This is a genomic window from Mailhella sp. (assembly GCF_057866825.1).
The window spans coordinates 1-56708 of sequence record NZ_DBMAHT010000005.1 but is presented as its reverse complement, the minus strand read 5'-3'; the positions used below and the strand labels follow the sequence as shown (position 1 = coordinate 56708).

General features: G+C 62.2%; 48 protein-coding genes and 1 tRNA gene. 18 read left to right on the top strand and 31 right to left on the bottom strand.

The genetic code is table 11. The features are described 5' to 3' along the window. Positions 1–545: 545 nt before the first annotated feature. From rpsL to ACZM96_RS01675, 5 genes are all read left to right on the top strand, one after another. Entirely contained in the window at positions 546–920 is a 375-nt protein-coding gene (gene rpsL, locus ACZM96_RS01695; RefSeq protein ID WP_077073592.1) for a 30S ribosomal protein S12, read from the top strand. Between the two features lie 78 nt (positions 921–998). Then, positions 999–1469 carry a 30S ribosomal protein S7 gene (rpsG, locus tag ACZM96_RS01690; RefSeq protein ID WP_294445329.1) on the top strand — a complete coding sequence of 157 codons (471 nt, stop codon included), beginning with the start codon at positions 999–1001 and terminating at the stop codon, positions 1467–1469. A 6-nt stretch (positions 1470–1475) separates the two neighbouring features. After that, entirely contained in the window at positions 1476–3551 is a 2076-nt protein-coding gene (gene fusA, locus ACZM96_RS01685; protein WP_489486919.1) for an elongation factor G, read from the top strand. Between the two features lie 76 nt (positions 3552–3627). Next, positions 3628–4212, top strand: a complete 585-nt coding sequence (locus ACZM96_RS01680) for a sugar O-acetyltransferase (protein WP_489486918.1) — start codon at positions 3628–3630, stop codon at positions 4210–4212. An 85-nt stretch (positions 4213–4297) separates the two neighbouring features. Then, complete coding sequence (locus tag ACZM96_RS01675; protein WP_489486917.1) at positions 4298–4708, top strand: OsmC family protein; 411 nt, start codon at positions 4298–4300, stop codon at positions 4706–4708. Between the two features lie 1172 nt (positions 4709–5880). Here the strand turns inward: ACZM96_RS01675 and ACZM96_RS01670 are convergent. The 20 genes from ACZM96_RS01670 to ACZM96_RS01575 all read right to left on the bottom strand — a co-directional run bounded on the left by ACZM96_RS01670 (position 5881) and on the right by ACZM96_RS01575 (position 24121). Next, the gene (locus ACZM96_RS01670; RefSeq protein ID WP_489486916.1) at positions 5881–6348 is read right to left on the bottom strand and encodes a universal stress protein; all 468 of its coding nucleotides are present in this window, start codon (positions 6346–6348) and stop codon (positions 5881–5883) included. A 114-nt stretch (positions 6349–6462) separates the two neighbouring features. Then, entirely contained in the window at positions 6463–6768 is a 306-nt protein-coding gene (locus ACZM96_RS01665) for a hypothetical protein (protein ID WP_489486914.1), read from the bottom strand. Between the two features lie 182 nt (positions 6769–6950). Next, positions 6951–7025, bottom strand: a tRNA-Pro gene (locus ACZM96_RS01660). A gap of 57 nt (positions 7026–7082) precedes the next feature. Next, a complete protein-coding gene (gene pal, locus ACZM96_RS01655) occupies positions 7083–7571 on the bottom strand; it encodes a peptidoglycan-associated lipoprotein Pal (protein WP_346665067.1) in 489 nt (162 codons plus the stop codon). A gap of 172 nt (positions 7572–7743) precedes the next feature. After that, entirely contained in the window at positions 7744–9063 is a 1320-nt protein-coding gene (locus tag ACZM96_RS01650; protein ID WP_489486912.1) for a translocation protein TolB, read from the bottom strand. A gap of 177 nt (positions 9064–9240) precedes the next feature. Further along, positions 9241–9516 carry a GIY-YIG nuclease family protein gene (locus ACZM96_RS01645; protein ID WP_489486911.1) on the bottom strand — a complete coding sequence of 92 codons (276 nt, stop codon included), beginning with the start codon at positions 9514–9516 and terminating at the stop codon, positions 9241–9243. Continuing rightward, positions 9513–9914: a CrcB family protein gene (locus tag ACZM96_RS01640; protein WP_489486910.1), complete on the bottom strand. Its 402-nt coding sequence runs from the start codon at positions 9912–9914 to the stop codon at positions 9513–9515. Before ACZM96_RS01640 ends, ACZM96_RS01645 begins: the two co-directional genes overlap by 4 nt. A gap of 97 nt (positions 9915–10011) precedes the next feature. After that, positions 10012–10371, bottom strand: coding sequence for a fluoride efflux transporter CrcB (gene crcB, locus ACZM96_RS01635; protein WP_346665070.1), 360 nt, complete (start codon positions 10369–10371; stop codon positions 10012–10014). A gap of 155 nt (positions 10372–10526) precedes the next feature. Further along, positions 10527–11741, bottom strand: a complete 1215-nt coding sequence (locus ACZM96_RS01630; protein ID WP_489486908.1) for an ammonium transporter — start codon at positions 11739–11741, stop codon at positions 10527–10529. Positions 11742–11753: 12 nt separating this feature from the next. Beyond that, positions 11754–12749 (bottom strand): urea transporter, encoded by a 996-nt coding sequence (yut, locus tag ACZM96_RS01625; protein WP_489486906.1) that lies wholly within the window; start codon positions 12747–12749, stop codon positions 11754–11756. A gap of 38 nt (positions 12750–12787) precedes the next feature. Next, complete coding sequence (locus ACZM96_RS01620; RefSeq protein ID WP_489486904.1) at positions 12788–13783, bottom strand: urease accessory protein UreD; 996 nt, start codon at positions 13781–13783, stop codon at positions 12788–12790. Beyond that, the gene (gene ureG, locus ACZM96_RS01615) at positions 13776–14447 is read right to left on the bottom strand and encodes an urease accessory protein UreG (RefSeq protein WP_489486902.1); all 672 of its coding nucleotides are present in this window, start codon (positions 14445–14447) and stop codon (positions 13776–13778) included. The genes ACZM96_RS01620 and ureG overlap by 8 nt, the downstream gene beginning before the upstream one ends. A 15-nt stretch (positions 14448–14462) precedes the next feature. Further along, a complete protein-coding gene (locus ACZM96_RS01610; protein WP_489486901.1) occupies positions 14463–15236 on the bottom strand; it encodes an urease accessory protein UreF in 774 nt (257 codons plus the stop codon). Positions 15237–15245: 9 nt separating this feature from the next. Further along, a complete protein-coding gene (locus ACZM96_RS01605) occupies positions 15246–15833 on the bottom strand; it encodes an urease accessory protein UreE (RefSeq protein WP_489486899.1) in 588 nt (195 codons plus the stop codon). A gap of 189 nt (positions 15834–16022) precedes the next feature. Then, on the bottom strand, positions 16023–17741 hold the full coding sequence (locus tag ACZM96_RS01600) for an urease subunit alpha (protein WP_489486897.1): 1719 nt from the start codon (positions 17739–17741) through the stop codon (positions 16023–16025). Between the two features lie 142 nt (positions 17742–17883). Continuing rightward, on the bottom strand, positions 17884–18276 hold the full coding sequence (locus ACZM96_RS01595; RefSeq protein WP_489486896.1) for an urease subunit beta: 393 nt from the start codon (positions 18274–18276) through the stop codon (positions 17884–17886). A gap of 77 nt (positions 18277–18353) precedes the next feature. Continuing rightward, positions 18354–18656 carry an urease subunit gamma gene (locus ACZM96_RS01590; RefSeq protein WP_294485327.1) on the bottom strand — a complete coding sequence of 101 codons (303 nt, stop codon included), beginning with the start codon at positions 18654–18656 and terminating at the stop codon, positions 18354–18356. A 670-nt stretch (positions 18657–19326) separates the two neighbouring features. Continuing rightward, positions 19327–20421, bottom strand: coding sequence for a M23 family metallopeptidase (locus tag ACZM96_RS01585; protein WP_489486894.1), 1095 nt, complete (start codon positions 20419–20421; stop codon positions 19327–19329). 77 nt (positions 20422–20498) lie between these two features. Then, positions 20499–22595 (bottom strand): ribonuclease catalytic domain-containing protein, encoded by a 2097-nt coding sequence (locus ACZM96_RS01580; RefSeq protein WP_489486892.1) that lies wholly within the window; start codon positions 22593–22595, stop codon positions 20499–20501. 251 nt (positions 22596–22846) lie between these two features. Continuing rightward, on the bottom strand, positions 22847–24121 hold the full coding sequence (locus ACZM96_RS01575) for an IMP cyclohydrolase (protein ID WP_489486891.1): 1275 nt from the start codon (positions 24119–24121) through the stop codon (positions 22847–22849). A 238-nt stretch (positions 24122–24359) separates the two neighbouring features. Here ACZM96_RS01575 and ACZM96_RS01570 point away from each other — a divergent pair, with 238 nt between their 5' ends. Further along, on the top strand, positions 24360–24698 hold the full coding sequence (locus ACZM96_RS01570; RefSeq protein WP_294485337.1) for a hypothetical protein: 339 nt from the start codon (positions 24360–24362) through the stop codon (positions 24696–24698). 172 nt (positions 24699–24870) lie between these two features. Here the strand turns inward: ACZM96_RS01570 and mutM are convergent, their stop codons facing one another. The 3 genes from mutM to recA all read right to left on the bottom strand — a co-directional run bounded on the left by mutM (position 24871) and on the right by recA (position 30009). Next, positions 24871–25824 carry a bifunctional DNA-formamidopyrimidine glycosylase/DNA-(apurinic or apyrimidinic site) lyase gene (gene mutM, locus ACZM96_RS01565; RefSeq protein WP_489486889.1) on the bottom strand — a complete coding sequence of 318 codons (954 nt, stop codon included), beginning with the start codon at positions 25822–25824 and terminating at the stop codon, positions 24871–24873. Between the two features lie 198 nt (positions 25825–26022). Then, positions 26023–28677: an alanine--tRNA ligase gene (gene alaS, locus ACZM96_RS01560; protein WP_489486887.1), complete on the bottom strand. Its 2655-nt coding sequence runs from the start codon at positions 28675–28677 to the stop codon at positions 26023–26025. 237 nt (positions 28678–28914) lie between these two features. Beyond that, positions 28915–30009, bottom strand: coding sequence for a recombinase RecA (gene recA / locus ACZM96_RS01555; RefSeq protein WP_294485343.1), 1095 nt, complete (start codon positions 30007–30009; stop codon positions 28915–28917). A gap of 194 nt (positions 30010–30203) precedes the next feature. Here recA and ACZM96_RS01550 point away from each other — a divergent pair, with 194 nt between their 5' ends. From ACZM96_RS01550 to ACZM96_RS01520, 7 genes are all read left to right on the top strand, one after another. After that, the gene (locus tag ACZM96_RS01550) at positions 30204–31277 is read left to right on the top strand and encodes a tRNA(5-methylaminomethyl-2-thiouridylate) methyltransferase (RefSeq protein WP_489486886.1); all 1074 of its coding nucleotides are present in this window, start codon (positions 30204–30206) and stop codon (positions 31275–31277) included. A 37-nt stretch (positions 31278–31314) separates the two neighbouring features. Beyond that, positions 31315–32856, top strand: coding sequence for a threonine ammonia-lyase, biosynthetic (gene ilvA, locus ACZM96_RS01545; RefSeq protein ID WP_489486884.1), 1542 nt, complete (start codon positions 31315–31317; stop codon positions 32854–32856). Positions 32857–33324: 468 nt separating this feature from the next. Continuing rightward, positions 33325–34539, top strand: coding sequence for a DUF3798 domain-containing protein (locus ACZM96_RS01540; RefSeq protein WP_489486883.1), 1215 nt, complete (start codon positions 33325–33327; stop codon positions 34537–34539). 302 nt (positions 34540–34841) lie between these two features. Further along, complete coding sequence (locus ACZM96_RS01535; RefSeq protein WP_489486881.1) at positions 34842–36461, top strand: sugar ABC transporter ATP-binding protein; 1620 nt, start codon at positions 34842–34844, stop codon at positions 36459–36461. Beyond that, a complete protein-coding gene (locus ACZM96_RS01530; protein ID WP_294485351.1) occupies positions 36458–37501 on the top strand; it encodes an ABC transporter permease subunit in 1044 nt (347 codons plus the stop codon). Before ACZM96_RS01535 ends, ACZM96_RS01530 begins: the two co-directional genes overlap by 4 nt. Further along, positions 37498–38610 carry an ABC transporter permease gene (locus ACZM96_RS01525; protein ID WP_489486879.1) on the top strand — a complete coding sequence of 371 codons (1113 nt, stop codon included), beginning with the start codon at positions 37498–37500 and terminating at the stop codon, positions 38608–38610. The genes ACZM96_RS01530 and ACZM96_RS01525 overlap by 4 nt, the downstream gene beginning before the upstream one ends. Then, on the top strand, positions 38607–39002 hold the full coding sequence (locus ACZM96_RS01520) for a DUF6672 family protein (RefSeq protein WP_489486877.1): 396 nt from the start codon (positions 38607–38609) through the stop codon (positions 39000–39002). The genes ACZM96_RS01525 and ACZM96_RS01520 overlap by 4 nt, the downstream gene beginning before the upstream one ends. Before the next feature lie 753 nt (positions 39003–39755). Here ACZM96_RS01520 and ftsY read toward each other — a convergent pair. Continuing rightward, positions 39756–41405 (bottom strand): signal recognition particle-docking protein FtsY, encoded by a 1650-nt coding sequence (gene ftsY, locus ACZM96_RS01515; RefSeq protein WP_489486875.1) that lies wholly within the window; start codon positions 41403–41405, stop codon positions 39756–39758. Positions 41406–41420: 15 nt separating this feature from the next. After that, positions 41421–43355 carry a LysM peptidoglycan-binding domain-containing protein gene (locus ACZM96_RS01510; RefSeq protein WP_489486874.1) on the bottom strand — a complete coding sequence of 645 codons (1935 nt, stop codon included), beginning with the start codon at positions 43353–43355 and terminating at the stop codon, positions 41421–41423. A 307-nt stretch (positions 43356–43662) separates the two neighbouring features. Between ACZM96_RS01510 and ACZM96_RS01505 the strand changes: the two genes are divergently transcribed. Further along, the gene (locus ACZM96_RS01505) at positions 43663–44400 is read left to right on the top strand and encodes a TrmH family RNA methyltransferase (RefSeq protein ID WP_363315661.1); all 738 of its coding nucleotides are present in this window, start codon (positions 43663–43665) and stop codon (positions 44398–44400) included. A 367-nt stretch (positions 44401–44767) separates the two neighbouring features. Here ACZM96_RS01505 and ACZM96_RS01500 read toward each other — a convergent pair whose 3' ends face one another. From ACZM96_RS01500 to ACZM96_RS01480, 5 genes are all read right to left on the bottom strand, one after another. Further along, on the bottom strand, positions 44768–45481 hold the full coding sequence (locus ACZM96_RS01500) for a YggS family pyridoxal phosphate-dependent enzyme (RefSeq protein WP_489486872.1): 714 nt from the start codon (positions 45479–45481) through the stop codon (positions 44768–44770). Between the two features lie 69 nt (positions 45482–45550). Next, positions 45551–46492: a GTPase Era gene (gene era, locus ACZM96_RS01495; protein ID WP_489486870.1), complete on the bottom strand. Its 942-nt coding sequence runs from the start codon at positions 46490–46492 to the stop codon at positions 45551–45553. Between the two features lie 111 nt (positions 46493–46603). After that, positions 46604–47089, bottom strand: coding sequence for an rRNA maturation RNase YbeY (ybeY, locus tag ACZM96_RS01490; protein WP_489486869.1), 486 nt, complete (start codon positions 47087–47089; stop codon positions 46604–46606). Beyond that, positions 47086–49662: an HD family phosphohydrolase gene (locus tag ACZM96_RS01485; RefSeq protein WP_489486867.1), complete on the bottom strand. Its 2577-nt coding sequence runs from the start codon at positions 49660–49662 to the stop codon at positions 47086–47088. Before ACZM96_RS01485 ends, ybeY begins: the two co-directional genes overlap by 4 nt. Then, positions 49649–50659 carry a PhoH family protein gene (locus tag ACZM96_RS01480; RefSeq protein WP_489486865.1) on the bottom strand — a complete coding sequence of 337 codons (1011 nt, stop codon included), beginning with the start codon at positions 50657–50659 and terminating at the stop codon, positions 49649–49651. Before ACZM96_RS01480 ends, ACZM96_RS01485 begins: the two co-directional genes overlap by 14 nt. 512 nt (positions 50660–51171) lie before the next feature. Between ACZM96_RS01480 and ACZM96_RS01475 the strand changes: the two genes are divergently transcribed. The 4 genes from ACZM96_RS01475 to ACZM96_RS01460 all read left to right on the top strand — a co-directional run bounded on the left by ACZM96_RS01475 (position 51172) and on the right by ACZM96_RS01460 (position 55509). Continuing rightward, positions 51172–52290: an NAD(P)H-dependent flavin oxidoreductase gene (locus ACZM96_RS01475; RefSeq protein ID WP_489486864.1), complete on the top strand. Its 1119-nt coding sequence runs from the start codon at positions 51172–51174 to the stop codon at positions 52288–52290. 246 nt (positions 52291–52536) lie between these two features. After that, entirely contained in the window at positions 52537–53217 is a 681-nt protein-coding gene (locus ACZM96_RS01470; RefSeq protein ID WP_489486862.1) for a flavodoxin family protein, read from the top strand. Then, positions 53214–54341 (top strand): MBL fold metallo-hydrolase, encoded by a 1128-nt coding sequence (locus tag ACZM96_RS01465; protein ID WP_489486860.1) that lies wholly within the window; start codon positions 53214–53216, stop codon positions 54339–54341. The genes ACZM96_RS01470 and ACZM96_RS01465 overlap by 4 nt, the downstream gene beginning before the upstream one ends. Positions 54342–54645: 304 nt before the next feature. Further along, on the top strand, positions 54646–55509 hold the full coding sequence (locus tag ACZM96_RS01460; protein ID WP_489486858.1) for an AraC family transcriptional regulator: 864 nt from the start codon (positions 54646–54648) through the stop codon (positions 55507–55509). 398 nt (positions 55510–55907) lie between these two features. On the opposite strand, the gene ACZM96_RS01455 is transcribed toward ACZM96_RS01460, so the two are convergent. Next, positions 55908–56555, bottom strand: a complete 648-nt coding sequence (locus tag ACZM96_RS01455) for a flavodoxin (RefSeq protein ID WP_489486856.1) — start codon at positions 56553–56555, stop codon at positions 55908–55910. Positions 56556–56708: the final 153 nt, after the last annotated feature.

Sequence of the window (56708 nt, the reverse complement as noted above, 5' to 3'; positions counted from 1 at the left end):
CCGAAAAGCCCGCGCGCAGCGGGCAGATCGTTCCGCCCTCCTCCCAGAGCGCCGCCTGCATGCCGCACACTTCGCCGACGCTGCCGCCCCGCGCGATGCAGCCACCAAGGACGTCGCCGAACGGCACGACGCGGGAGATGGCCGCCCTTCCACGTCGGCAACGACAAAGTCCGAAGTTCTGCCTCCGCCCCGTTGTTCTTCCGGGCCGAAAAAACGAAGGACACACTGCCCCCCTCCGCCCCGAGGAAACGGCAACCGAAGCCGCCCTCCGCCTTCGGTCGCGCAAGGCACGCGAAAGCCCGTATCCTTTCCCGAGCCCGCAAAAATCATGAAGGCGCCTCCTTCTTCCCAGGCAAAGGCGATTCGTCGCTTTTTCGGACTCCGTCGGCGGGAGAGACGAGATCGCCCGCCCCGTGAAAGCGATCCGTCCGCCGAAAACGCGCGGCGCAGAAAAGCCCGGAGAAAATTTCTTGACAAATTAATCATTCAAAGATATTTGATATCGTTCTTTGGCCTAACTTTGTGTTTTTATTTTGGAGGAACACATGCCTACTATTCAGCAGCTTATCCGTATCGAACGGAAGAAGGTGGTGAAGAGAAAGAAGACCCCGGCCCTGCAGGAATGCCCCCAGCGCCGCGGCGTGTGCACCCGCGTGTACACCACCACCCCCAAGAAGCCTAACTCCGCTCTTCGTAAGGTCGCCCGTGTGCGCCTGACCAACGGCATCGAAGTTTCGGCTTACATCCCCGGCGAAGGCCACAACCTTCAGGAACACTCCGTCGTGATGATCCGCGGCGGCCGTGTGAAGGACCTCCCCGGTGTCCGTTACCACATCGTTCGTGGTACCCTGGACACCTCCGGCGTGCAGGATCGCCGTCAGCGTCGTTCCAAGTACGGCGCCAAGCGTCCCAAGAACTGATCCTAGAGCGAACGCTCCATTTTTATGGTCTCTCAGTGGTTCTGAAGGCCATTCCAACTTGTTTACGGAGGAATCACCATGCCCCGCAAAGGTCCCATTGCAAAAAGGGAAATCTTGCCCGATCCTATTTACAACAGCCGCCTCGTGGCCCGCTTCGTGAACCGTCTCATGTACGACGGCAAGAAGGGCCCCGCGGAAACCATCTTCTACCGTTCGCTTGAAATCCTCGGCGAAAAGACCGGTGAAGACGCTCTGCACGCTTTCGAGAAGGCTGTGGAAAACGTGAAGCCCCACGTTGAAGTCAAGTCCCGTCGCGTCGGCGGCGCCAACTATCAGGTGCCCGTCGAAGTGCGTCCCGAACGCCAGATCTCCCTGGCTCTGCGCTGGCTCATCACCTATTCCCGCGCCCGCGGCGAAAAGGGCATGATTGCCAAGCTCTCCGCCGAACTCATCGACGCCTTCAACAACCGTGGTGGTTCCGTGAAGAAGAAGGAAGACACCCACCGCATGGCCGAAGCCAACAAGGCTTTCGCTCATTTCCGCTGGTAGGCCGCCATGTCGAACCGTACCTTTGAAATCAAGGATCTGCGCAATATCGGCATCATGGCCCATATTGACGCCGGCAAGACGACGACCACCGAACGCATCCTTTTCTACACCGGCGTGAACCACAAGATTGGTGAAACGCACGAAGGTGAGTCCACCATGGACTGGATGGAACAGGAAAAGGAACGCGGCATCACCATCACTTCCGCCGCCACCCACTGCCAGTGGAAGGGCCGCACCATCAACATCATCGACACCCCCGGCCACGTGGACTTCACCATTGAAGTGGAACGTTCCCTGCGCGTGCTCGACGGTGCCGTGGCCGTGTTCGACGGCGTGAACGGCGTGGAACCCCAGTCTGAAACGGTGTGGCGTCAGGCCAACCGCTACAACGTGCCCCGCATCTGCTTCATCAACAAGATGGACAGAATCGGCGCCGACTTCTTCCATTCCGTGCAGACCATCCATGATCGTCTGAAGGCCAACCCCGTCATGCTGCAGCTGCCCATCGGCCACGAAGACGAATTCCGCGGCGTGGTGGACCTCGTCAAGGGCAAGGCCATCATGTTCGACAAGGACAGCAAGGGTTCCAAGTTCTGGGAAGAAGAAATCCCCGACGACCTCAAGGATCTCTACGAGGAAAAGCGCCTGGAAATGATGGAAGCCGTGGCTGAAGAAGACGAAGCCATGATGGAAAAGTACCTCGAGGAAGGCACCCTTTCCGAGGAAGATCTCCATTACTGCATCCGCAAGGCCACCATCGCCCAGACCATCGTGCCCGTGCTGTGCGGCACCGCCTTCCGCAACGTGGGCGTGCAGCCCCTGCTCGACGCCATCGTCGAGTACCTGCCTTCTCCGCTCGACATCGAGCAGATGAAGGGCACGAATCCCAACAACGGCGAAGAAGTGCTCTGCCCCGCCGACGACAAGGCTCCTCTGGCCGGCCTCGTGTTCAAGCTGGCCGCCGACCCCTACATCGGCCACCTCTCCTTCTTCCGCGTGTACTCCGGCTATGTGGAACCCGGCATGTCCGTGCTGAACTCCACTTCCGGCAAGACCGAACGCATCGGCCGTATCGTGCGCATGCACGCCAACAAGCGTGAAGAAATCAAGTGGGCCGGCGCCGGCGACATCGTCGCCCTCGTGGGCCTCAAGAACGTCTCCACCGGCGACACCCTCTGCCACGACGACGCTCCCGTGGTTCTGGAATCCCTGGACATCCCGGATCCCGTCATCCAGGTTGCCATCGAACCCAAGACCAAGGCCGACCGCGACGCTCTGTCCGCCGCCCTCAACAAGCTCTCCAAGGAAGATCCTTCCTTCCGCGTGACGGGCGACGAGGAAACCGGTCAGACCCTCATCGCCGGCATGGGCGAGCTGCACCTCGACATCATCGTCGACCGCCTCACCCGTGAATTCAACGTGAACGCCAACGTGGGCAAGCCCCAGGTTGCGTATCGCGAAACCATCACCAAACCCTCCAAGTCCGACACCAAGTACGCCAAGCAGTCCGGCGGTCGCGGTCAGTACGGTCACGCCGTCATCGAGATCGAGCCGAATCCTGGCAAGGGCTACGAGTTCATCAACTCCATCACCGGCGGCGTCATTCCCAAGGAATACATCCCCGCCATCGACAAGGGTATTCAGGACGCCCTGAAGAGCGGCGTGCTTGCCGGCTATCCCGCCGTCGACGTGAAGGTCAACCTCGTGTTCGGTTCCTACCACGAAGTGGACTCCTCCGAACAGGCCTTCTACGTGACCGGCTCCATGGCCATCAAGGACGCCATGCGCAAGGCCAGCCCCGTGCTGCTGGAACCCATCATGAGCGTGGAAGTGGTGACTCCCGAAGACTACCTCGGCGACGTCATGGGCGACCTCAACGGTCGTCGCGGCAAGGTGCAGGCCATGGAAGCCCGCGCCGGCGCCCAGGTCATCAGCTGCTTCGTGCCGCTGTCCGAAATGTTCGGCTACGCTACCGACCTGCGCTCCCGCACTCAGGGCCGCGCCACCTTCAGCATGCAGTTCGACCACTACGAAAAAGTGCCGGCCAGCATTTCTGAAGAACTGGTAGCCAAGAAGAAATAAGCAGGGATTTCCCTGACAGGTCAAAGAACTCGAAGGCCGGGGCGAAGCTCCGGCCTTCTCTTTTGCGGAGAACGACATGACGGAACGGGAAAAAATGATCGCCGGTCAAATCTACAGCACGCAGGACGAAGAACTCATCCATCTGCACCGCGCCTGCGTGGACGCCTGCGTGCTCTGCGACCGATATCTTCCCTCGCAGCTCGACGAGCGGCGCGAGCATCTGTGCCGCATTCTGGGCCGCACGGGAGAAAACTTCCTCATCGAGCCGGGATTTCGCTGCGACTACGGCTTCAACATCGAAATCGGCGAGAACTTCTTTGCCAACTACAATCTCGTGATTCTCGACTGCGCACCCGTGCGCTTCGGCCGCAACTGCTTCATCGGACCGCAATGCGGCATCTACACCGCCGTGCATCCGCTGGACGCCAAAGAGCGCGCCACGGGCATGGAGTACGCAAAGCCCGTCACCGTGGGCGACGACGTATGGTTCGGCGGACACGTCACCGTTCTGCCGGGCGTCAGCATCGGCGACGGAGCCGTCATCGGCGCAGGCAGCGTGGTCACGCACAGCATTCCCGCGCGCGTGGTGGCGGCGGGCAATCCCTGCCGCGTGCTGCGCCCCATTGAAAAGAGTCCCGTTTCAGGCCGCAGCGTTGACTAAACGCGCGTATGCCGCTATTGCTTGCTCCAAATCAACCGCAGCGGTCGGACGCCGAAGCGCCCGCACCGAGCAAAGGAGTTCACTCATGGCCAACATGAAAGCCAAATATCTCGGCGACCTGCGTGTCGAATGCACGCATCTTGCCAGCGGAACCACCATCGTCACCGACGCCCCGGTGGACAATCAGGGCAAGGGCGAGGCCTTTTCCCCCACCGATCTGTGCGCCACGGCTCTGGCCTCCTGCGCCATGACCATCATCGGCATTTACGCCAAGCAGCACGACGTGGATGTGACCGGCACGGAAATTTCCATCACCAAGGTCATGAGCGCGAGTCCCCGCCGCATCGGCAAAATAGAAGTCGTGCTCGACATGCCCGACCGCGAATACACCGATCGTCAGAAAGCCGCCATCGAGCACTGCGCGCACAGCTGCCCCGTGCATCTGAGCCTTCATCCTGACGTGGAACAGGAATTTGTTTTCCGCTGGAAACACTGATGGTGCGCCGCCTCTGCGGCGATACTGCGGCCTGCGTCAACATGCGCAGGCCTTTTTTTATTCTTCGCTCGACACGGAGTTTTCGCACCGCACGCCCCGCTTCATCATGCGGATCTGCCCGTCGTGCGCGCCGTTTCCGCCTTTTTCCCGGCAGGCATTCGCCGTTCTCACCGAGTCTCGTTGTCCTCGCCCCCTTTCCCTCATCCCGGCGTCTGCGAGCTGCCCTTGCCTGGATGCTTCCCCTCTTGCCGTCGCCCTTCCCGCACTGTGTCTCGAATGATGCTCCGCGAACACCGTCCGTTTGATGATCAAGCCCCGGCGCCTGCGGCGCGTCCGGACGCAACTGCTCCGCCGCAATGCAGAACATCCGCGCGGCCCGACTCTGAACAACTTCAGCCCGCTGTGCAGTTCCGGGGCTCTGCGCGCATCCTCAGACAAAAATGCACTTGTCGGATCCACTGGTCGCCAAAATGTTTTTTCGCGCCTCCATCGCCCTGTCAGGGGCATTCCATCGTCTGAAAAGACAAGAACTCTCCGAGGTTACGCAGCTTTTTCCCCGCCGAAAGAGCCTTCTCCCGTGTGGGCTGCGGCCCGCACATGGATGTGCCCCCACGCTCTGACAAGACCGCTTCTTGTCCGCTCAACGTTCCTCCTCCGCGCTCCCGCCGCTTTTCCCCTTTCTCTCACGATCTCGATTCGTCCCCGCAGCAACGGACACGCCCCCCCCCTCTTCCGCATCCCAACTTTCGAGGCCGCGGCTCTCCTGCCCCCCTTCTCTTCCGCGCTCGTTTTCTCCTGCCTCTCTCCTGCCGTCGTGCGTCCTTCCCGGAGTTCTCTCCAGACGCGACGACACGAAGATCGCTCCCCGGTGTCATCCTTCTCCCGGCACGGCCTGCGCATGCCGCCTTTTCCCTTGGCACCTCATGAATCCTCATACCCGAAACAAAAGATGCCTCCCGGTAGTGCCGCTTTTCCCCGCCGGCTCGTCTTCCCCTCTTTGCCTTGCGTTCACGTTCCGCGCCCCCCTTCGCCTGCTCCGCATCGTCTTTGCATCCCCCGGTGAAAACTCCGACAACATCCGGCATGCTTTCGTCCCGCTGCATCTCCATACCATATGCAAAAGGCCCGCCTGCATGAAGCAGACGGGCCTTTGCACTGCAAAAAAGCGCCGATTAGAAATCAGGCGTGCATTCCAGGCTGAGATCGTTGGGGATCACCATGACGGGAATGCGGGTCTTGCCGATGATGCTTTCAGAAGGCTTGTTGAACAGAGAACCGAACAGGCCCTTGGTGGACATGCTGCCGATGACGATGAGATCGGCGCAGTACTTGTCGATGACCTTGAGCAGTTCTTCTTCCACCTTGCCTTCAGTCAGCACGATGGTGGTGTCGAGACCGGCGAAGTGCTTATTCACATACTCGGTGAACGCTTCTTCGTTGGCCTTGCGGCTTTCTTCGATGAGCTTTTCCACCATGTTCTTGCTGCCGGTGCGGCGCAGAATGGCTTCGTTGTCGGCAGCCACGTGAACGAGAATCAGCTTGGCGTCGTTCTGACGGGTGATGTCGTTGACGTACTGCGCCACGTCATCAGGGTTTTCGGAAAGGCTGATGCAGCAGACAATATTGGAAAAAACAGACATGATATCCTCCTGTTTTTGATGAGCAGAATAATGCTTCGTCACGCTCTACTTTTCCGTAATAGGGAATCCGTTGTCAAGCAGATGTAAAAAAAAACATGCCGGGACAACAGGTTTTCATTTTGCGCCCGTCGTTCTGCCGCAATTCGCGTCGAGAAAGAACAAGCCTGAAAAAATTTTTTCTTTCCGTGCGCGCAAGGGCCTGCGCCGCCTTCTTTTTCCCGCCCCGTCGTCGCACGGTTCGGCGGCAATCCGCACCGGCTTCCGAAAAAACATTGCACTCCAAGCTCCGATTTTTAGGAAAGTCCGCTCCGACCTCTTCCGCGCCACGCCGAAAATTCCCTGTAAAAACACGGCAGAAGGCACTGCCGCCGACACATGTCCCGCATCTTCCGGCAACGGGCGGCGCAGCTTGCCCTCCATCTCCGGGCGAGCCTTGAGGCGCAACGCCTAGACGCTGGACGACCGCATGCCCCTCGCTCCAAAACGCACAGAGCTTTGCAGAATCGCTTCCCTTCCGTGGATTCAGCGCAGTGCTTCTGCGCAAACGCCGCCTGACGACAAATAAAAAAAAAGAGTCGCGACACACGGTCACAACTCCGAAATGGTCGGGGCGACTGGATTTGAACCAGCGACTTTCTGCTCCCAAAGCAGACGCGCTACCCCTGCGCCACGCCCCGAACATAAAAAAACGGCTGCCCTGTAGAGGACACAGGGCAGCCGAAAATCAGCTGAAACTAGCGGGCGATGACGTTGAATTCGTCACGACGGTTCTTGGCCCACACAGCTTCACCGGTACCTTCAACGGCGGGACGTTCCTTGCCGTAGGAGATGATGTCGAGCTGGTCGGCAGGCACGCCGAGGCGGATCATGTATTCATAGGCAGCGCGGGCACGACGTTCGCCGAGGGCGAGGTTGTATTCCTGGGTGCCGCGTTCGTCGCAGTTGCCTTCAATGCGCACGCGGATGGAAGGATACTGCTTCATGAGTTCAGCCTTCTGCTGCAGCATGTCGCGATATTCAGCCTTGATGTCATACTTGTCGAAATCGAAGTACACGACACCGTCGGTGATCTGCTGAGCAGCAGCGTCAAGGGCGGAAGAAGAGGAAGCCACGGGAGCGGGTTCCACGTTTTCCACTTCAGCGTTCTTCTTAGCGCAGCCGGCGCCCATGCCGAGAGCCAGAGCGAGAACCATAACCAGGCCAAAAGACTTCAGAGACTTCATGATAACTCCTCCTGAGAGTTAAGTCATAATATTTCTCTCTCCCCGCTCGTTCCCTCTTATCATCGAGCGAAGAAAGAAAACTGCACTTATCGGGCAGAACGGCATATTACCCTCGCCCTTGGGGATGTCAAGCTCGCAAGGGGGGGGATTTCGCCCAGAAATTTAAAATATTTTACTTTCCCCAGCTCGGGAACGAGGCATTGCCCGATCCCGTAGGCACATGTTTGGCCTCGCCGCCGTGGCGGGTGGTCAGATAAATCTGGGAAGTGCCGCTTCTGGTGGAAGTAAACGCCACAAAGTAACTGTCGGGAGCAAAGGCGGGCTGTTCGTCTCTGCCGGGACCGAAGGAAATCTGCTGATCCGAGCCGGTCATCATGTCATGAACAAAGATGCGGAAGCCCGAAGGCGTGGCCTTGGTGTAGGCAATGAGCGTTCCGTCGGGGCTGATGCAGGGCTCGGAGTTGTAGGAGCCGTCCATGCTCACGCGGGTCACGGAGCCGGTGGAGAAGTCCTTCAGGAAGACCTGCGGGCTGCCGAGGCGGCTGGAGGTGAACGCCATCTTGGTGCCGGAGGCGTCGAAGGAAGGCGACACGTTGATGGCCGCGCTCTGTTCCAGCGGACGCTCGCGCTTGAACTGACGGTTCAGCAGGAAAATGTCGGGATAATGACCGGTGGAAAGGCTCACGGCCACGCGGTTGTCCGGCAAAAAGCAGGGACCGATGACGGTGTTGCCGGGGAAGCGGACGCGCTTGACCGTGTTGTTCAGGCGGTCCCACACGCCGAGGGCGTGGGTGCTGTCGTCGAGATGGCTGAAGACCACGTAGCGGCCGTCGGGCGACCACGAGGGGGACATGGCGGAGCCGGGAATGTTGGTGACCTGACGCAGATCGCGACCGGTGGCGCGCACCACCCACACGTCGCGCTTTTTGCCGTTGCCCTTCACGAAGGCGAGGGAGCTGCTGAAGAAGCCGCGGGCGCCGGTGAGAGCGGCCATGAGGTCGTCGCAGAAGCGGTCGGCCACGTTGGGCACTTCGGTGTGGGTCACGCCGGAATAGGCGTTGCCGAACACGAACTTGCCCGAATAGGTTTCAAACACGCGCAGTTCCACGGTGGAATTTTCCCTGTCGCCGGAAGGCCAGTGCGCCGTGACCAGAAGGTCGGCGCCGGCAATCTGAAAGCGGCGGAAATCCACGTCGGCTCCCTGCCAGGCGGTGAGCACCGTGCCGCCGAGCACGGCCGAGGAAGGAATGAGCTGCATGAACGGCAGGAAATTGAGGTCCGCCACAATGGCGTCGTTCAGTTCCGAGCCCAGCGCCGTGGCACGCTGACCGGGAGCGGTAAGCGGAGACGCCATGGACAGCTTGATCTGATTCTGACCGGGGCCGTAGATGTCCACCATGGTTGCGGCCTGGCACTGCACGGCGAACGCCAGAGCCAGCACCAGAAGCGCCGCCACGCGGACGCTATGGAAAAGATGAAGGATTTTACGCATATGACACCCTTGAATAAATTTCTGAAGCAGCCTTTGCGCTGCTCTTGAGGGAGGCTAGAGCATATTCCCGCGCGTCTTTGTGGTCAAGTGCGCGGAAGCACTCTCTGATCCTTTCCCGCAGATAAAACAGGCGTCTGCGAAAACGGCATGAAAAAGGCCTCTTCCGAAAAAGAGGCCTCACGCCCTGTCCTCCGAAGAACAGGCCCCGGACAGCGCTTCCAGCTTTCGCGCCCGGGGCAGCCGCTTCACCCTTTGCTCAAGGCGAAGAGCCTCCTCACGCGTCATTCCGCCTGCGCAGGCAAGCAGCATCACCGACCGACGCCCGCGGGTGTACTTCGCCCCTCCGGCAAGAAGGCCGTTGTGCATGGCCACGCGGCGCGCCACGTCAACGCTTACGCCGCAGTACAGCGTGCCGTCGGCGCAGCGCAGAAGGTACACGCTCCAGTCACTCACGCCTTTTTCTCCGCCCGGGGCGCGGCAATCGTCCAGCCGAGGCCCGCAAGCACGATGCAGAGCGCGGCGTTCAGGCCCACGTTGAGCACGGCAAACACGGCGTGTCCTGCTCCCCAGAGCGTGACCGTATCAAGCGCAAACGAAGAAAAAGTGGTGAATCCGCCAAAAAATCCGGTGGCCAGAAAGGCCGTTGCCGTAGGATAGCCGTACTTCGTCCGCGAAGCCGCGCCCAGGAGCAATCCCAGCAGAAACGAGCCCAGCATGTTGACGCAAAGTATGCCCAGGGGAAAAACTCCGCCCACAACGCCCATGACGGCTCTTCCCGCCTCCACACGGCACACCGCGCCGAGCGCGCCGCCGCAAAGCACCGCCGTCACCTGTCTTGCAAACTGCGACATGTTTCCTTTCCTGCGTTCATCGGATTATTGTTGATGTTCCACGCGTCTCCGACTCGGGGAAGACGCCCTCGAACCGGATTCCCGTCTGCTTCCGCAGCTACGCCACACTGAAAAGCGACAGACCGAGCGCCGCGGCTCCGAGGCCGAGCACCATGTTCAAAAGCACGTTGGCCGCGGCTCTGAGCGCACAGCCCTGCTGAAAAAGCCGGAAACTGTCCAGAGAAAATGTGGAAAACGTGGTGAGCGCGCCGCAGAAGCCCTGAAGAATGAATTCCCCGAGCAGACCGGAAGGCTGGGAAGCGTACACGCTGCCGATGACAAAGCAGCCGACGATATTGACGATGAGCGTGCCCACGGGAAAGAAGGGCCCGAACACGGCCGCTGCCGCCATACCCGTGAAATATCGGCACAGCGCGCCGAGCGCACCGCCCGCCGCAACAAACAAAACTGCATCCATTGATTCACTCCAGGGGGCAGAGCATCCGAACTTTATGCTGAATTGTCAACCCCGGTTCCATGCTCCGGAACTCCGGCCGCGGCATGCAGAGCCGCTGGCCGAGGTCTGCGCCCGACCGGAAGGTGGCGCGCCGAAAAGACGCGCCGCGCCTTCGATCAGAGCCGGTAGGCCGATTCGCCGTGCAAAGCCTCGTCGAGGCCTTCGAGCTCCTGCTCGTAGCTCACGCGGATGGGGCCGAAATGGCTGATGACCTTGAGTATGACCCAGGTTGCGCCGAAGGACCAGGCGGCCACCACCACGATGCCCAGAAGCTGGAGGAAGAACTGTTCCACGCCGGCATGCACGGTGTTGATGGCCGTGGAGGCAAACACGCCGACAAGAAGCGAACCGGTGAGGCCGCCCATGCCGTGGGCGCGCCAGACTTCCAGCGCGTCGTCGAAGTGCAGTCTGGCCTGCACGCACTTGGCGTAGTAGCACACCACGGCTCCGGCCGCGCCGATGACGATGGCCGCCCACGGAGGCACGTAGCCCGCGCAGGGGGTGATGGTGGCAAGACCGGCCACCGCGCCCACCAGCACGCCGGAGAAGGAAGGACGCTTTGCGCCGTGCCAGTCGAGGAACATCCACACCAGCATGGCGATGGAACCGGCTATGGTGGTGTTGGTGAAGGCGTAGGCGGCGAGTCCGTCGCCGGCGTAGGCTCCGCCCGCGTTGAAGCCAAACCAGCCGAACCACAGCAGGCCCGCGCCCACGGCCACGAGCGGCAGGTTGTTGGGCTCAGGATGCGCACCCGGAGCCACGTCGTCGCGGCGTCCGAGGAAGAACACGGTGGCGAGCGCCGCAAAACCGGCGTTCACATGCACCACGATGCCGCCGGCAAAGTCCACCACGCCGAGTCCTGCCAGAAATCCGCCGCCCCAGATCCAGTGACAGGCCGGAATATAGACGAAGATCATCCACAGCACGAGAAACTGCAGGTAGCCGCGGAAATTGAAGCGTCCGGCAAAGGCGCCCGTGATGAGCGCGGGCGTGATGATGGCGAACATGAGCTGATAGGCGAAGAACAGCAGGAAGGGAACCGTAGTGGCATAGTCGGGGCTCGGCGCGGCTCCCACCTTGTCCAGAGCAAAGTGATAGGTGATGTCGCCAATGACGCCGCCGACATCCGGCCCGAAGGCCAGACTGAAGCCGCCGAAGATCCAGATGACGGCGATGACGCCCATGGAAATGAAACTCTGCATCATGATGGTGAGCACGTTCTTGCGCCGCACGAGTCCGCCGTAGAAGAAGGCGAGACCCGGAGTCATGAGGCAGACCAGCGCCGTACAGAGCAGAATGAACGCGGTATCTCCCGAATCGACTGTGTACATGAAAGACTCCCGTCAGGCTGAAGTTGAGTCGTCGCCGCCTCTCGTTCCGGCAAGAACGACATGCGGCAGCAGAAAGAGCCACGCAGCGACGACGAAAGGAAAGGTGAGCGTGGGAATGCCTAGAGGCGCAAGCGCCGCGTTGAGCGCGCCCTGCGCCACCACGGTGAACACCGTGGCAAGAAGGGTGTAGAGGATCACTCTTCCGCCGGGCCGATAGAAGGTCGTGCCCATGCCTATGGCCGTGAGCACGGCGCTGAACTGATAGAGGCCCGCGCCCACGGACGCGCCGTCCGCCCCGAGCAGAAGCGCCGCGGCCATGGCCGCGAGCGATCCGCCCCAGCCAAGCAGCGCGGCGGAAGGCGAAGACAGGGCAAGGCCGATCAGAAACAGCGCTCCCGTCACGGGGTCGTTGATGAGAAAGACCTGGGAGACGCCGGCAAGACTGGAAATGAAGAAGGCTTCCGCGCTGAAGAGCGACACGGCGTCGTGCGGAAGCGCAGGCAGAGCCGGATGCGGCAGAGCGACGGCGTCGAAGCCTGCAAAGCTGTAGGACGCGAGAAGAATGAACCAGGTGGCGAACACGAACGGCCCCGTCATGGCCGACACCTTCCACGAGGCGAACACCCGCGACACCGCCAGCATGATGACGGTGGAAAACATGGCTCCGAGCGCAATGAGCAGCCAGCACACGGCTCCGCCTTCCAGAAACACGGGCAGCGCGCAGCCCACGAGAATGCCGTTGTAGCCGTGCAGCCCCGCCTGCACGTCGCTGCGGGGAGCGCCGAGCAGACAGCCCGTTGCCGTGCCAACGACAAGGCCCAGAAGCGCGCCGAAGAATATTTCCGGTCTGCCCGCATTCCACGCTCCCCAGGCAATGCCGCAGAGAAAGAGCAGTCCCGTCCACGGGGAGTTCTGAAACATCACCTGCCCGGCTCCGCGCAGCAGCGTTCCGAGCACCGAAACCGCCGGACAGCTCCCCTGCCCGGCGACGCATCCGTTGACCGTCATTGTCCGCCACCTCCTTGTTTCCACGTATTCCGAGCGGTTCAGCGCCAGAGAAAGTCGGGCGGCAGCGGCCTGCCGAGCGCCCTTTCCCGCACCAGCGAATGGAATTCCCGCATTTTTCTGCGCACGCTCTCCACGCCGTGCCCGAGCACCCGGAACGCCGCTCCGGCGTGCTCGGGCAGACGAAGCGCTCCCCAGGCCAGATCGTCGGTCACGGCCGCGCCGGCGTCGCGCACAAGAGAGTCCGCAAGATTTTCGGGAACCAGCGCAAACATGCTTCCGAACACCTCGAAGCCGTCCATGACCGCGGCGCTGCAGAAGTTCGTTCCGTCCGGCTCCAGCACGAGACGCTCTTCAAAAAGCGGAGCCTCGCCGTCGCTGCGGCAGACGTGAAAGCCCGCCGAATAAAGATCAAAGCCGAAAAGCTCCTCCCGGTGATGCCAGCGCCTGCCCGGCACCAGCATTTCCCCGTAGAGAAAACAGGCCGATTCCGGCAGCGTGACCCAGGTGTCCTGCACGTAGCGCGAATGGCGGTGCAGAATGAGCGGATCGGGCACGTATTCCAGCCAGCTCCCCTCCTCCAGATGGAAGCGCTGAAGCTGGCAGGCGTGATTGTGATCCATGACGTGAACCTTCGTGGCGCTCTGCGTGGTCACGAGCGCACGGGAGTTGCGGCGCGCGTGAACGTCCAGCGCCATGCGGTCGCCCTGCACCACGCAGCCCGTGGACGTGATGGTGATGACGCAGGCCATGTCAGGCTGCGACTCCTCCCAGTACAGCGCCTTCTGCGCAATCATGGGTGCGCGGCGATCCAGATCGGCCAGCACGGTGCGGCCGAGATTCTCGTCGCGGCGAAAGTCCAGACGCAGATAGCCCAGCTTGCCCACGGAGCCGCTCTTCATCTGCGGCGGCTCGTCGCGGTACGGCGCAAGCTCCGCCGCGCTGCGGTCCATGTCCGCAAGCGCCTGCCGCGCCGCCTGAAAGCTCGAACAGTCGGGCGCAGACGCGCCGGCATCGACGAAGCTCTCCTCACGCATGGGCCGCCTCGTTCGCCGCGCAGGGCGTCTCTTCCGCAGGACGGTCCGGCAGATCGAAGAGCGCGTCGCGCATGATCCAGTCGGCCAGAACGTCGATGTTGTGACCGGTCATACAGTTCGTGAAGATGAAGGGGCGATCGCCGCGCATGAGGCGGGAATCGCGGTCCATGACCTCAAGGCTCGCGCCCACGTACGGCGCAAGGTCTTCCTTGTTGATGACCAGAATGTCGGAATGGCACACGCCCGGGCCGCTCTTGCGCGGAATCTTGTCCCCGGCGGCCACGTCGATGACGTAGATGAAGAAGTCGGCCAGAGCCGGACTGAACGTGAGCGTAAGATTGTCGCCGCCGCTTTCGATGAACACCACGTCGCTGTCGGGAAAGCGTCTCTCCAGATCCTCCACGGCGGCGAGGTTCATGCTGGGATCCTCGCGGATGGCGGTGTGCGGGCAGGCGCCCGTTTCCACGCCCACGATGCGTTCGGCGTCGAGCACGCCGGCAAGTTCGCGCTGCACGTGTTTGGCGTCTTCGGTGGTCACCACGTCGTTGGTGATGATGAGCGGGCGCACGCCGCGCTTCATGAGCACGGGCACCACGGCCTCGATGACGGCCGTCTTGCCCGAGCCCACCGGGCCGCCGACGCCGATACGGGTAATTTTTTTCATGGGAGTCTCTCCTCTTCAGCTCATAAAAAGACGGACCCGCGCCCCGGCATGCACGGCCGAAAGAATTTCCGTCATGGGCGCATAGCCTGTCATGCGGTCAAGCGGGGTGGCCAGCGCCCGCGCGCACAGCGGCTCGAAAAGCTCCGAACTGCGGTACAGCACGGCCTGCGTTTCCAGATGCGTCACGCGCATGAGGCGCAGCGCCGCGTTCAGCAGTCCCATGGCCACGCCGTAGAAATAAACGGTGAGCCCTTCCTCAAGCACGGCCTGCGTTTCCGCGCCGTCCGCGCCGCGCAGGGGCGCTTCGGCAAAGGCCGTGGCGGCAAAGAGCGCCGCCAGCGACACGGGGTAGGAACCGGGCGTGCAGCCCGTGGTTATCCGGGAAAGCCAGCGCGAAAGCAGCGGCGACTTCGTGGTTTCCGCGCCGAGCTGGGCCAGCTTGAGCCCTGTTTTCGTCATCATGTCCCTGAATTCCTCGGGCAGCTTGCGGCGGTACAGGGCAAGGTCGATCACGCCGAGCCTGGCAAGCGCGGCGTCGCTCACCGGCGCTCCCGCACTCGCCGCGTCGTCGCACAGCGCTCGCAGGGCAAAGGCGAGGCCCACCGCGTCGCCCGTGGACGCCTGCCTGAGCGCCGATACCACGTACTGCTGAAGCGTGCGCGCGTCGCGCACCACGCCCGTCTGCGCCGCCGCCTCCAGCGCCCCGGAAAAGGCAAACGCGCCCGTGGGCAGCATGGAGTCGCCGAACTGCATGAGATGCACAAGAGAAAGAATGTCCACCGCGCTCACCCCGTTTCCTCAGGAATGATGATGTCCGTGATGATGCTCGTGCCCGGAAAGCGGACTCTCCGCTCCGCCGAACAGAAGCCGCGCCTCCTCGCCGGAAAGCGCTTCGTACACGCTCTCTCCGGAAAGAAAGGCGTAGGTCACGCCGGCAATGGCGTGCGTGTCCATGACGGCGCTCATGACCTTTTCATCCGCCGTCATGGGAACATAGACCACGCCCTTCTTCACCACGGCGGGCCAGTGCTGATTGCCGAGCGCGTGGCCGAGCTTCACCGCACAGGAAACGGCATCCTCCTCGCCGAACGCAGCAAGTCCGGTGAGATCCACGGCCATCACCGGGCAGAGGCGTATGCGGCACACCACGGCGCAGCGCTGCCTTTCATCCCAGTCCAGCACGTCGCCGTCGCGCAGGGACTCTCCGCGCTCCAGCGCCACGGCCATGACGCGCCCGCCGAGCGTTTCCTTGCGCAGACGATTCTTCTGCGCGTCCCACTGGGAGAGTTCCAGATAGTCGATGTTCGCGTCGCGAAGCCGTCCGGCCCAGTCCGCGTCGGCCCTGTTGCCCAGTACCTTTTCAATGATTTCCACAAATGCCCCCATAACGTTTTCCGTAACCGGGCCGCTGCCGACCCGCTGTTCTCCGGGCGCGTCCGGCCGGACGCTGCGATGTTCCGCCATCCGGCCGGATGTTGCCGGGCCTTTTTCCGAAAGGCCGCGCTTCGCCGTGAATCAACAGGTCCCGGCCGCGCCCGGATGCGCTTTTGCCGAGGCCTGCCGTTTGCAGACGCGTCAGCTGAAGAAGTACAGCTGGGCGAGGCTCGCGTTCTGAACGGGCGGCACGGTGACGTGCTTTCCGTCCACCATAACGGCGAAGGTTTCGGGATTGACCTCGATGTGAGGCGTGAGATTGTTTCTCACCATGCACTGCTTGGTGAGGCTGCGGATGCCGTGAACGGCGGCAAGATGACTCTTCAGCCCGAGCTGCTCGCCGATGCCGCGATCCATGGCGGCCTGCGATGTGAAGGTGTAGCGCGTGGACTGGAGGCAGCGCCCGAGCGAGCCGAACATGGGCCGGTAGATGACCGGCTGCGGCGTGGGCAGGGAGGCGTTGGGATCGCCCATGGCGGACCAGGCAATGGCCCCGCCCTTGATGACCATGTAGGGCTTGGCGCCGAAGAAGGCCGGCTGCCAGAGCACGAGGTCGGCCACCTTTCCGGTTTCCACGGAGCCGATGAGGTGGGAGACACCCTGAATGATGGCCGGATTGATGGTCACCTTGGCCACGTAGCGCAGCACGCGGAAGTTGTCGTTGTCCGGGGAGTCTTCGGGGAGCTTGCCGCGGGCGGCCTTCATGGCGCTCGCCGTCTGGATGGCGCGAATCCAGTTTTCGCCCACGCGGCCCATGGCCTGGGAGTCGCTCGCGATGCAGGAAATCGCGCCCATGTCGTGCAGCACGTTTTCGGCGGCGATGGTTTCCGGACGCACGCGGCTTTCCGCGAAGGATACGTCGGAGGGCACGTTGTGATTGAGGTTGTGGCAGACCATGATCATGTCGAAGAGTTCGGCCTGCGAGTTGACGCCGAAGGGCAGCGTGGGGTTGGTGGAGCTCGGCAGCACGTTGGGCTGCCCGGCCACGCGGATGATGTCCGGCGCATGACCGCCGCCCGCGCCTTCGGTGTGGAAGGTGTGGATGACCCGGCCTTCCATGGCGGCGATGGTGTCTTCCACGTAACCGGCTTCGTTCAGGGTGTCGGTGTGGATGGAGACCTGCACGTCCATCTTGTCGGCCACGGAAAGCGCCGCGCGGATGATGGCGGGCATGGCGCCCCAGTCCTCATGGATCTTGAAGCCGCAGGCGCCGGCTTCGATCTGCTCGCGCAGGGGCTCTTCGTTGTAGGCATGGCCCTTGCCGAGAATGCCGAGGTTCACGGGCAGAGCTTCGGCGGCTTCCATGATGCGGTGAATGTTCCACGCGCCGGGCGTGATGGTGGTGCCGTTGGTGCCGTCGGAGGGGCCGATGCCGCCGCCGAAGAAGGTGGTGATGCCGTTGGAAATGGCGGTCTGGGCCTGCTGCGGGCACACGAGATGCACATGGGCGTCGATGCCGCCGGCGGTGAGGATGAGATGCTCGCCGGAAATGGCGTCGGTGGCGTTGCCCACCACGAGATGCGGATCCACGTTGTCCATGACGGCGGGATTGCCCGCCTTGCCTATGCCCACGATGCGGCCGTCGCGGATGCCCACGTCGGCCTTGATGACGCCCTGCACGGCGTCGATGATGGTTGCGTTGGTGATGACGAGGTCAAGCACGCCGTTGTCGCGCACGGAGCGGGAATCGCCGCCCTCGCCTGCGCGCAGCGTCTTGCCGCCGCCGTAGATGACCTCGTCGCCGTAGCCGCGCAGGTCTTTTTCAATTTCCACATAAAGATCCGTGTCTCCGAGCCTGATCTTGTCGCCCACGGTAGGGCCGTACAGGCTGGAATATTCCTGTCTTGAAATCTGGGGCATGTCGCAGTCCTTGGGTTAGAGCATGGTCATGCGGAAAAGGTGACGTTGCCGGGAACCGGACGCGTTTTCGCAGCTCAATGCGTGAAGCGGCGCGTTCCCGGAAGGGAGCCCGGCGGAGCGGACGCCCGGATATTTCTGCATCTCAGAGCTTCGCGCTTTTGAAGCCGAGGGCTATGGCCCTGTCGATCTTGACGGCTCTTGCGTGCGCGTCTCCGGTCCAGGCGTCCACGAGGTTATTGAATCCGTACACGCTGGAAAATCCGCCGTAGGGCACGAGGGACACCGTTTTTTCGTCGCCGGGTTCAAAGCGGATGGCCGTGGTGGAAGGAATGTTCAGGCGCATGCCGTAGGCGGCGGCGCGATCGAATTCCAGCGCGCGGTTGACCTCGAAGAAGTGAAAATGGGAACCTACCTGAATGGGACGGTCGCCGGTATTGCGCACCTTGAGGGTGATGGAAGGCCGGGACTCGTTGAACGTGATGGGGTCGGCGGCGAAAATGCATCCGCCGACGGGAGCCTTGGGCGAATCTGCCATATGCTGCCTGCCTGTGTTGTGCCGGGACCTGCGGCCTCGGCGTGAGATGGGAGAAACGCTGACGTGGAAACGACGGCTCAGCTTATGGGATCGTGAACCGTGACCAGACGACTGCCGTCCGTGAACACGGCCTCCAGCTGAACGAAGGGAATCATTTCGGGCACGCCTTCCATGACTTCGTCGCGGGTGAGCGCCTTGCGGGCGTCGTTCATCACTTCTTCCACGGTCTTTCCGGCTCTCGCGCCCTCAAGCGCCGTGGCGGTGATGACGGCCACCGCTTCGGGATGATTGAGCTTCAGCCCTTTTTCCCTGCGGCGCTGCGCCACTTCCGCCAGAGACAGCACCATGAGTTTCTCGATTTCTCGCGGGGTAAGGTGCATGGGACCTCCTTGTGCTAGAGATGGAAAACGACGTCATATCGTTTTCAGATCCAACCTAGCGTCGGGCCCGTGAGAGGGATATTGTAATAATCTGTCGCGCCGTGAGAAAAAGCGGCATCGACGTGAAAACATTGGACGAAGCGTGGGGATGCTCCACCCATCCGAGAAAATCTGCCGTGAGCCGACCGATTAAACAAAAAAGCCCCGGCAAGACCGGGGCGCGTCTGTTGCGACAAAGAGCGTTAAAATGAAAAAGGAACGGCATCAGCCGTTCCCCGACATGGTTCATGCATGCCTGCTGCGTTCGGCACTTGCGCCGACGCTGCGGATATTCGCCGGGCCTGCTCCAGGAACATAGTTCGCTGACGGAGCAGGCGACCGGAAATCTGCGTTTTTCAGGATTCCGTTCATCGGGAAAACACGCCTTCGGTCGAGCGTCCGGGACAGCTCCCTCGGAGAGAAATCAAAGGCCCCCCTCCGTTCCAGCAGCCCGCCGGAAACGCCGTCGGCAATGCCCGTTATCGGCGAGCCTCGCAAAGCGCTCCTCCCCTGCGCTCCATCAAAAACGCTCTGCATCCCGTGTTCGATCAGGAAAAAACGGCACGGAGGCTCCCGGAGCCGCAGCCCCGCGCGCCGCCCGCGCCGTCTTCAAAGCATCTTGCAGACGCCGTCACTTCTTCGAGGAACGACTTTTCGAAGAGCTCGACTTCGTCGTCTTTTTGGAACTCGTCTTCTTTGCCGCAAGCTTCTTGGAGGAACTCGTCTTCTTGACCGTCGCCTTCCGGCTCGACGTCTTTTTCTTCGACGACTTCACCGACTTTTTGGACGAACTTTTTTTGGTCGAGGTCACCTTCTTGGAACTTCTGGACGAGGACTTCTTCAGCTTGGACTTGGAATGGCCGGATTTGGCCAGCGCCTTTCTGGCGGCGGCGGCATCGGCCTCCGTGCCTTTGGAAACCACCTGCTTGGGCGTAGGCAGATAGGCCATGGGATTCATCTGCCTGTTGTCGTGAATGAGTTCAAAGTGCAGGTGCGGCCCGGTGGAACGGCCGGTGGAGCCCACGCGGCCTATCATGAGGCCGGGTTCCACCCTGTCTCCCTTGCGGACGAGCATCTGACTCATGTGCGCGTAGCGCGCGACGATGCCGTCGTCCTGCTGGATTTCCACCATGTAGCCGTAGCTGCTGTGATATTCGGCGCAGCGCACCATGCCGCTGCGGAACGCCATGATGGGCGAGCCCAGAGGCGCGCGGATGTCGATGCCCTTGTGCGAGCGGCGGGAAGAGCGGCGCACACCGTAGGGAGAGGTGATGCACACCGTTTCTCCGGCGGAACAGAGCGCCTCTCTGGTATTTCTTTCGGCCAGACGGCGGGCCTCGGCGCTTCCCGGCGCGGGACCGCGGCTCACGGGGCCGGAAACGTTTCCGCCCCTTTCAAGCTGAAGCATGCCTCCGGGAAACTGAAGCGACGACAAATCGGAACGCAGTTCCAGAGAATCGCCGTACATGGCGCGATGTTCCGCCAGTTCCGAAACGCTGAGCGAATCGCTTTCCACCAGCGTTCCCGGCGAGGTGGCGGCCAGAAAAAGTTCATGATCTATGGCAAGCTGAGAATCGAGATCTCCGGCGCTTGCGTCGTTCTGCGCGGCCTGATTGGCCGACAGCGTGGTGTTCTGTCTGGGCGCGCAGGCCGTCTGCGAAAAGCCGACAAAGGCCAGAAGCGCGCAGCATGAGACAAGGGAAGCAACCGTTCGGGCTGACGACATGCCTTCTCCTTGGAAGATCCGGAAAGAGAGTCTCTGTTTTTTTATCATACCTCAGACCATCGCGGGGCGCAACCGGCTCAATATTCGCGCACGTCGAGAATGACGGCCTCGCTCCGCAGCGGATTCACCTTGCCGAGACGCACGTGAAGCTGCTGGCCGGGAAACACCTTTTCGCCGAACAGCGAACGCTTGCCGCGCAGGCCGAGCTGGATTTCCGGCAGGCTCACGCTGACCCACATGTCGTTTTCCTCGGCGACTTCGGCCTTCCAGCAGCATTCGTCGCCGTGCAGGCGGGCCTGCTGCTGAATGTAGAGATACTTCCAGTAGCGCGGACGGAAGCGCTGCACCTGTCCCGCCGCCTCAAGCCGGATGGAAAGATGCATGAGCATGTCGGAAAGCTCCTCGCGGGACCAGCGCGCCTCGCCGCGGGTCACCACACTCAGAAGCTGCGCTTCGTTCACAAGATCGGTGAAGCGGCGCAGCGGCGACGTCACGGGACTGTAGGCCGAAAGTCCCATGCCCGCGTGCGGACGCGGCGAAACGTCGAGAGAGGCCGCCACCAGAATGCGCACCACGCGGGCGATGTCGGGCGCGCTCTTCCACACTCCGGCGTATTCCCTGGGCACGGCCACGTCCTGCGTGCGGAAAAGAAGCGGCACATCGTTCTTCACGGCCCACTCGGCAAGCGCGGCGTTGGCCACCACCATGAGTTCCGCCACCAGAAGCTGCGCCCTCGGCGCGGCGGGCGTCTGCTTGAGCTTCACCTGCACGTCGGCGCCCTCGCCCTCCAGCGTGAAGTCGATTTCCGGGCGCTCGATGATGACCGCGCCGTGGTCCACACGGTACGCCAGTCTCACGTCGCTCATGGCCGAGGCGAGACGAAGCTGTTCCACAAAGGGCGCAGCGGCGTTGTCTTCGCCGTCAAGCGCGGCCTCGCAGTCGGGATAATTGAGATTTTTTGCGATTTTTATTGTGGAGAAGCGAAACGAACCTTCGCCGAGCGCGCCGTCCGGCGACACATGCGCGCCCACCACGAGCGCGGGACGCGCCTCCCCTTCAAACAGGCTGAACGCGCCCTCGCCGAGCGCTTCGGGCATCATGTGGCAGTTGCCTTCCGGCAGATAAATGCTGGTGGCGCGATGGAAGACGGCCTTGCCGAGCGGGCTGTCGAAATCCCAGAACCAGGCGGGGCAGGCCAGCGCCACTTCCACGTCCCAGCCGCCGTCCTCTGCCGCAACAATGCGGAAGGCGTCGTCGATGTCGCGGGTGGTGGCGCTGTCGATGCTGATGAAGGACGAATCTTCGGCCGGGGGCATGTTGTCGCCCCTGGTCACGGCGTCGATGAGCGCCTGCGTTTCTTCGGCAAAGGGCTCTTCCCAGGCCGTGCCCGCGGCGTAGTCCGCGCGGTCGAGCCAGAAGTTGTAATGTTCCGGCACAAGGCCCCAGGTCATGGCCAGCAGCAGCGCCAGGTGCGGATCGTCGGGCAGGCCCTTGGACACCTGCTTCCACAGCGCTTCGTCCTCCACGGTTTCGGGATCGATCATGCGGGCGCGGAGCATGCGCTCCAGGCGGTGACGCACCGCCTCGTCCGGCGCGGTGGAAAGATCGGGCGCGGGATGCCGGCCGATGCGCGCCTCCCACAGGCGGCGGAACCAGTCCGCGCCGCCGCACACCATGGCTTCGCGCACGCGCGCGGCCTCTTCGGCCTGACGGCGGGATTCCACCGTGGCCGCATCGTAAATTTCAAATTCCGGCGGCTGGAAGCGAAAATGCGTCTTGCACTGCAGAAGCGCCCGACCGCAGGCCGCCACGGCGTCGGCGTCGGGATTCGTGTAGCCGAGTTCCGCAAACCACTCGGCAGGAGCCTTGTCCATTTCGCCCTGCGCCATTTCCCACAGTTCCACAGGTGCGACTTCGGAAGCGAGACGCTCCCGGCGCTCCTTGTGCCTGTTCAGAATGTCCACCACGTCGTCCTTGCTCTGCTGGGAAGGATACGCCGGGCCGGCCCAGGGCAGAATGCGCGACGGAGAAAGCGTGGTTTCACGCCTGTTGGGCAAGAAAAGACGGAGTTTGCCCTTCTGTTCCTCCATCACCCACGCTATCTGGGGTTCGTTTCCCTGCATGAATTCCACAATACAGCCCGCAGAGGGATTCTGCACAATATGCGATGCCATGTCTCCAATCCTGAAAGGCAAAAATGGTCAGACCGCCCCCGGCGGACAAACATGCGCGCTGCGCGCGTCCGGCGCGGAGAAAGCCGAAAACGGAGCGGCTTCCCGCTCTCGACGGGGCTCCGAAAAATTCCTACTGCGGCCCGCCACGGATGAAAACAGAGGTCACGCATCCCCGGTCGCAGAAGGGCGCGTGAAGAGAGGCATCCATGACAATGCCGGGAAAGCTCGCGCCTCCCCGGCATTATGATTCATCAGTGTTTGAAGGAGCGCTGGCCGGTGAACACCATGGCCACCTGAGGTTCATGCTCGTTGCAGGCCTGCACCACTTCCCAGTCGCGTATGGAGCCGCCGGGCTGGGCAATGGCCGTCACGCCCTGCGCCATGACGACGTCCACGCCGTCACGGAAGGGGAAGAAGCCGTCGGACACCACCACGGAACCGATGAGTCCGCCCTTGCTTTCCCGGGTCTCGCGGTTGATCTCTTCAAGCGTGGCCGCAGCTTCGGCGTCGGAAAGGGCCTTCTGCTGAAGCTCGTACAGGGAAAGACCGGTGCGCTTGAAGGAAAGCACGTCGGCATGCTTGGTGTAGGCCTTGTGAATGGCCAGTTCCGCGCAGCCCACGCGATCCTGTTCGCCGGTGCCGATGGCCACCGTGGCGCCGTTGCGCGCAAAGATCACGGAGTTGGACGTCACGCCCGATTCCACGGCCCAGGCAAAGAGCAGATCTTCGGCTTCCTGTTCCGTGGGCTTGCGAGCCGTGAACACGGTGCCGTCCTTCTTCGTGCCGGTGGCGGGCACGAAGTCGTCCACGCTGGTGATGCGGTTGACGAAGGACTTCTGCATCACGATGCCGCCGTCGGTGAGGCTCTTGAAGTCGAGCATGGGAATGCCGCGCAGCTCTTCGAGATGCGCAAGGCCGGGCAGCTCGAAGATGCGCAGATTCTTGCGGCCCTTGAGCACGTCCACCACGCCTTCTTCAAAGGCGGGCGCGGCCACCACTTCAAAATACTGGGAAGCGATGAGTTCGGCGCACTTCATGTCGAGCGGACGGTTCACCACCACCGCGCCGCCGAAAGCGGCAATGCGGTCGCACCAGAAGGCGTTGTTCAGCGCGTCGAAGAGGGTGTCGGCCCAGGCCGCGCCGCAGGGATTGTTGTGCTTCAAAATGGCGGCCGCGGGCTTCTTCGTGAGATACTGAAGAATGTTGCAGGCGTTGTCCACGTCGGTGAGATTGGTCTTTCCCGGATGCTTGCCGGACTGCACCATCTGCTCTTCGGTGAGTGCGGAAACAATGCCCTGATGGGGAGCGCGCCACTTGAGATCGGCCACCTTGTTTTCGCCTTCCACGAATTCATAGAGCGCAGCGGGCTGATCGGGGTTTTCGCCATAACGCAGTCCGCGCACTTCGCCGCCCATTTCCCAGGTGCGCTTGCGATAGGTGAGCACGCTGTCTCCCAGCGTGATGGTCATGGTGTCGGGAAACCCGTCCGCCACAATGGTGCGGTACATATCTTTCAGATCGCTCATGTCAACTCCGCCTCGGCGATAAAGATGTTGGAAGAACGCGCCTTGCGGTGCTATCCCGCGCAGCGCGGAAACGAGCCTTGCGGCGTCGTTCCTTGGGGAGTTTACGTTTTTATCACAAAAATCGAGGGCGGGCAAATTGCCCCTCCGGCAGGGGTACGGCGCGCAGGCCGTCAGAATTCATTTGCCCGCGCCGCGCTTGCAGGGTATAAGCAAGACCAGTTCAACCGCGAGGACAACAATGGAAAAAATGCTGCTCAAAATGGCCCGTCAGCTCAACGCCATGGATGAGGCTTCCCTCATGGCGCTGTGGAACAAGTACATGCAGCGCGTTCAGGACTTCGACGCTTCCCGCGAATGGGAAGAAGCCGTCATCGTGCTTTCCCTCATTCAGGCCGTGCGCGGCAAGAACCAGCTGTTCAACGTGAAATGGGAAGAGCGCGAGGAGCTCAAGAAGGCCGAAGTCGAGAAGCCCCGCATCGAAGACATGCGCCCCTGGCGGCGCAGAACGCCCAAGGAAAAGCCGGAGGAAAAGCCCGTGCAGAAGGCCACGGTGCATCAGTTCCATCCGCTTTCCTGATCTTTCGGCCGTCAGGCGGCCGGGTCTGCGCCGCGTCCGCCGTCGCTTTCCCCCGCTGCGCCCTGAGCCGCAGCTCTCCGACCTGCGTTGCAGGCACTGCGCCGCAACTTCTGCGCCAAGCCCTGAGTTCTGCGTCTGAGCCCAAGTGCCGGTCTCTTTTGCCGAGCGCCGCTCAGCGCTTCTGACACCTGGGGCACCACACGGTCATTCTTCCCGCCACGCGCCCCGACGCCAGAGCCCGGCCGCAGGAAACGCACTTCTCCCCCGCTCTGCCGTACACGCGAAAACGGTTCTGAAACGCGCCCACGTCGCCGCGGGCCGTGCGGTAGTCCCGAATGGAGCTTCCGCAGTCGCGGATGGATTCAAGCAGCACCTCCACAAGCGCCCGGTGCAGACTCGCCAGCCGTTCCGCCGAAAGCGACTTCCCCGGCGCGTCCGGCCGAATGCCTGCGCGGAACAGACTCTCGTCGGCGTAGATGTTGCCCACGCCCGCCACCACGGACTGATCGAGCAGCAGCGCCTTCACCGCCCGCCCGGAAGAAAAACGTTCGACAAAGGCTTCGTCCGACATTTCCAGAGGCTCCGGCCCGAGCTCCCGCCAGAACGACCAGCGTTCCATCTCCCGGGTCGAGAGCGCCCTCACCTGACCGAACTTGCGCGTGTCGTCAAAAAAGAGAAGCCTGCCGTCGTCCAGCGTGAATATCACCCGCGTGTGCTTTTCCGGCGGCGTTCCGGCAGGATAGACGAAGAGCCTGCCCGTCATGCGCAAATGGAAGGCCAGCGCCGTTATGTCGCCTGGCTCCTTTCCGTCCAGCGAAGGACGACCGCGTTCCGCACCTCTGGCCGTGTAGCAGAGCGGCCAGCACGACGCGCGCTCCGGCGCGGGAATCTCCGTTTCCGGGCGCGAGGCAGGCAGCACGTCTGCCTCGCGGGAAAGATAGAGCAGCAACAGCTTGCCGCGCCTTCCCGTTCCCGTCGCCACGAATCGCCCGGCCGCCACGAGCTCCGCGCCCGCCTCCCCCTGCCATGTTCCGGCGTTCAGCACGTCCACGGCCGCAATGCGCCGTCCGCACACCTGCGGCGCAAGCGTGCGCGCCACGGTTTCCACTTCGGGAAGTTCCGGCATGTTCCTCTCCTGACCATGATTCATCCGCGCTCCGCACGGCAGGCCCCGACGCCGAACAGCACCTGCGCAAGAATGCGAGCCTTGCGCACGATACGACGCGTCCGCTTCCGCCGAAGTTCCGACGCCTTTTGCGGAAACCTGCCGCAGAGCACAAAAAAGAAGGGAAGGAGCATCCCCCTTCCCTTCCGTCAACACAAACTAACCGGCGATCTTCTGCTTGAGAATCTTGAAGGCCTCGTCGATGCCTTCAGGATTGCTGCCGCCCGCCTGCGCCTGGTCGGGACGGCCGCCGCCGGAACCGCCGATGGCCGCGGCCACGTCGCGGATGAGCGCGGGCGCGGTGAAGCGGTCGTGCAGGTCCTTGGACACATAGAGAATCATCTGCGCCTTGCCGTTGTCTTCCGACACGAGGCAGGCCACGCCGGAAGGCATCTTGGAGCGCACGTCGTCCATCATTTCGCGAAGCGCCTTCACGTTCATGGCTCCGGCCTTCACGGCCAGCACCTTCACGCCGGCAATCTCTTCCACGGCGGACATCACGTCGCCGCGGCTCGCGGCCTGCGCCTTGTCGAGTTCCTTGCGCAGGCTCTTGATTTCCTTCTGCATGGCTTCCACACGGGAGGCGAGATCGGAAGAGCGCACCTTGAGCAGCGCGCCGAGGGCGTTGAGTTCGCTGCGGCGCTCGTTCATGATGTTGTAGGCGTTCCAGCCGGTGGCAGCCTCGATGCGGCGCACGCCGGCGGCCACGCCGCCTTCGGAAAGAATGACGAAGCAGCCCGCCTGACCGGTGCGGGAAAGATGCGTGCCGCCGCAAAGTTCCATGGAGCAGGGCTCGGCGCCTTCGGCTCCCATGCTGACCACGCGCACCTTGTCGCCGTACTTTTCATTGAACAGCGCCATGGCGCCGGACTTCACGGCTTCGTCGTGATCCATTTCGCGGGTGGTCACGGGGTAGTCGGCCATGATCATGGCGTTCACTTCGCGTTCCACGGCGGCGATTTCCTCGTCGGTCATGGCGGCGATGTGCGTGAAGTCGAAACGCAGATGGTCGGGGCCCACGGAAGAGCCAGCCTGATGCACGTGGCTGCCCAGCACCTTGCGCAGGGCCGCCTGAAGCAGATGCGTGCAGGAATGGTTGCGCGCCGCGGCGATGCGGTCGCCCTCGGAGACTTCCATCTCCACTTCCTGCTCGGCGCGGATGACGCCTTCGGTCACTTCAATCTGTTCCACGATGAGGGTGGGCATGGGCTTGAGCGTATCGGTCACGCGGGCCTTGCCTTCTTCCGTGGTCAGGGTGCCGGTGTCGCCGCTCTGGCCGCCGGACGCGCCGTAGAAGGGCGTCTGAAGGGCCACAAGGTAGCCCTTGGCTCCGGCGTCCAGCTTTTCCACGGGCAGGGCGTCTTCGTCGAGAAGCGCCACGATACGGCTCTCCGTCTTCAGCGTGTCGTAGCCCACGAATTCCGACTGCATGCCTTCCTCAAGCAGACCGCGGAAACGGGCCGCCAGATCCTTTTCGCCGGAACCCTTCCACGCCGCGCGGGCGCGGGCGCGCTGTTCCTGCATCTTTTCGGCAAAGCCTTCCTCGTCCACGGTGAAGCCGCGCTTGTAGGCCACGTCGGACACGATGTCGAGCGGGAAGCCGTAGGTGTCGTTCAGGCGGAAGGCCACGTCGCCGGGAATCACGGTCTTGCCGGCAGCAGAGAGCGCTTCGAGTTCGCTGTCGAGCATGGCGAGGCCCTTGTCGAGAGTCACGCGGAAGCGGTTTTCTTCCTCAAACACCACGCGGGAAATGAAGTCGGCGTGCTCGCGAAGTTCGGGATAGTCGTCGCCCATGACTTCCACCACCTTGCCCACGGTCTTGTAGAGGAAGGCCTCGTGCAGACCCATGAGCGTGCCGAAGCGCAGCGCGCGGCGGATGAGGCGGCGCAGCACGTAGCCGCGGCCTTCGTTGGAAGGCAGAATGCCGTCGGCGATCATGAAGGCGGCGGCGCGGCTGTGGTCGGCGATGACGCGCAGCGCGGTGTCCACGTCGTTGGTGTCGGGCGCGGAGAAGCTGTACTTCACGCCGGCGATGGAAGCCGCGTACTGAATGATGTCCTGGAAGAGGTCGCAGTCGAAGTTGGAACGCTTGCCCTGGCACACGGCGGCGATGCGTTCGAGGCCCATGCCGGTATCGATGTTGGGATGTTCCAGCGGCACGCGCACGCCGGGTTCCTTCTGATCGTACTGCGTGAACACGAGGTTCCAGATTTCAAGGAAGCGATCGCAGTCGCACTTGCCGATGCCGCAGTTGGGACCGCAGGACATGTCCTCGCCCTGATCGATGTAGATTTCCGAGCAGGGACCGCAGGGACCGGTGTCGCCCATAGTCCAGAAGTTGTCCTTCTCGCCCATGCGGGTGATGTGATCGGCGGGCATGCCCGCAATTTCCTGCCACAGGTTGTAGGCTTCGTCGTCGTTTTCGTACACGGTGACGTAGAGCTTTTCGGCGGGCAGATGCAGTTCCTCGGTCACGAACTTCCACGCGAAGGTGATGGCTTCGCGCTTGAAATAGTAGGCGAAGGAGAAGTTGCCCAGCATTTCAAAGAAGGTGTGATGACGGGCGGTGCGGCCCACGTTTTCAAGGTCGTTGTGCTTGCCGGAAACGCGCAGGCACTTCTGCGAGGTGGCGGCGCAGCGGTAGGAACGGCGTTCCTGACCGAGATAGAGCTTCTTGAACTGCACCATGCCGGCGTTGGTGAAGAGCAGCGTGGGGTCGTCCTTGGGCACAAGGGACGAAGAAGGCACTATGGCATGTCCGTTCTTTGCAAAAAAGTCCAAAAACTTTCGACGTATTTCCTTGGCAGTGAGCATATGTTCTTCCGATTGAGCCATACCGTGACCTCTCATTCTCATAAAGACGGGGGAAGAGCGCTCTTCCCCCGCAAGTTTTCGTGATGAACGGGCCGGAAAACGTTCCCCGGGAACATCTTCCCCGCCCCGTTTTCCGATCGGAGAGCAACGTTTTCAGGCGCATTCCGCGCCGAAGCCCTCTGCCGGAAAACAACGCCGGAGCGCCCCGCTTTCGGCGGAGCGTCCGGCGAAACATTGCTAGTAGCTTTCGTCGTAGCTGTCCTCGTCGCCGGGAAGGCCTTCGCTCTCCACGGGCGCAGCTGCGGGAACGCCGTCGGCATTCATGCCGAGATGCTCCTTGACCTTGGCCTCGATTTCATCGCGCAGGGCAATGTTCTCGTTGAGCATGTCGCGCACGCGTTCGCGGCCCTGGCCCAGCTTTTCGTCGCCGTAGGCGTACCACGCGCCGCTCTTGTCCACGATGCCCGCGTCCACGGCCATGTCGAGGATTTCGCCTGCGCGGGAAATGCCCGTGCCCCAGATGATGTCGAACTTGGCTTCGCGGAAGGGCGGAGCCATCTTGTTCTTCACCACCTTCACGCGGGTGAGGGAGCCGTAGGCCTCGTCGCGATCCTTGAGTGTCTGCACGCGGCGGATGTCCATGCGCACGGAGCTGTAGAACTTGAGCGCGTTGCCGCCGGTGGTGGTTTCGGGGCTGCCGTAGCCCATCTGACCGATCTTCATGCGGATCTGGTTGATGAAGATCACGCAGGTGCGCGACTTGTGAATGGTGCCGGTGAGCTTTCTCATGGCGTGCGACATGAGGCGCGCCTGACTGCCCACCTGGGTTTCGCCCATGGCGCCGTCGAGTTCGGCCTGCGGAATGAGGGCGGCCACGGAGTCGATGACCACGATGTCCACAGCGCCGGAACGCACCAGCATGTCGGCGATGTCGAGGGCCTGTTCGCCGTGATCGGGCTGGGAAATGAGCAGCTCGTCGGTCTTGACGCCGAGTCTCGCCGCATAGGAAACGTCCAGGGCGTGTTCCGCGTCGATGAAGGCGGCTACGCCGCCCAGCTTCTGGCATTCCGCAATGATGTGCAGCGTGAGCGTCGTCTTGCCCGAAGATTCAGGGCCGTAGATTTCGGTCACGCGGCCGCGCGGCACGCCGCCGATGCCCAGCGCCAGATCGAGGCCGAGGGAACCGGTGGGAATGACCGGCACATGCACGTGCGCCCCGTCGGACAGCTTCATGACCGCGCCCTGACCATACTTTCTTTCAATGGTGCTGAGGGCTGTCTTGAGCGCTTCGCGGCGGGCATCTTCCGCGGAAACAAGAGGCTTCTTCGCCATGGATGACATCTCCTGAAGTAAGAGCGTATTGCCGCACGAAACGAACGCCCTGCCCTTCAGGACAAGCGCGACGCCGTGCGGAGGCAGCGTTTCCCCGAGGGGAAACGCCCCAAGACAGGAACATTAGCAAAAGGGCGGGCGGGGGGCAAGAGAAACACTTGCCAGCGCGCCGCATACCATCTATCTAAAGAGTCATGAAAAATTATGACGGCATAGCTCTTTTTTCCGGGGGACTGGACAGTATTCTCGCCGCCCGGCTGCTCATGGAACAAGGCAGGACCATCAAGTGCCTGCACTTCTACTCGCCCTTTTTCGGCCATCCCGGCCGCGTGGAACACTGGCAGGAGATCTACGGACTCGACATCGACGCCATCGACGCTTCCGCGCCGTTTGTGGACATGCTCCGCCGCGGCCCGGAACACGGCTTCGGCAGCGCCATGAATCCCTGCGTGGACTGCAAGATTCTCATGATGCGCCTCGCCAAGGAACGCATGGCCGAATACGGCGCAACGTTCATCGTGTCCGGCGAAGTGCTGGGACAGCGCCCCATGTCGCAGCGGCGCGACACGCTCAACGTCATCCGCCGCGACGCCGACGTGCGCGACATTCTCGTGCGTCCGCTCTGCGCCAAGCTGCTTGATCCCACGGCTCCCGAGGAATCGGGCCTCATCGACCGCTCCCGCCTGCTCGGCATGAACGGACGCGGCCGCAAGGAACAGCTCGCCCTTGCCGAACAGTTCCACATCACCGAAATTCCCACGCCCGGCGGCGGCTGCAAGCTCACGGAAAAGGAAAACACCCGCCGCTTCTGGCCCGTGCTCTCCCGCCTCGCCTCCCCCGACGTGAACGACTTTCGACTTGCCGACGTGGGCCGCCAGTTCTGGCACGACGACTGCTGGCTCACCATAGGCCGCCACAAGTTCGACAACGAAGCCTATGCCGGACTCCTCCGCGAAGGCGACGTTCACTTCAAGGTGGCGGGCTTTCCCGGCCCCATCGCCCTCGGCCGCCGCAGCCGCCCCTGGGACGAAGACTCCCTGCGCGAAGCCGCCGCGCTCGTGGCCTCCTATTCGCCGCGGGCCTGCCGCGCGAGCGAGGAAGGGCAGCGCATCAGCGTGCGCGTGACAGTGAACGGTCAGACGCATATGGTGGAAGTCACGCCCCGCCGGGAAACCGTGTTCCATGAACCCACCTGGGAAGACGCACGCGACGAGTTGCACGCCCTGCGCAAGCCCGGAAAATCCTGCGAACAAAACGCCGGAAAATAAACGGCACGCCGCAAGACGTGCACAGGAGAACGCCCCGATGTCCACAGAACATCCCACCCCCGCAGAATACCTGCGCAAAATACTTCTTTCCCCCGTGTACGACGTGGCCCGCGTGACCCCGCTCGAATACATGGAAAAGCTTTCGGAACGCGTGGGCTGCCGCGTGAGCCTCAAGCGCGAAGATCTTCAGCCCGTGCATTCGTTCAAGCTGCGCGGCGCCTACAATAAAATCGCCAGGCTGCCCGAAGAAGCCAAAAAGCGCGGCATCATTGCCGCATCCGCGGGCAACCACGCGCAGGGCTGCGCCCTTTCCGGCTCCAGGCTCGGCGTGAAGGCCACCATCGTCATGCCCAAGACCACGCCCGACATCAAGGTGGACGCCGTGCGCCGCTTCGGCGGCAATGTGGTGCTTTTCGGCAACAGCTTCGACGAGGCCTATGCCGAATCCATGCGCCTCGCCAAGGAAGAAGGACTCACCCTCATTCCTCCCTACGACGATTCCGACGTCATTGCCGGTCAGGGCACCATCGCCCGCGAGCTGCTGGAACAGGACAGCCGTCTCACGCACGTGTTCGTGCAGGTGGGCGGCGGCGGACTCGCCGCGGGCATCGCCGTGTACATCAAGCAGATTCTGCCTCAGGTGAAGGTCATAGGCGTGGAAGCCAAGGGCTCCGCCTGCCTCAAGGCCGCGTGGGAGGCGGGCGAGCCCGTCACCCTCGACCGCGTTTCCCTGTTCGCCGACGGCGTGGCCGTGAAGCGCATCGGCGACGAAACCTTCCGCGTGCTGCGCGAGAACCTCGACGAAATCATCACCTGTTCCAACGATGAAATCTGCGCCGCGCTCAAGGACATCTTCGACGACACCCGCGCCATCGCCGAACCTTCCGGCGCGCTCTCGCTGGCGGGTCTCAAGAAATACGCCGCAAGCCACGACATCAAGGACGCGCGCATGGCCGCCATTCTCTCGGGCGCGAACATGAACTTCCACACCCTGCGCTTCGTTTCCGAACGCTGCGAAGTGGGCGAACAGCGCGAAGGCATCATTTCCGTCACCATTCCCGAAAGAAAGGGCGCGTTCCTCGATCTGTGCCGCAAGCTCGGCAACCGCATGGTCACGGAATTCAACTACCGCTTCTCCGATCCCTCGCAGGCGGAAATCTTCACCTCGCTGCGCCTCACCGAAGGCATGGACGAGCTTGAACGCATCATCAGCGGTCTGCGCGAAGCCGGCTACAGCGTGACCAACATGACCAGAAACACCTTCGCCAAGAGCCACGTGCGCTACATGATCGGCGGCCGCGCTCCCAGCATCGTGAAGAACGAGCACATCCTGAGCTTCCAGTTCCCGGAACGCACGGGCGCGCTCCTGCAGTTCCTGGAAACGCTCGGCACGAACTTCAACGTGACCATGTTCCACTACCGCAACCACGGCGCGGAATACGGCCGCGTGGCCTGCGGCTTCGAGGTCGCGCCCGAACAGTGCGACGAGTTCTACGCCAATCTCGACAAGCTCGGCTTCGCCTGGTGGGACGAAACCGACAACGAAGCGTGCAAGAAGTTCCTCTCGCCGCTTGACTAAAACCTTCCGGCGGCCCGCCTCCCCGGACGATTTCCGCGTCCGTGGCCTGTGCGGGCCGCCTTTGTTTGCCCGGCATGGCGAGAAGAATAAGGCACGCGCTTCTTGCCCGTGCGGCGCGCTTCGCTTTTCCCGCCTTCTTCAGGCATCGCCCTCTTTTCTTCCCGCCTGTTCTCTCCGCCTCTCCTTCCCGCATCCCCGACCGAGCCCCCATCTTTCCCTCTTCCGAGCATCTTCGTCTTCCAAGGCCGCCCTGCAACGCCCCTTCTGCTCCGCCTCGCATCCCTCGCCGGATGAGCATCGGCACTTCCACCGGACGCCTCCAAAAAACGCAAGCTCTTCCCTCCGTTCCGCCACCCCTCGCTTCCCACCTTATTTTTTCCTTTTTGACATCTTCCGTGATATCGGTATATGTTGGAACATAATTGGTCTAAAAGACCGGTCGCTTATTTCTCAAGGAGGGAATGAAAGGTGAAACGTTTTCTCGCAGCCATGTGTCTGGGGCTGATGGCCTTCGCCACACAGGCTTCCGCCGCGGAGCCTGCCAAAATTCACATCGGCATCTGCACGGGCACGGTTTCCCAGTCGGAAGACGACCTGCGCGGAGCCGAAGCGCTCATTAAAAAGTACGGAGACGTCGCCAACGGCGGCATGATCAAGCACATCACCTACCCCGACAACTTCATGACTGAAATGGAAACCACCATTTCGCAGATCGTTTCCTTTGCCGACGATCCCGACATGAAGGCCGTCATCGTCAATCAGGGCATTCCCGGCACCACCGCCGCCTTCCAGCGCATCCGCGAAAAGCGTCCCGACATCATGCTCCTCGTGGGCGAAGCCCATGAAGATCCGAACGTCATTGAAAGCGCCGCCGACCTCGCCATCAACGCCGACAACATTTCCCGCGGCTATCTCATCATCGCCGCCGCCAAGAAGCTCGGCGTAACCGATTTCGTCCACATTTCCTTCCCCCGTCACATGAGCTACGAGCTGCTCTCCCGCCGTCGCAACATCATGGAAGTCGCCTGCAAGGACCTCGGCGTGAAATTCCACTTCATGAGCGCTCCCGATCCCACCTCCGACGTAGGCGTGGCTGGCGCCCAGCAGTACATTCTCGAACAGGTTCCCCAGTGGCTCGACAAGCTCGGCCCCAAGACCGCGTTCTTCTGCACCAACGACGCCCACACCGAACCTCTGCTCAAGCGCCTCACCGAAGACAAGGGCGGCTACTTCATCGAAGCCGACCTGCCTTCTCCCCTCATGGGCTATCCCGGCGCGCTCGGCATTGATCTTGCCGACGTGTCCGGCAACTTCCCCGCCATTCTGAAGCGCGTGGAAGACACCGTCATCGCCAAGGGCGCCGCCGGCCGCATGGGCACCTGGACCTACTCCTACGGCTTCACCAACTCCCTCGGCCTCGGCGAACTCGCCATCAAGTACGCCAAGGAAGGCGTGACCGGCGGCCGCAGCTTCCGCCGTCACTTCAAGAAGGAAGACGTGTTTGAGGCCTACAACGCCGCCACCCCCGGCTCCACCTGGAGCGGCGGCTACTACGTGGACGTGGCCACCGGCAAGGAAAAGAAGAATCACGTGCTGGTCTTTGAAGACCTGTACATCTTCGGCAAGGGCTACATGCACATGACCGAAGTGCCCGTGCCCGACAAGTACAAGAAGATCAAGTAACGCTTCACAGGGGAAGGCTTCGGCCTTCCCTTTTTGTACTGCGCGTTTCGCTGCTTTTTGCTCCCGATTTGCGCTCGTGCAAAACGTAACTCATTCAATGTGTTACAAGATTTCATTCTGCCTTCCGCCCGGGCAGGGGAAAGGCTTTTGCCGTTTTTATTTTTTTGTGCTAAGCTCTTCTCTGCGTTTTTTCTGAAACGCTCCATCCATCACGTCTCCCCATTTTTCTCCTTTTTTCCCGATCCACACGTCGGCGGAGACACATCCCCAGCAAAAGAGGTCCTATGGGCGCAGAAGAACCATTGCTCCGAGTAGAAGGCGTCGGCAAGGCGTACTTTTCCAACAGGGTGCTCAAAAACGTCAATTTCACCCTCGGCAAAGGACGCATCCTCGGCCTTGTCGGAGAGAACGGGGCGGGCAAGTCCACCCTGATGAACATCCTTTTCGGCATGCGCGTCATTCAGGAAACCGGCGGCTATGAAGGAAAAATTCTGATAGACGGAAAGGAAGTGAACTTCCGCAGTCCCATGGACGCGCTCAATGCCGGCATCGGCATGGTGCATCAGGAATTCTCCCTCATTCCCGGGTTCACCGTGGCGGAAAACATCGTGCTCAACCGTGAAACACTGGTGTACAATCCGCTGGTGGAAGCCTTCGGCGACCGCCTCACCACCCTCGACCGCGCCTCCATGACGCGCCGGGCCGACGACGCCATCGCCAGACTCAACATCGAGCTCGACAGCTCCACCCCCATTTCCGAACTGCCCGTGGGCTACAAGCAGTTCACGGAAATTGCCCGTGAAATCGACAAGAAGGGCACCCGTCTGCTCGTGCTCGACGAACCTACCGCCGTGCTCACCGAAAGCGAAGCCGACATTCTGCTCGACTCCATGCGCCGTCTGGCCGCGCAGGGCATTTCCATCATCTTCATCTCGCACCGTCTCCAGGAAGTCATGAGCGTGTGCGACGACATCGTCATTCTGCGCGACGGCGAGGTGGTGCTCCAGACCACGCCCGCCGAAACCAGCGTGCGCCAGATAGCAAGCGCCATGGTGGGCCGCAAGATCGACCGCGCCGAAGGCGTCGAGGAAGCGCGGGAGCTCTCGAACAAGGTCGTCATGGACATCGAACACCTCTGGGTGGACATGCCCGGCGAAACCGTACGCGACGTGAACCTCACCGTGTTCGAGGGCGAAATTCTCGGCATCGGCGGCATGGCCGGTCAGGGCAAGCTCGGCATCGCCAACGGCATCATGGGCCTGCATCCTTCGGGGGGCAAGGTCACCTTTCACGGCAAAAACGTGGAGCTCAACAATCCCGTTTCGCCGCTTTCCATGGGCATTTCCGCCGTGTCCGAAGATCGGCGCGGCGTCGGCCTTCTGCTTGAGGAATCCATTGCCTGGAACATCATCTTCACCTCGCTCCAGACACAGAAACGCTTTCTCAGAAGCTTCGGCCCGCTGAAAATTCGCGACGAACAGGCCATTGCCGAATGCGCCCGCAAGTACATCCGCGATCTGGAAATCAAATGCACTGGCGAAAAGCAGCTCGTGCAGGAACTTTCCGGCGGCAATCAGCAGAAGGTGTGCCTTGCCAAGGCCTTTGAAACCAGGCCGAAACTGCTCTTCGTGGCCGAGCCCACCCGCGGCATCGACGTGGGCGCGAAAAAAGTGGTGCTCGACACCCTGAAACGCTACAACCGCGAACACGGCATGACCGTGGTGGTCATTTCCTCCGAACTTGAGGAACTGCGTTCCGTCTGCGACCGCATCGCCATCATCGACAAGGGAGCCGTGGCGGGCATTCTGCCTGCGAGCACGCCTTCCGAAGCCTTCGGCTATCTGCTCATGGGCGCAGGCGCCGCCGAGGCCGAAAAGGCCGCCACAGACAATTCCAACGGTACGGAGGCGGCAAGCGCATGAACCGCATCAAGAAATTCATCGAAGAAGCCGGATGGCCCCGCATTCTCATTGCGGTGTTTCTGGTGATCCTGTTTCTGGTGGCTCCCTTCGTGGGCGTGCCCGTGGACGCCGCCCTCAGCGACACGCTCGTGCGCTTCGGCATGAACGGCGTGCTCGTGCTCGCCATGGTGCCCATGGTGCAGTCCGGCTGCGGACTCAACTTCGGCCTGCCGCTCGGCATCATCGCCGGCCTGCTCGGCGCGGTCACCAGCGTGGAACTCGAAGCCAGAGGCATTCCCGGCGTGTTCGCGGCCATGGCCATCGCCACGCCCATCGCCGTGATTCTCGGCTGGGGATACGGACTGCTGCTCAACAAGGTCAAGGGCGAAGAAATGATGATCGCCACCTACGTGGGCTTCTCCTCCGTGGCGTTCATGTGCATCATGTGGCTCGTGCTGCCCTATTCCAGCTCGAACATGGTGTGGGGCTACGCGGGCGTGGGCCTGCGCACCACCGTGTCGGTGGAAGAGTTCTGGCAGCGCGCCATCAGCGACATCGCCGCCTTCAACATCGGCGAATCCTTCTACTTCCCCACCGGCATGTTCCTGTTCTTCCTGCTGCTGTGCGGCCTCATGTGGATTTTCATGCGCACCCGCACCGGCACGGCCATGACCACCGTGGGCTCCAATCCCGAATACGCCCGCGCGAGCGGCGTGAACATCAACCGCATGCGCACCCTTTCGGTCATTCTTTCCACCTGGCTCGGCGCGCTCGGCATCATCGTCTATGAGCAGAGCTTCGGCTTCATTCAGCTCTACATGGGCCCGTTCATGATGGCCTTCCCGGCCGTGGCCGCCCTGCTCATCGGCGGCGCTTCCGTGAAAAAGGCCTCCATCATCAACGTTATCGTGGGCACGTTCCTCTTCCAGGGCATACTGACCATGACGCCTTCGGTCATCAACAGCATGCTGCAGACCGACATGTCCGAAGTCATCCGCATCATCGTGTCCAACGGCATGATTCTCTACGCCCTGACCCGTGTGACAAAGGTAAGATCATGAAAAGCTCGTCCGGCGGCAATGCCGTCACACTCTTCTGCATGCGCAACGCCGTGCCCATCGTCTTTCTGCTGGTGAGCGCCATCGGCATCTACTATTCCCAGTTCACGGCCGAGTACCTGATTCAGGAAATGCTCACCAGACTCGCCAGAAACTCCTTCCTCGTGCTCTCGCTGCTCATTCCCATCATGGCGGGCATGGGCCTCAACTTCGGCATGGTGCTCGGCGCCATGGCCGGGCAGATAGGACTCATCTTCATCAGCGACTGGAACGTCTCCGGTCTGTACGGCATGGCACTCGCCGCCCTCATCGCCACCCCGCTCGCCATCCTCTTCGGCTGGATGTGCGGCGTGGTGCTCAACAAGGCCCGCGGCCGCGAAATGGTCACCTCGTACATTCTCGGCTTCTTCATGAACGGCGTGTATCAGCTCGCGGTGCTCTACGGCTTCGGCAGCCTCGTACCCATTCTGAATCCCGAACTCGTGCTCTCCCGCGGCTACGGCATCCGCAACGTGACCAATCTCGACAACATCCGCGGCTCGCTCGACAACGCCATCGCGCTCGACATCATGGGCATACACGTGCCGCTTGCCACGTTCCTGCTCATCGCGGTGTTCTGTCTGTTCATCGTGTGGTTCCGCCGCACCAAGCTCGGCCAGGACATGCGCGCCACCGGTCAGGATCTTTCCGTGGCCCACGCCGCGGGCATTCCGGTCATGCGCACCCGCATCATTTCCATCGTCATCTCCACCGTGCTCGCCGCCTACGGACAGATCATCTTCCTGCAGAACGTGGGCACCCTGAACACCTACAACAGCCACGAACAGGCCGGCGTGTTCGCCATCGCCTCCCTGCTCGTGGGCGGCGCCACCGTGGCGCGCGCGTCCATCGTCAACGTGTTCACGGGCGTGCTGCTCTTCCACCTCATGTTCGTGGTGTCTCCCATGGCGGGCAAATATCTGGTGGGCGACGCGCAGATAGGCGAATACTTCCGCGTGTTCGTGTGCTACGCCATCATTTCCCTTGCGCTCGTGCTGCACGCCTGGCGTCGCCACGCCGACAAGGAACGCGCCCGCGCCGCCCTGCGCGGCGAATCCGGAGGTGCCGCATGAGAGAGCTCCCCAACCGCAGACGCGTCATTCTCAAGCATATTCTCGTCAACTGCGTGCTTGTTCTGCTGCTCATCGGTCTCGGCGTGTGGTGCTATATGCAGGGCAAGACCTACAAGCTTTCGCTCGGCAACTACGCCTTCACCGGGCAGGACGGTCAGGAACATCCGGCGCTGGAAGCCGTGGAAGTGTTCATCGACGACAAGGAGCCCGTGTTCCTGCTGGAAGACGACAGCGGCACCGGCGAGGCCACGGGACGACAGCACATCATGGTCATCAAGCTCCTGGATGAAAACGACAAGCCCATCGAAAGCCGCACGCTCAAGTTCAGCGTGGCGGATCTCGACGACAATCTGGACGTGAACGTGGCCGAATTCTGGCTGCGGGCCAAATAGCGCTTCGCCGACGGCAAAGCAGAAACGCGGCGCTTTCCCAAAAGGAACGCCGCGTTTTTTTGCGCCCCGCGTACGGCGATGCCGAGCCTCCGCCGGGCTCAGGGAGCACAGATCGCGCGCCGGACGGCTTTCCCAGTGCCGCCCCTCGGCCTGCCCCGCTCGCGGCGCGGAGAGGATTCACTGCGCCGCTTTTCTTGCGCCGCCTTCCTGACCGCCTTCGTTGGGCCGTCGGCCTTCGTGCGGCCTCTTGCGCCGACGCTTTTCCGCCCGCGCATTGCAGACTTCCTCACGGCTGCGCCCTTGCCGCCGTTTTGCAGAAATCGCGTTTTCCCCGCCGCTCATGCTGCTCCTGCCCGGGCAGAGCCCCCCCGCCGCATCCTTCTCCGCAGGCCGAAACGTTCTGCGAAATTTCCGCGCATGAGCGCCCGGCAACAGGGCCGTCCCGCCTTCCGCAGGCGCTCCGCACCGTCCCCCGACCTCTTGCATCGCGTCGCACCGCAAACGCGCTTCCCAGAGACTTGCCCGAACACGTTCCCGTTGCGCCGTCCAAAAGCCGCCACGAAAGCGTCTCCCGCGCTCAACAACGCCCCCCGCCGCAAATCTGCCGAGCAGTAGGCAGCGAACGAACTCACGCCCGCCCGGGCTTTCCCATCAACATCGAGCCCTGGCGCAGGGCGAAAAAAAGGGGGGAAATCATTCCCCCCTCGTGTCATCGCTTTCAGTGCGTCGAAATCAACGATTGCCCAGACAGGACTATTCGTCTCTGCCGAGCAGCGCACGCGCAAAGTCGTGCGGATCGAACGGACGCAGGTCCTCCATTTTTTCGCCGAGGCCCACAAAGGTGATGGGCAGCTCGAACTGACTGGCCACGGCCAGCGCCACGCCGCCCTTGGCCGTGCCGTCGAGCTTGGTGAGAATGATTTCGTTCACGCCGCTCGTGTCCTTGAACATCTTGGTCTGCTGGAGCGCGTTCTGACCCGTGGTGGCGTCGATGACGAGAATGGTGCGGTGCGGCGCTCCGGGGAGCTTGCGTTCCACCACCATGCGAATCTTGTGCAGTTCGTCCATGAGGTTGGACTTGGTGTGCAGACGTCCGGCCGTGTCGATGAACAGCACGTCGTAGCCGCCCTGCATGGCCTTGTCCATGGCCTCAAAGGCCACGGCCGCAGGATCGGCCCCCATGCCCTTGGCGTGGAAGTCCGCGCCGATGCGCCGGGCCCACACTTCGAGCTGTTCCACGGCCGCCGCGCGGAAGGTGTCGGCTGCGGCAATGAGCACCTTCTTGCCCTGCATCTTGGCCCGATAGGCCAGCTTGGCAATGGTGGTGGTCTTGCCTACGCCGTTCACGCCCACCATGAGAATGACTTCCGGCGGATTCACCGCGGCGATGCGCCGGGGCGTTTTGAAAATGGCCTCCACTTCCTGTTCAAGCAGCGGCATGAGCCCGTCGGGCGTGGTCACGCCCTCCGCGCGGGCACGATCCTTCAGGCGACGCACCAGGGCCAGCGAGGGCTCCGCGCCCATGTCGGCCATGATGAACAGCTCTTCCATTTCGTCCCAGAATTCCGCGGTGAGCTCGGTATGCCCGGCCATGAGCGCGGAAAGCCCCTGCCCGAAGCGGGCGCGGGTGCGCGCAAGGCCGCTCTGCAGCTTGGCAAACAGCCGGTCGCGCTCGTCTTCCTCATCCTCCATGTCGAGGGCAAGGGCCAGACGATACTGAAGTTCCGACCTGAAGTCCTCCAGCCAATGATATTCCATGCGGTCGAGCCAGCCGCGGAAATCGTCCAGGAACTCGCGGGCTTCGTTTTCCGGAGTTTCCAGCGCGCGGAGCAGGAAAGCCAGGCGCTTCCACAGAAGGTCGTCCGCTTCCTCCACGCCGTCCAGCACCACGGCCAGCCACGCGGAAAGCTTGGGCTCCGCCTGACGCAAGGCCAACGTGAGGGCTTCTTCCTCTTCGGAACGCGCAACCGGCGCAGCGGCAGACGCCGCCTCGTCCTTCGTCCGGGCCGCTTCCTCAGTCTTCTGCTTCTCGCTTTCAACCGTCTTTTCCGGCGCGGCATCGGGCGTCGGAGCTTTTGAAACTTCCGCAGCTTCGGCAGGCTCCGCCGTCTCTTCGACTTCGACGCCCGTCTTCTCCCCGGAAGGCTCATCTTCTGCCGTCGCCGCAGATTCGGCATCCCGCGCTTCCGGCTCTTCTTCCGAGGCCGGAGCGCTCACAGCCGGTTCCTGCGCCGCCGACTCCTGCGTTGCGGAAGGCTTTGCTTCTTCCTGCGCCGATTCGGCCGACTTTTCTGCGGAAGCCTGCGCCGCCTCGTCTCTGGGAGCCTCGGTTTTGGCGGCGTCGGCCTCTCCGGCGTGACCTCCTCCGGAGAAAAACTTTTTAACGGCGGAGAAAAATCCCATGCTTCACCTCTGCTCCTACTTATTGCGAATAACCTTGACGGTATCGCCCACCTTGACGCGGGTGGACTGATCCATGCCGTTGAGAGCCAGAAGCTCCATGGGCTTCATATTGAACTTGCGGGAAATGCTCCACAGCGTTTCTCCGTTCTGCACGCTGTATTCGGCAATGCTGCTCGCGCTCTTGCGCGCGGGAGCATGCGCCTGAACACGCCGCGCGGGAGAAGCCTGACGCGTGTCGTTCTGCGCCACAGCGGTGGTCTTTCCGGCGGGAATCTTCAGCACCTGGCCGGGCGAGAGACTGCCGAGGGCGTCCGCACCACCGTTGACGGCGGCAAGTTCGGCAAAGGAGATGTTGTACTTGCGCGAAATGGCGTAGGCGGTTTCGCCCGACTGCACCGTGTGCGAGGCGAGACTCGGAGCGGAACGCCTTGCAGGCGCAGACTTGGACGCCACGACGACAGGCGCAGACTTGGATGCCACGGCGACGGGTGCGGAAAGACGAATGACCTGTCCGACTCTCAGGGTGTCCAGCTTATCGGCGCCGCCGTTGGCCGCGTACAGATCGTCGACATCCATGTCGTACTTGCGGGCGATGGCCGTGAGCGTGTCGCCGCTCTGCACCTTGTAGGTGGCGGGCACGCTGCGCACGGAGGAACGGCGTCCCTTGAGCTCGGCCAGCGCGCTGGAAGCGTGATCGCCGCCCTTCGCCGCTCTCACGGACGTGCGGCGGCCGGAATTGGAAGCAATGGCCGTGTCGCGCGAAGGCTCGGAGGGCACGAAGGCGGGCAGGTTTCTGCCGTTGGCGGGCAACCGAAGCTGACTGCCGCGCTTCAGCGATCCGGGATTGAGCTGCCTGATGACGGAAGCGGGCACGCCGGTGCGGGAGCTCACCTTGGCGTAGGTGTCGCCGCGGCGCACGGTGTAGTAGCGCCAGCCGGCCCCGGAAACCGTACCGCTCAGCACGCGTCTGGCAAGGGCTTCCTTGTTGCGGGGCACGTACGCGGTGGACGTGCGTCCCGCAGGAGAGATGGAGCGCAGAAAATGCGGATTATAGGCCTGAAATTCCTTCCAGTTCATGCCGAGACGGCGGCTCAGTTCCACAAGGTCGGTGGCGGATCTGACCGATACCGGAGACACGGGAAGCAGCACGGGATGCTCGTCGTCGGGCGAGGAAGGCTGAAGTCCCAGCGTTTCGGCGTTGCGCATGATCTTGGAAATGGCAAGGAAGCGGGGCACGTAGAGCGCCGTTTCCTCGCGAAGCTGGAGCTTGTAGTCGAGGGTGTCGTTTTTCTGAATGATTTCGTGGAGCTTGCTGGCTCCCGTCGCTTCCTTGGCGCGGCCTATCTTGCCTTCGCCGCCGTTGTAGGAAGCCACGGCGAGATGCCAGTCGTGGAAAATGTCGTAGAGGCGGGCAAGGTAGCTTGCCGCCGCTTCGGTGGAGCGGTACGGATCGCGACGTTCGTCCATCCACCAGTCCTGACGCAGGCCGTAGGATCGGCCCGTGGAGGAAATGAACTGCCACATGCCCACGGCGTTGGAGCGGGACACGGCCATGGGATTGTATCCGCTTTCCAGATAGGCGAGATAGGCGAGATCTTCGGGGAGTCCGCGGGAACGGAACACGCTCTTGGTGTAGTTCAGATAGGGAATGCTGTTGCGCAGGAAGTTTTCCATGGTTCCCCGGCGTTCGCGCGAGTACTTCACGAAGTGATAGCGCACCTGCCGTTCCATGCCCGGGCTCAGATTTCTGTCCAGCTTGGAGGTGCTGGAATACGCCTTTTTCTCGGCGGAAGTGAGGGAGGAAAGAGAACCCAGATCCACGGCTTCCTGCCGGGCTTGGGACGCCAGCAGGTCCGGGGATTCCACCGTCTGCTGTTTGCCGCAGGCGGAAAGCATCATCAGCACTGCCATTCCCGCAAGGGGAAGGCAGCACAGTTTGCCAATTTTCATGTCAGCGCTCCATCATGTGGACTTGCATCTCGAACAAAAGCAGGATACCAGCCAGAGAGCACGTTGCCAAAAACATGCCCCGAAGGCCGAGAAAAACACATGCCCGCAGACCGGAAACACGTCGGTTTTCCTGAAAAAGCGGGCGACCGGGGAAAGGAAACACGAATGTTTTCCCGCGACCTGCTCCCAATAAGGGGCAAGAATACCTTGAAAAGGGCGGAGATTCAATCGGCCGTGACCGCCCCATGCCCGATTTTTTAACGTTATCCAGCGGAAATAACTTATAATGACGACGACTGACAAAGATATGGAAAATTTTTTGCCGGGCATGAAGCCCGTGCTGGAGCTTCTGGAACGCGAGCCCGAGAGGGTGGACATGGTGTATGTGCGCAAGGGACGCGCCAGCGCCGAAAGCTCCCGTCTGCTTGATCTGTGCCGCGAGTACGGCGTGCGCTTCTCCCTCGTGAACGACGACACGCTCTCGCGCATGGCCGCCCATGCGGGACATCAGGGCGTCATTGCGCGCCTGCGCGACGCCGCGTTCACACCGTGGGAAACCTTTCTGGAACAGGCCGCGCACGCGCCGCTGCCGCTCATGGTGGCGCTCGATCAGGTGCAGGATCCCGGCAACGTGGGCACGCTGGCCCGCACGCTCTTTGCCATGGGCGGCGCCGGACTCATTCTGCCGAAGCACAACAGCGCCTTTCTCGGCCCCGGCGCCCGTCGTTCCGCCGCCGGCGCGCTGGAGCGCCTGCCCATCACGCAGGTGGTCAATCTTTCCCGCGCGGTGAAGGAAGCCCGGGAGGCCGGATTCGTGACCTGCGCCGCGCAGAAGGTGGACAACAGCGTGAATCCGCTCACGGAAAAGCTGCCGCTGCCCGCCCTGCTGGTGCTCGGCAACGAAGACAAGGGCGTGCGCCCCGGCGTGCTCAAGCACTGCGAATGCAGCCTGTGCATTCCCTTCCGGCGCGAGTTCGACTCCCTCAACGTGGCGCAGGCCGGAGCCATTCTCATTTCCTGCTTCGCGCGCTCGCTGGAGCTCTGAAGCCTGCCCGGTTTTCGGGCAAAATGCGGACGCCTCCCGAATCGGGATTTTTCCCGTGCGTCCGCGCCCGGCGGCATAGAGCAAGAATAAAAGAAAGAGACGGAGCCGCTCTTCCCGCTCGTCCGTCCCCGGCGGGGAACCTCCCCAGGGCATTTCCGCGAAACGCTGCTCTATCGCCCCGCTGCGGCAGAATCCACGCGCCCGGGAAGTTCCCCACGTCTCCCGTATCGAGCGCCCAGGCAAAAGGCCCTGAGCCACTCCGTCATTCCCCAACACAAAACGCCGCCCGGACACCTCGTCCGAACGGCGTTTTTTCATTCGTCCACTGAGCGGGAACCCGGCGGATTGCCGCGCACCCGAAGCAGCACTACATCTTCACCGGACGCGGACCGAAAATTTCCGTGCCCACGCGGATGATGGTGGCTCCTTCCTCCACGGCTTCGCGATAGTCGCCGGACATGCCCATGGAAAGCTCGGGCAGCGGCAGGCCGAAACGACGAACCATGTCGTCGCGCAGTTCGCGCAGACGCGCAAAGTACGGCCGCGCGGCCTCGCCCTCGCCGCAGCGGGGCGGCAGGCACATGAGGCCGAGCACACGGAGTCCGGGCCCTTCGGCGCTTATGAGATCATCCTGCAGAAGCTGCTCGAAAAGTCCGGCCAGATCGGCGGGATGCACGCCGGATTTCTGCGGCTCCTCGCCGATGTTCACCTGAATGAGCGCGTCCTGCGTTGCGCCTTCCGGCAGACGGCGCGAAAGGGCGCGCGCGAGCTCTTCGCGATCGAGCGTGTGCAGCAGCGCAAAGCGCCCGGCCACGTCCTTGGCCTTGTTGGTCTGCACCGGACCTATGGCGTGCCAGCGGATGTCGAGATCCGCAAGTTCCGCCTGCTTGGCGCGGGCTTCCTGAATGTAGTTTTCTCCGAAATCCTTCTGGCCGAGACGGCACAGCTCGGCGATGTCCGACGCGGGATGAAATTTCGACACCGCCACAAGGCGCACGCTTCCCTGTTCGCGTCCGGCCCTGCGCACGGCTTCGGCCATGCCGTCCAGCACTCCTCTCCAGCGTTCTTCCAGCAATGTCATGTTCAATCCTTTGCCCCTGAGGCGCAATCTTCGGAAAAAAGGGCCGCCCGGAGGCGACCCTGAAATCCGCTATTCGTTTTCAAATCCGAGGTCGTGGAGCAGTTCGGTGTCCTCGGCCCAGTTGTCCTTCACCTTCACCCACAGCTGCAGATGCACCTTGCCGCCGATGAGCTTCTGAATGTCCCGCCGGGCCTCCGTGCCGATTTCCTTGATGGTGGCTCCCGCGCGGCCGATGACCATGGCCTTGTGCGAAGGACGCTGCACGAAGATCACCGCGTGAATGACGGTGAGATCGCGTTCCGGATCCTCCTCCCAGGCTTCGATGTCCACGGCGGTGGTGTACGGCACTTCCTGACGCAGGCGCTCAAACACCTTTTCGCGCACGATTTCCGCGGCAAGAAAGCGCGTGGGCGCGGTGGAAAGCTGATCCTCCGGGAACTGGGAGTCGCCCTCGGGCATCATGTTCACGATGATCTTCTTGAGCTCGTCGAGTCCGTCCTTGGTCAGGGCCGACATGGGGAAGACTTCGGCCTTCGGGAAATATTCCTGAAGCGTCACCAGAAGCGGCAGCATGCGGGACTTGTCATGGAACAGATCGACCTTGTTCACCACCACGAGCAGCGGACGCTCGTCTTCCGCCAGCGCGTCGCGCAGCGACTGGATGTCGCGTTCGAGAAATTCCGGTCTGCGGATGTAGAGCTCGGAGTCGAGCACCAGCATCACGGCGTGGGCGGCGGCCATGCTCTGCCACGCGGCCTGACTCATCATCTTGCTCAGATGGCCGCGCTGCTGCTGACGCGAATGGTTCACGCCGGGGGTGTCCATGAAAATGACCTGCGCGCCCGGTTCCGACATGATACCCACCACGCGGCTGCGCGTGGTCTGCGGCTTGGAGGTCACAATGCTGATCTTCTGCCCCAGCAGCGCGTTGAGCAGCGTGGACTTTCCGGCATTGGGCGGGCCCATGAGCGCCACCCAGCCGCAACGGTGTTCATTCTGTATTCTGGTCATAATATCTCCGGTATGATGTATGCGGACGCCCTTCTCCCTGCGGAAGAAGCGTCCGTCTGATGTCGAAAAGGATTTTTCAGCTTGTACTACGCGGGGCTGAACGTCAAGAGTCTATTCCCGCGTCTCTGCGGGAAGCGGACAGGATTCTTCCAGATACTCGCAGAACGCGTCCATCTCCGGGCCGTGATCGAAGCCCGAAATGTGTCCCATGCCGTGCGCGAGCAGGCGTTTCGCGTGCGTTTCCGGGGCCTGACCGTAGAGCACGCATTCGCGCTCCAGCGTGTCGGCGCTGAGAAGAAGCGTGCCGAGCTCGCCCGCTTCGCCGGGAAAGCTCAAAATGTTGGTGGGGCCGGAGCAGCCGAGATTGCGGAGATTCACGGAAGCGATGTCGCCGTCGCCCGCCACGATAAGCTGCACGGGAAGCTCTTCCGGGGCAATGCTCGAACGTTCGGCCGCGCGGGGCCCGTTCGACTGCCCGGGCAGCATGCCCGCTTCGGCCGCGGCCGCGCGCATGGCGGCAAGCCACGAGAGCCACTCCCGCCGGCAGAAGCGGCACGGACGGCGCATCTCCACGCTGAGGCCGGTCAACATGCTCATGCGTCCTTCTCCGGGCTGTCCACGCTTTCTCCGTCGCCCGCCGAGGTATCACCGGGGACCGATTCACCGCCGGGGGCGGGGGCGTCGCCCGATGCCGCATTGCCCGATGCCGTGCCGTCGCCGGAAGTTGCGCTGCCTCCCGGGGCCTTGGCGTTCGCTTCGCGTCCGTAGGGCCTGGCGCATGCCGCGGCACTGCCGCAGGCGCCCTGCTCCGATGCCCGGTCCGTCTGTGCCGAACGTTCCGTCTGCGCGCCCTTCTCCCGCTTTTCCTTCGAGCGGCCGGGTTCAATCACCCATTCCGGCCGCAGCTCCTCGGCTTCGTCCCTGCGGCCTTCCTCGCTCTTGCGGCCGCTCTTGTGGGGATCGGGCTTTTCCTCGGGGTAGGCGATGCGCTGATGAAAAAGTCCCGTGATGCCGCGCACGAAGCTGTCGATGAGCTTGTTCAGATCACGGAAGGTCAGGTCGGATTCATCGAGCTGCCCTTCGGCGTACACGCCCTTCACTATCTTGGTGACGTGGGCCCGGATGCGGGCCGGCGTGGGATCGACCAGCGTGCGGCTCGACGCCTCCACGGAGTCGGCCAGCATGACGATGGCGGCTTCCTTGGTCTGCGGACGCGGGCCGGGATAGGAGTAGTCCTGAAGGCGCGGATTTTCGCCCATCTGCTGGGCCTTGTTGTAAAAATACATGGCTCCGCGCGTGCCGTGATGCTGCACGATGATGTCGGTGATCTCGCGGCCGAGGTGATATTCCTCCGCAAGTTCCGCGCCCTGCTTGACGTGGGAGAAGAGAATGAGCGCGCTCATGGCGGGCGAGAGCTTGTCGTGCGGATTGGGGCCGCCGAACTGATTTTCCACGAAATACTCGGGGCGGGAAATCTTGCCGATGTCGTGATAGAGCGCGCCCACCTTGCACAGCAGGCTGTTGGCACCGATGGCCGCGGCTCCGGCCTCCACGAGGTTGGAGACCACCAGCGAGTGATGATAGGTGCCGGGCACCGTCATCATAAGTTCCTGAAGCAGCGGATGTTCCAGATTCATGAGCTCCATCATGCGGAAGCGGGTGGTGTAGCCCATGAGCATTTCCAGCACGGGGCTGAGTGCGAAGAGCAGAAACAGCGAACCCACGGCGTTGCAGATGAGCGCGAGCAGCAGGAAGGGAAGCTGCGCCCATTCCAGATGGATGAACAGCGCCGCGCCGAGGCCGGTCATGAGCATCCAGATGAGCAGCGGAACGCTGCCCCAGACCACGTCCTGCCTGTTCTGCGCCCGCAGCACAAGCCAAGTGTTGGTCATGGACGACATGAAATAGAAGAAGAACAGCGCGATTTCGCCGCGGAAAATGACCGTGGCGAAGAAGGAGAGCACGAGTCCCACGGTGCAGTAGCGGCGCGCGGCGAAAATGAGCGCCGCCATGCCCGTGCCGCCCGCCACCGGGAAGGCGAAGGCCAGCACGTGCGCCGTGGAGGCCGAAGCCGCCTCCACAAGAACGTACATGGTACACCACGCCGTGCCGCCGAAAAACACGAGCAGCAGCGCGATGAGGTTCTGATCCTTGGTGCGCAGCACCGTGCCCTTGTTGCCGCTCGGCGTGATGAACAGGCCGAGCAGCAGAAAAAGTCCCAGCACCACGCAGCCGCCGAACACGTGCCAGTCCACCACGCCGGGGGTGGCGCGGAAGAGCGCCTGCAGCTTTATCTGCTGTTCGTGGGTCACCATGTCGCCGGCGCGCACCAGCACTTCGCCGGGCTGCACCTTGTAGAACACGGGCTCCACGGCGGCGAGCATTTCCTCGTTGCGCTGGCTGGTCACTTCCTGATTCACGGCAAGCGAAGGCACCACCATGAGCGGCATGACTTCCTGAAGCACCACCTTGGCACGGGAATTGAGCTTGTCCTCGGCGCGCAGTTTGCGCCCCAGCGCCACCTGGAACGAACGCAGATCCTTGAGGCCGCCGGCCTGCGTGCGCAGCACTTCCGTGCCGCTGTCCAGATCGCGCACGATGACGGCGTTGTCGGTGTTGGCTATCTGACGCATGTCGGCGATGACGCCGTTCGACAGCGTGGATTCCATCCACGGAATGAGCGTGCCCAGAAGATATTCCTGCACGTAGGAGGCCGTCAGCTGCCGGAAGGCCGCGGCCGAAACGTCGGAGAGATGCCGTTCGTTGAAGGCGCGGCGCACGTTTTCCAGACCGGCATTGTCCAGCCCGCGCTTGTTGATTTCGTCGATGAGACCGAGACTTTCCTCCCGGAAGCTCTCGATGGCCTTCTTGTCGATGTCGAAGACCATGGGCTGCAGCGCCAGCGCCCTGTCGCGGCGCAGCTGCGTGGCCTGCGGATCCTCCACGAGCAGATCCCTGTCGGAAACCACGTCGTGCGCGGCGATCTCCCCGGCGGGATACACCACGCGGGCCGTTCGGCCGGGCTGGATGGCGCACAAAAGAGAAATGAACACCAGTGCCGCCGCCAGGGACAAAAGTCCCCAGTCGTGGTGATGGTGCATGAACATGGAACGGGAATGTCCCCAGAGCTGGGAAACGCTTACCGGAGATATCTTCCTAGTTTTTTTCATAAATATCGTAAGCTTCCACGATACGGCCCACCAGCGGATGGCGAACCACGTCGGAGCTGTGGAAATGGTGGAAGGCCACGCCCCGCACGCCTTCGAGCACCTTCAGCGCATGCACGAGTCCGGAACGGGTTTCTCCTTCCTTTTCTCCGTCCCTCAGAAAGGCTCTGTTCACGGGAGGAAGGTCTATCTGCGTCACGTCGCCGGTGACCACCACGCGGGAGCCGAAGCCCATGCGGGTGAGAAACATCTTCATCTGTTCGCGGGTGGTGTTCTGCGCTTCATCGAGAATGAGGAAGGCGTCGTTGAGCGTACGGCCGCGCATGAAGGCCAGCGGGGCCACCTCGATGACGCCGGCCTCCTGCTTCTGGGCAAAGCCCTGCGGCCCGAGCATGTCGCTGAGCGCGTCGTAAAGGGGGCGCAGGTAGGGGTTCACCTTGTCTTCCATGTCGCCGGGCAGAAAGCCGAGCTTTTCTCCGGCTTCCACGGCGGGCCTTGTGAGCACTATTTTCTTCACGCGCTTTGCGGCGAGCATGGAAATGGCCATGGCCACGGCCAGATAGGTCTTGCCCGTGCCCGCAGGACCGGTGGCGAACACAAGCTCGTTGCGGCGCAGAAGCTCCATGTACTGCCGCTGCGCCGTGTTGCGCGCCACGATGCTCTTGCGCGGGGACACGATGACGCTCGCCTCGCGGAACATCTTGCTGATGTCGGCATGAGGATTGCGCAGAAGCTCCTCATAGCCCTGAAGAAGATCTTCGCCCCGCAGCGTATGCCCGCTGCGCAGAAGTCCGTACCCCTGCGTAAAAAGATTGAGCAGCAGCTCCCGCTGCGCCGGACGCGGGTCACTCACGGTAAGTTCCGTGCCCCGCGTCTGCAGATCCGCGCCGGAAGCGTCGGATATCAGTTCCAGATGGGCGTTCAGGGGGCCGAAAAGCTGACTGGCCAGACCGGCGTCGTCGAAGGCCAGCGTTTCCGCATAGGACGATTTCACACGCATATCCTGTTTTTCCGTTGAGCCGCGGGCCGCGCCCCCGGCATGGTTTTCTTCCTTACGCCAAAACAGGCAAAGAGTCCACAGCCGCCGAAATCTCCCTCGAACCCGTCAGTTTTCCTTGCGTTCCCCGGCAGGGACGCGTCTTTTTTCCCGCCCGGAGACGTTATTTTTTTGTTCCGCCGCCCGCGCCGGAACGATACAAAAGAGACTTCGTCGTCACATTCATGCAACAAAGAGTCCCGCGGGCGCTTTTTCCCGAACCTTCGCGCCGGAACGACTGTTTAAAACGCCGAAAAATTTTTTCCTCTCCTGTTTTGAAAATAACGTCGATTTTATAACTAACCCGTTGAACTGATGAATTTTAACGCTTATCCGGTAATAACTGTTATTTTTCTTCCCCCCTTGTCATAAAACAAAACGGGTTTTACTATAGCGCCGCTCTCCAGGAAGAGTCCTTTATTATAACGAACGAACAGTTCCGTCTCCTTCGTCGGAGACCGGAGGTAAGGTTTTTCATGTCTTTCCCCGCGTTGAAAATCGGTGATCTGGTCGCCCGCACGCCCATCGTTCAGGGCGGCATGGGCGTCGGCATATCTCTTTCCAAACTGGCGTCCGCCGTGGCCAACGAAGGCGGCATCGGCGTCATCGCCGGAGCCATGGTCGGCATGCGCGAGCCCGACGTGGCTTCCAATCCCGTGGAAGCCAACGTCCGCGCCCTGCGCCGCGAAATCGAAAAGGCCCGCGCCGCCACCAGGGGCATCATCGGCGTGAACATCATGGTCGCGCTCACCACCTTTGCCGAAATGGTGCGCACCGCCGTCGAAGCGCGCGCCGACGTCATTTTCTCCGGCGCCGGCCTGCCCATGGATCTGCCGAAAATCTTTCTCGACGCCTGCGCCCAGAAAAAGGAAGAATTCCGCACCAAGCTCGTGCCCATCGTGTCTTCCGGCCGCGCCGCCACGCTCATCGCCAAAAAGTGGATGCACAAAACCGGCCTCATTCCCGACGCCTTCGTGCTCGAAGGCCCCAAGGCCGGCGGACATCTCGGCTTTTCCGAAGAGCACATCTTCGACGAGGCCTTCTCCCTCGAACATCTGGTCTCCGGCGTAGTCGACGCCGCCAAGGCTCTGGAAGACAAGGCCGGACGTGCCATTCCCGTGATTGCGGGCGGCGGCGTGTTCAGCGGCGCGGACATCGCCAAAATGCTCTCGCTCGGCGCTTCCGGCGTGCAGATGGCCACCCGCTTCGTGGCCACGGACGAATGCGACGCGGACATCCGTTTCAAGCAGGCCTACGTGGACGCAAAGGAAGAAGACGTGACCATCATTCACAGCCCGGTGGGCATGCCCGGCCGCGCCCTGAACAATTCCTTCATCGAGGCCGCGCGCGAAGGCAAGAGAAAACCCTTCAAGTGCGTGTTCCACTGCATCAAGACCTGCGATCCGAGCACCACGCCCTACTGCATTTCCTCGGCGCTCATCAACGCCATGAAGGGCAATCTCGACAAGGGCTTCGTGTTCTGCGGGGCCAACGTGGCCCGCGTGAAAAGCATCGTTTCCGTTCACGAACTCATGGAAACCCTGCGCAGGGAATACGACGAATGCCTTGCCAAAAAGGAATCCGCCGCCGGATGATTCCGCATTTCCGGCGTTCCGCCGCGCGTTCCGAAGAACGACGGCGGAACGCTCTTCCTGAGCAGAAAACGCCGCCGAAAAGACGGCGTTTTCCTTTTTAAACAGCGAATCTTCCGCAATTCTCCCCGTTCTGACAGGATCAGGCAATTAATCGAAAGGATAGTATCTATTCCGCCCGTTTCATGAACGTTATCGTCAGTGAAACAACGCGGGCGACCACCCCCGTCGCCGACGCGCGGAGGAATCATGAACCGGCGAAACTTTCTCAAACGCGCTCTCATGGCCACGGCCGCCGGAGGCCTGCTTCTCTCCGGCGCGGCGTCTTCCCTTTCCGAAGCGCGCGGCGCAGAACACGACAAGGAGAAAAAGATGAAGATTCTCGTTCTCACCGGCAGCCCGAGGGAACACGGCAATTCCAACACGCTGGCCGATCACTTCATCAAAGGCGCGCAGGAAGCCGGACACGACGTGTTCCGATTCGACGCCGCGCAGAAAAGCGTTCATCCCTGCATCGCCTGCAACAGCTGCGGCATGGACGGCCCCTGCGTGTTCGATGACGACGACTTCAGTCTCGTGCGCGAGCACATCGTTTCCGCCGATCTCGTGGCCTTCGTCACGCCCATGTACTACTTCGGCATATCCGCCCAGCTCAAGGCCGTCATCGACCGCTTCTACGCCATAAACGGCTCCATTCACACGCCGAAGCAGGCCGTGCTCCTCATGACCTACGCCAACACCTCAAGGCGCGACGAAAGCCCCATGCTCACGCACTACGAAGTGCTGCTGGACTACCTCGGCTGGACCGACGCCGGACGCGTCGTCGCTCCCGGCGTGTGGACCGAAGGCTCCATACGAAACACGACCTTCCCCGAACAGGCCTACCGCCTCGGCAAAGGACTGCGCCTTCAGAAAGAGAGCGCGCTATGAAACGACGCGCCTTTCTCGGCATGATGGCGGGAGCCGCCGTTGCGGCAGGCGCAGGCGGCGTGTTCGCCTTTCTGCGTCAGGAACAGTTCGGAGCCCTGCCCGAAGGCGAAGATATGCGCCGCATTCTGCGCTCGCCGCACTATGCCGACGGAGCCTTCCACAACCTCATTGAGCGCCCCGTGCTCAGCGACAACAGCACCTTTGCGGGCGCGCTGCTCCGCTCTCTCGTGGAAGAGCGCCCCAATCCCGCGCCGAGCGCGCCTGTTCCCTCCCAAAAGCCCGACCTTCTCTCGCGCGGCCGCTCCGAAAACATCGTGGTCTGGCTCGGGCATTCCAGCTTTTTCCTCCAGCTGGGCGGCAAACGCCTGCTCATTGATCCGGTGTTCAGCGATCACGCCGCGCCGGTGTCGTTCAGCACGCGGGCCTTTGCCGGAAGCACGCCCTGCACGGCGCGAGACATGCCAGACATCGACGCCCTGCTCATTTCCCACGATCACTGGGATCACCTGGACTACCCCACGGTCACGGCGCTGAAAACGCGCGTCGGCCTTGTCGCGTGCGGACTCGGCACGGGCGCGCATTTTCGGCGCTGGGGCTTTGAGCGCAAGCGCATCCGCGAGGCCGACTGGGGCGACGGCATCGACCTGAACGGCGTTCGCATCCGCTTCGTCACGGCCAGCCACTATTCCGGCCGCACTCTCACGCAGAACAAGACCCTGTGGACCGGCTTCATGCTGGAAGCGCCGGACTGCCGCGTCTTCTTCAGCGGCGACAGCGGCTACGGCCCCCACTTCGCCGACATCGGACAAAAGCTCGGCGCGCCGGATCTCGCGCTGCTCGACTGCGGACAGTACAACGAGCGCTGGAAGTACATCCACATGACGCCGGAAGAGGCCGTGCAGGCGGCGCAGGATCTGGGCGCAAAGGCGCTGCTGCCCGCGCACATCGGCAAGTTCGCCCTGGCCTATCACCCCTGGGACGAGCCGTTCCGCCGCGTGACTGCCGCCTCGCAGGGAAAATCGTTCCGCCTGGTCACGCCGATCATCGGTGACGTCGTGTCCCTGACGCATCCTCTGCCGGAATTTCCCCGCTGGTGGGAAGCGCTGGCCGCCCGGCAGGCCTAACGGGGCGCGGCGAAGGCGCAAAGGGCGCTTGCGGGGAAAGGGCCCGGGCCGCTGCGGCACGAACATCGCGCGTATCCACTCTCCCGCCGGAAAGGGGACCGAAGTCAGGAGGCGATCTTGCCGTCGCAACGTGCGCGCCCGCCGAAAAGGCTCCGGCAACACGAAGTCTGCGTCGGGCTCCCGACCGGTCTGCGCGTTGAGCACGCCGGGCCGAAAAACATGTTCTTTTACTCTGGCGGAGGTCATGGCCATGTCGGAACAGCTGCAACGGATCAGGCAACTGCAGGAATCGCTGAAAGAAAAAATGCTCCGCTATCTGGAGTCTCCCCAAAATTTTGCCACGGCCGTGGAGGGCTTTCACCTCGTCCGCCGCGAAGACGGCGGAGCGCCGGAACAGTGCTTTGAAAAGCCTCTCGTCGGACTCGTGGTGCAGGGCGCGAAGCATTCGGTCATGGCCGGACAGGAGTTTGTCTATACGGAAAACCAGACCGTCGTTGCAGGCGTGGACATGCCCATTGCGTCCTACGTAATCAATCCCACGCACGAAAAGCCGTTCCTCTTCGCCTACGTCTATCTGGAGAAAAAAACGCTCTCCTCCCTGGCCCTGGAAATGAAGGACGCGCTGCCCGAAAGCAACGAAGAAAGTGCAGGCGTTTCCGTGGCCGACGCCGACGTCGACGTCATGGAAATGTTTCTGCGGCTTATCGAGCTTCTGAAAAAGCCCGAACAGATTCCCGTCCGCGCGCCCATGATGCTGCGCGAACTGCACTATCTTCTGCTCATCAGTCCGCACGGCCCGCTGCTTCGCCGTCTGAACACGCCGGGCACGCAGAATCATCAGGTCATGCAGGCCATCAGCTGGATACGGGAAAACTACAAAAATCCGCTGAAGGTGGAATCGCTGGCCAGACAGGTGAACATGTCCGCATCCAATCTGCACCGTCACTTCAAGCTGCTCACGGGCCTGAGTCCGCTGCAGTATCAGAAGCAGCTTCGCCTGTACGAGGCCCAGCGCCTCATGCTGGTGGAGCACGAACGCGCTTCCAGCGCGGCCCTCAGCGTGGGCTATGAAAGCGTGACGCAGTTCAACAGGGAATACAAACGGGTGTTCGGCGAACCGCCGCTGCGCGACATGAACCGCCGCAGAACCATGTCCGGCCTCTCCTGACGAAGGCGCGGCCACGCAGATCGCGTCGGAACCTCAAGCCCCGACGCCCAAGCGACGCGCCCGCCGCGCCGACGACAAAAAACGCGAGGACAAGCGGCGCTCGTAATCCAAAGAAGTGTCCGGAAGAACTTGCGTCTGCTAAAAGGCCGCCCTGCGGGAAAAGCAAAACCCGAAGCCAAAACACGCAAAAAACAACGCGCGAAACAAAAGCTCAAGCGCTGTCCCTGCAAGCGGGGCGACGCACAAGGCAAAAGCGCCAAAGGTTCCAGACACGCGACAAGTCGCAAAGCGCAAAACCGAAGATATCCTCCTGCACCCACGACAAAGGGCGGCCCTGAAAGCCGCCCTTTCCGTCTGAGCACTGCTCCCGCTCTCACCCAGAAGCGGAGAGCCCGCATTTATTCGGCCGTTTTGAACCCCAGACCGCTCAGCCATTCGTTCACGTCGTCGGCCGCGCCGGACACGCGGGAGCCGCGCACCTCGAAGCCCTTGAGCATGCGGGCCTGCGGGCACAGCGCTTTGAGATCTCTCTCGCTGCGCCCGAAGCGGCTGCCCTCGTGAGTGCAGAACGGAATGACGGTCCGATTGCCGAGATCATACTTTTCAAGAAGCGTGAAGAACGGCATGGGCAGCGTGCCCCACCAGTTTGGATACCCGATGAACACCGTGTCGTAGCCGTCCAGCGGAGGCAGCTTCGTGGCAATGGCCGGGCGGGCGTTCGCTTCCTGTTCCTTCTTTGCCTCGTCCACCACGGCGTCGTAGTCTTCGGGATAAGGCTTCACGGTTTTCAGTTCCACCATGTCGCCGCCCACGCGCTCGTGGATGAATCCTGCAAGACGACGCGTGTTGCCGCTATGAGAAAAATACACGATGAGCACCTTTCTTCCTCCCGCTTCCGCGGCCAGAGCCCGCGGGGAAAACAGCGCGGGCGCGGCCAGCGCGGCGGCCCCCAGCGCAAGAGTCTTCAGAAAAACGCGTCTCGATGCGACGCCGACCTCAACAGAACGCATGTCTGCCGACATGCGGCGATCGTCAGAGTGACTCACAACCGTCTCCTGTTCATGACGCCGGGCTCTGCGCCCGGCGGAAAAAACGTGCATACCAAGCCCGCTCCGCGCGAATGCGGAGCGCTTCAGTCAGGCGAAAACCGCCTTTTGTCGGAAAAAGCTACTTGCCCGCAGCCGGAGCCACGGCGTTCA

Bases quoted from the DNA above. Each gene is read 5' to 3' on its own strand.
- alaS (WP_489486887.1), bottom strand. From the start codon at position 28,677: ATGCTCACTGCCAAGGAAATACGTCGAAAGTTTTTGGACTTTTTTGCA.
- ACZM96_RS01570 (WP_294485337.1), top strand. From the start codon at position 24,360: ATGGAAAAAATGCTGCTCAAAATGGCCCGTCAGCTCAACGCCATGGAT.
- ACZM96_RS01520 (WP_489486877.1), top strand. From the start codon at position 38,607: ATGAGAGAGCTCCCCAACCGCAGACGCGTCATTCTCAAGCATATTCTC.
- ACZM96_RS01470 (WP_489486862.1), top strand. From the start codon at position 52,537: ATGAACCGGCGAAACTTTCTCAAACGCGCTCTCATGGCCACGGCCGCC.
- ACZM96_RS01505 (WP_363315661.1), top strand. From the start codon at position 43,663: ATGGAAAATTTTTTGCCGGGCATGAAGCCCGTGCTGGAGCTTCTGGAA.
- ACZM96_RS01525 (WP_489486879.1), top strand. From the start codon at position 37,498: ATGAAAAGCTCGTCCGGCGGCAATGCCGTCACACTCTTCTGCATGCGC.
- ACZM96_RS01460 (WP_489486858.1), top strand. From the start codon at position 54,646: ATGCTCCGCTATCTGGAGTCTCCCCAAAATTTTGCCACGGCCGTGGAG.
- ACZM96_RS01665 (WP_489486914.1), bottom strand. From the start codon at position 6,768: ATGGAGGGCAAGCTGCGCCGCCCGTTGCCGGAAGATGCGGGACATGTG.
- ACZM96_RS01585 (WP_489486894.1), bottom strand. From the start codon at position 20,421: ATGTCGTCAGCCCGAACGGTTGCTTCCCTTGTCTCATGCTGCGCGCTT.
- ACZM96_RS01580 (WP_489486892.1), bottom strand. From the start codon at position 22,595: ATGGCATCGCATATTGTGCAGAATCCCTCTGCGGGCTGTATTGTGGAA.
- ACZM96_RS01475 (WP_489486864.1), top strand. From the start codon at position 51,172: ATGTCTTTCCCCGCGTTGAAAATCGGTGATCTGGTCGCCCGCACGCCC.
- ybeY (WP_489486869.1), bottom strand. From the start codon at position 47,089: ATGAGCATGTTGACCGGCCTCAGCGTGGAGATGCGCCGTCCGTGCCGC.
- ilvA (WP_489486884.1), top strand. From the start codon at position 31,315: ATGTCCACAGAACATCCCACCCCCGCAGAATACCTGCGCAAAATACTT.
- rpsG (WP_294445329.1), top strand. From the start codon at position 999: ATGCCCCGCAAAGGTCCCATTGCAAAAAGGGAAATCTTGCCCGATCCT.
- rpsL (WP_077073592.1), top strand. From the start codon at position 546: ATGCCTACTATTCAGCAGCTTATCCGTATCGAACGGAAGAAGGTGGTG.
- ACZM96_RS01630 (WP_489486908.1), bottom strand. From the start codon at position 11,741: ATGTACACAGTCGATTCGGGAGATACCGCGTTCATTCTGCTCTGTACG.
- ACZM96_RS01485 (WP_489486867.1), bottom strand. From the start codon at position 49,662: ATGAAAAAAACTAGGAAGATATCTCCGGTAAGCGTTTCCCAGCTCTGG.
- yut (WP_489486906.1), bottom strand. From the start codon at position 12,749: ATGACGGTCAACGGATGCGTCGCCGGGCAGGGGAGCTGTCCGGCGGTT.
- ACZM96_RS01550 (WP_489486886.1), top strand. From the start codon at position 30,204: ATGAAAAATTATGACGGCATAGCTCTTTTTTCCGGGGGACTGGACAGT.
- ACZM96_RS01640 (WP_489486910.1), bottom strand. From the start codon at position 9,914: ATGTCGCAGTTTGCAAGACAGGTGACGGCGGTGCTTTGCGGCGGCGCG.
- ACZM96_RS01480 (WP_489486865.1), bottom strand. From the start codon at position 50,659: ATGCGTGTGAAATCGTCCTATGCGGAAACGCTGGCCTTCGACGACGCC.
- ureG (WP_489486902.1), bottom strand. From the start codon at position 14,447: ATGAAAAAAATTACCCGTATCGGCGTCGGCGGCCCGGTGGGCTCGGGC.
- ACZM96_RS01575 (WP_489486891.1), bottom strand. From the start codon at position 24,121: ATGAGCGATCTGAAAGATATGTACCGCACCATTGTGGCGGACGGGTTT.
- ACZM96_RS01510 (WP_489486874.1), bottom strand. From the start codon at position 43,355: ATGAAAATTGGCAAACTGTGCTGCCTTCCCCTTGCGGGAATGGCAGTG.
- pal (WP_346665067.1), bottom strand. From the start codon at position 7,571: ATGAAGTCTCTGAAGTCTTTTGGCCTGGTTATGGTTCTCGCTCTGGCT.
- ACZM96_RS01600 (WP_489486897.1), bottom strand. From the start codon at position 17,741: ATGCCCCAGATTTCAAGACAGGAATATTCCAGCCTGTACGGCCCTACC.
- ACZM96_RS01680 (WP_489486918.1), top strand. From the start codon at position 3,628: ATGACGGAACGGGAAAAAATGATCGCCGGTCAAATCTACAGCACGCAG.
- crcB (WP_346665070.1), bottom strand. From the start codon at position 10,371: ATGGATGCAGTTTTGTTTGTTGCGGCGGGCGGTGCGCTCGGCGCGCTG.
- fusA (WP_489486919.1), top strand. From the start codon at position 1,476: ATGTCGAACCGTACCTTTGAAATCAAGGATCTGCGCAATATCGGCATC.
- ACZM96_RS01605 (WP_489486899.1), bottom strand. From the start codon at position 15,833: ATGGGGGCATTTGTGGAAATCATTGAAAAGGTACTGGGCAACAGGGCC.
- ftsY (WP_489486875.1), bottom strand. From the start codon at position 41,405: ATGGGATTTTTCTCCGCCGTTAAAAAGTTTTTCTCCGGAGGAGGTCAC.
- ACZM96_RS01590 (WP_294485327.1), bottom strand. From the start codon at position 18,656: ATGCACCTTACCCCGCGAGAAATCGAGAAACTCATGGTGCTGTCTCTG.
- ACZM96_RS01650 (WP_489486912.1), bottom strand. From the start codon at position 9,063: ATGCGTAAAATCCTTCATCTTTTCCATAGCGTCCGCGTGGCGGCGCTT.
- era (WP_489486870.1), bottom strand. From the start codon at position 46,492: ATGACCAGAATACAGAATGAACACCGTTGCGGCTGGGTGGCGCTCATG.
- ACZM96_RS01595 (WP_489486896.1), bottom strand. From the start codon at position 18,276: ATGGCAGATTCGCCCAAGGCTCCCGTCGGCGGATGCATTTTCGCCGCC.
- ACZM96_RS01620 (WP_489486904.1), bottom strand. From the start codon at position 13,783: ATGCGTGAGGAGAGCTTCGTCGATGCCGGCGCGTCTGCGCCCGACTGT.
- ACZM96_RS01530 (WP_294485351.1), top strand. From the start codon at position 36,458: ATGAACCGCATCAAGAAATTCATCGAAGAAGCCGGATGGCCCCGCATT.
- ACZM96_RS01500 (WP_489486872.1), bottom strand. From the start codon at position 45,481: ATGACATTGCTGGAAGAACGCTGGAGAGGAGTGCTGGACGGCATGGCC.
- ACZM96_RS01670 (WP_489486916.1), bottom strand. From the start codon at position 6,348: ATGTCTGTTTTTTCCAATATTGTCTGCTGCATCAGCCTTTCCGAAAAC.
- ACZM96_RS01675 (WP_489486917.1), top strand. From the start codon at position 4,298: ATGGCCAACATGAAAGCCAAATATCTCGGCGACCTGCGTGTCGAATGC.
- recA (WP_294485343.1), bottom strand. From the start codon at position 30,009: ATGGCGAAGAAGCCTCTTGTTTCCGCGGAAGATGCCCGCCGCGAAGCG.
- mutM (WP_489486889.1), bottom strand. From the start codon at position 25,824: ATGCCGGAACTTCCCGAAGTGGAAACCGTGGCGCGCACGCTTGCGCCG.
- ACZM96_RS01465 (WP_489486860.1), top strand. From the start codon at position 53,214: ATGAAACGACGCGCCTTTCTCGGCATGATGGCGGGAGCCGCCGTTGCG.